Here is a 57,671-nt window from a genome sequence, read left to right on the forward strand (position 1 = left end):
GCTGCCGCTCGGCGGTCAGCGCGACCAGCATCGCACCGAGGACCGCGGCGAGCATGGTCCGGTTCCACGCCAGCATCGTTCGCTGGGGCTGGGCCCCGGGGTCGCCCGCGAGCCCGTGGACGGCCCTCACGGCCGGCCCGCCACGCGCGTCGGGATCCTCATCCGAGGGCCTGGACCACGGCGTACCCGGCGAGCACCACGGCGATCGCGGCCACTCCGACGACCAGGATCGGCAGCGCGCTCGGCGCGGGCAGGGGCTCGCCCAGCCGTAGGGCCCGCTCGGTGCGTCGCCAGCCCACCAGGGCACCGACCGCGAGGGCGCCGCCGGCAAGGCAGGCCAGGGCGGCGACCACGTCCAGCAGCGGGCCGCCGACGGCGAACGTCGCCAGGGTGGTCAGGGCGACGCCCCCGGCCACGAGGGCCAGACCGGTGCGCAACCACGCGAGCGCGGTGCGCTCGTTCGCGAGGGAGAACCGCGCGTCCGGCTCGGTCCCCACCCCGTACACGGACCCGGGCCGGCGCTCCGGGGCCGGTCCACTCATGAGGCGGCGACCCGTTCCAGGACCACGGCGCCGTCCGGTGGCCGGGACCCGGCGGGCGCGATGGTCACCGCGTCGGCGAGCACCTCCGCCGCCCGCGCGAAGCGGTCCGGGGTGTCCGTGTGGAGCGTCATGAGCCGCTGGCCGGCGCGCACCGCCGCGCCGGGCTTGGCGTGCAGTTCGATACCGGCACCGGCCTGGACGGTGTCCTCCCGACGGGCCCTCCCCGCGCCCAGACGCCAGGACGCGACGCCAACGGCGAGGGCGTCGAGGCCCACCAGCACCCCGTCGGCGGGTGCGAGGACCTGCTCGGTGTGCTGCGCCGTCGGCAGCGGTGCGTCGGGGTCGCCGCCCTGGGCGGCGATCATGCCCCGCCAGGCGTCCATGGCCCGACCGTCGGCGAGCGCGGCGGACGGGTCCGCGTCCGGGCGGCCGGCGGCGTCGAGCATCTCCCGGGCCAGGGCGAGGGTGAGCTCGATGACGTCGGCCGGGCCCCCGCCGGCGAGTACCTCGACGGACTCACGGACCTCGAGGGCGTTGCCCACGGTGAGCCCGAGCGGCGTGGACATGTCGGTCAGCAGCGCACTCGTGCGCACCCCGGCGTCGGTGCCGAGGTCGACCATGGTGCGGGCCAGCTCACGGGCCTCGTCCAGGTTCTTCATGAACGCCCCGGACCCGACCTTGACGTCGAGCACGAGCGCGCCGGTGCCCTCGGCGATCTTCTTGCTCATGATCGAGGACGCGATCAGCGGGATGGACTCGACCGTGCCGGTCACGTCACGCAGGGCGTACAGCTTGCGGTCGGCGGGCGCCAGACCGGACCCGGCCTGGCAGATCACGGCGCCGACGCCGTCGAGCTGGGCGAGCATCTCGGCGTTCGTGAGGGCGGCACGCCAGCCCGGAATCGCCTCGAGCTTGTCCAGGGTGCCGCCGGTGTGCCCGAGTCCGCGCCCCGACAGTTGCGGCACGGCCACGTCGAACACGGCGACCAGCGGTGCCAACGGGAGGGTGATCTTGTCGCCGACACCCCCGGTGGAGTGCTTGTCCGCGGTGGGGCGGGACAGCCCCGAGAAGTCCATGCGTTCGCCGGAGGCGATCATCGCGGACGTCCAGCGGGCGATCTCGGCCCGGGTCATGCCGTTGAGCAGGATCGCCATGTTGAGGGCGGCCATCTGCTCCTCGGCGACCACGCCCCGCGTGTAGGCGTCGATGACCCAGTCGATCTGGGCATCGGTGAGAACCTGCTGGTCCCGCTTGGTGCGGATGACGTCGACGGCGTCGAAGGCTTCGCTCATGGCCTCAGCCTAGTGAGCCGGTTCCGCCGGGGCCCGGAGGTTCGCTCCAACCGCCGCCCCACAGGGTTCAGGCCTCCAGGGCGTCCGGTCCGAAGGCGTCCGGGAGCACCTCGGTCATCGGTCGGATGCCGGAGACGGTCTCCACGAGCAGGTCCGGCCCACCGTGCTCCCAGAGCAGTTGCCGGCACCGGCCGCAGGGCATGATCGTGTCCCCGTTGCGGTTCACGCAGGTGAAGGCGGCCAGCCGGCCCCCGCCCCCGGTGATCAGCGCGGACACCAGGGAGCACTCCGCGCACAGGGTCACGCCGTAGGCGGCGTTCTCCACGTTCGCGCCCACCACCAGGTCGCCCGTGGTGGTGAACGCCGCCGCGCCGACGGGGTAGCCCGAGTACGGGGCGTACGCGCGGGTCATCACCGCACGTGCGGCGGTGCGCAGGGCGTCCCAGTCGATGTCGGTCACGGCGACCTCCTCGCGCTCACGGGTACGGCTTGCCCTCGGCGGCAGGCGGACGGATGCGCCCGACCAGGCCGGCCACGGCGAAGATCGTCGCGAGATACGGAAGCATCGCGAGCAGTTCGTACGGAACCGGGGAGCCGATGTTGCCGAGCACCCGGTTCAGCGAGTCCGCGAACCCGAACAGCAGGGCCGCCGCGAGGGCGCCCGTGGGACTCCACCGGCCCAGGATCATCGCCGCGAGCGCGATGTAGCCACGGCCCGCGGAGACCTCCTTGGTGAACGGCAGCGCGGCCGCCACGAACGCCGAGCCACCGAAGCCGGCGATAGCCGAGCCGAGCACCACGTTCCGGTACCGGGTCCGGTTGACCTTGATCCCGACCGTGTCCGCGGCCTTGGGGTGTTCGCCCACGGCCCGCACCCGAAGTCCCCACCGGCTGCGGAACAGCATCACCTGCAGCACCGCGACCACCACGTACATGACGTAGACGATCACGGTCTGGTTGAACAACGCCGGGCCGATGACGGGGATCTCGGACAGACCCGGGATCGCGAAGGACGGCATCCGCGGCGGGTTGTTCAGACCCTGCGGGTTCTGCGTCAGCACGGTCGAGAACAGGTAGTTCGTCAGGCCGAGGACCAGCACGTTCAGCACCACGCCGACGATGATCTGGTCCACCCGGTACTTGATCGAGAACACCGCGAGCAGCAGGCCGACCAGGGCCCCGGCGATCGGCGCCGCTATCAGGCCGATGTAGGGGTTCCCGGTGGCAGAGGAGACCACCACGCACAGGAACGCGCCCGCCAGCAGTTGTCCCTCGATCGCGATGTTGATGATGCCCGAGCGCTCGCACAGCACACCGGCCAGTGCCCCGAACACGAGAGGCACAGCGGCCGTGATCGTGGTCGAGAGCAGGAGCGGCAGGGGCAGCCCGCCGGTGTTGCCGGCGACCGCCCAGATCAGGAACGCGAAGAGCATCACGATCCCGAACGCGATCGGGATCACGCCGAGCCGGCGCCGGTTCAGCGTGGCCCAGAAGGACAGCCCGGTGAGACCGAACGCCACGACCAGGAGGACCAGCGCAGACCCCTGGGACGGTAGGTGCAGGGTGCCGATCTGGATCGCGTCCGCCGACCGGGACACGACGATCCTGGAGATCCTGCCCGGGTGGGTGAAGATGACGAAGGCGAGGAGCCCGACGATGCTGATGACGCCGAGGATGATCGGCGTGCGCCAGGAGACGGGGGCCATCGCCTTCTCGTCGAGCAGGCCGTCGGGTGTCAGGCGGGGGTTGGCCAACTGACTCATGCCGCCACCTCCTTGACTCGGCGGGGCCGGTCGGGCGAGGGCAGGAAGAAGATCGATCGGACCAACGGCGGGGCGGCGATGAACAGCACGATCACGGCCTGGATCACCAGGACGATGTCGATCGGGGTGTTCGAGACGGTCTGCATCAGCGGCGACCCGGCCCGGAGGGCCCCGAACAGGAGGGCGGCGAGCACCGTGCCCAGTGGTCTGGACCTGCCGAGCAGGGCCACCGTGATCGCGTCGAACCCGATCGATCCGGCGCTGCCGGCCTGCAGGGTCTTGTCGGTACCGAGGATCTGGGCGGCGCCGCCGAGTCCGGCGAGGATGCCGGCGGTGACCATCACGAACACGAAGATCATGTTCACGTTGATGCCGGCCGTGCGGGCGGCATCCATGTTCGCGCCGACGGCCCGGAACTTGAAGCCGATCGTGGACCGCTCCATCAGCCACCAGACCAGCGCCGCGGCGCCGAGGGCGAGGAGGAAGCCCCAGTGCAGCCGGAACCCCTCCCCGAACAGCAGGGGGAGCCTCGCGTTCTCGCCGACCGCGGGCGAGATGGGCCGCGACCCACCTTGCCGCAGCACCGTTGTCGTGAGCAGGTAGGTGACCAGCCAGATCGCGATCCAGTTCAACATGATCGTCACGATCACCTCGCTGGCCCCGGTGCGTGCCTTGAGGAAGCCGGCGATCCCGGCCCAGAGCCCGCCGACCACCATCGCGGCGATCACGGCCATCACCACGTGCACGACCACCGGCAGGGACCAGGTGATCCCGACGTAGGTGGCGGCGGCGGCGCCCATCAGCACCTGGCCCTGGGCCCCGATGTTGAACAGGCCCGAGCGGAACCCCATCCCGAGGCCGAGCGCGGCGAAGATCAGCGGCGTGGCCGCGACCATCGTCTCGGTGATCGGGCGGATGGCCCGGGCCAGGGTGGGTGCCTGGAAGTCGAACACCGCGCCACGGAACAGCGACGCGTACGCCCCGGCCACGCTGTTCCAGGCTGCCGAGACCGTGTCGAGCGGGCGGGCGAAGAAGTAGGTCGAGGCCTCGCGGACGTCCTCGTCCGCGATGGCGATCAGGACGCCACTGATCACGAGCGCGGCGACGATGGCCAGCAGGGTGACCAGCCAGTTCGAGGTGAGCATCCGGTGCATCGCGTCCCGGAGCCATTGGTCGTCGGGCCGGGTCGCGTCGCGGTTGCCGCGGGCGCCGGTGCCGGGGTCCTGCTCCGGGACCACTGGGCTCTCCGGGTTCTCCGGTTCCTGGGTCACGAGGGCTCCTCACTCTGCTGGTCGTCCGCGATGACGTCGGCCTCGTGCAGGAGCGTCGGGTGCTCGGCCGCCTCCTGTTCCGCGGACTCCGGTGCCACGCCCGCCATCATCAGGCCGAGCACGTCGCGGTCGACGTCGCCGCCCACGATCCCGATGATCTTCCCGCGGTACATCACGGCGATCCGGTCCGCGAGGGCCATCACCTCGTCGAGTTCGGTGGAGACGATGATCACTGGGGTGCCGTGGTCGCGCTCGGCGACGATCCGCTTGTGGACGAACTCGATCGAGCCGACGTCCAGGCCACGGGTGGGCTGGGAGGCGATGAACAGCTTCAGCGGGCGCGACATCTCCCGCGCGAGCACGACCTTCTGCTGGTTCCCGCCGGAGAGGGTGGAGATCGGCGCCTCGACCGAGGGGGTGCGCACGTCGAACTCCTCGACGAACGCCTCCGAGCGCTCCCGCACCACCCGCAGGTCCATCGCGATGCCCCGGGCGTACGGCGGGCGGTCGTGCTGGTCGAGGATGATGTTCTCGGCCACGCTGAACGAACCGATCAGCCCGTCCGTGCTGCGGTCCTCCGGCACGAACCCGACGCCCGAGTCGAGCACGTCGTTGACCGAGAGCCCGGTCAGTTCCGTGCCGTCGAGCACGATCGACCCGGCGATCGGGGTGCGCAGGCCGAGGATCGCTTCGGTGAGCTCGGTCTGCCCGTTGCCCTGCACCCCGGCGATGGCGAGCACCTCGCCGCCGCGGACGGTGAAGCCGACGTCGTCGACGACCCGGCGCCCGACGGCGTCGGTGACCACCAGGCCGGAGACCGTGAACTCGCCGTCCGCCAGCTGGGCCGGCGCCTTCTCGACCCCGAGACTGACCGCGCGTCCCACCATCAGGGAGGCAAGCTCGGCCTCGGTGTCCTGCGCGGTGGCGGTGCCGACCACCTTGCCGCGCCGGATGACGGTGATCTCGTCGGCGATGGCGCGGACCTCGCGCAGCTTGTGGGTGATGAACACGATCGAGGTCCCGGCGTCCCGCAGCTGGCGCATGATCTCGATGAGCTCATCGGTCTCCTGCGGGGTGAGCACCGCCGTCGGCTCGTCGAGGATGAGCACCTCGGCGTCCCGGGACAGGGCCTTGATGATCTCGACCCGCTGCTGCACGCCGACGGGCAGATCCTCGATGAGGGCGTCGGGATCGACGTCGAACCCGAACCGCGCCGAGATGTCGCGGACCAGCGCGCGGGCCCGGTCCAGCCCGATGAGGCCGAGCGGTCCGGTGGGCTCGTGGCCGAGCACCACGTTCTCCGCGACCGTGAACACGGGCACGAGCATGAAGTGCTGGTGGACCATGCCGATGCCGGCCGCCATGGCCTGGCCGGGTCCGGCGAACTCCACCGGTTCGGAGTTGACGAGGATCTGTCCCTCGTCGGGCGTGTAGAGCCCGTAGAGGACGTTCATCAGCGTTGACTTCCCGGCGCCGTTCTCACCCAGGAGCGCGTGGATCCGCCCCGGCTCGAACGTCAGGTCGATCCGGTCGTTGGCGACCAGGTCCCCGAATCGCTTCGTGATGCCACGGAGCTCGAGCTTCACCGCCTGCCTCCTTCACGTCGTGGCACGAACTGTATCGCCGTGCCGGCACGGCGAACGGCGGACGCAGCCGACGGCCCGGGCGACCGTGAGGTTGCCCGGGCCATCGACAGGCGTCTACGCGGGGATCAGTTCGCGCTCGGGGACTCGATGACGAGGTCGCCCGCGATGATCTGCTCGCGCAGGTCCTCGATCTCGGTCTGCAGCTCGGCCGGCACCTGGTCCTCGAAGGAGTGGTACGGAGCCAGGTCCACGCCACCGTTCTCCAGGGTGCCCACATACGGGGTGGCGTCGAAGTCGCCGGCGACGGCGGCGTCGATGGTGTCGAACACCGAGTTGCCGATCAGCTTGATCACGGAGGTCAGGATCAGGTCCTGGTACTCGGCGTTGGACTCCTGCTCGAAGCCGTCCGAGTCGACCCAGATCACCGAGACACCCTCGTGCTCGGAGGCCGCGGACAGGGAGCCCGCACCGACCGGCCCGGCCACCGGCAGGATGATGTCCGCGCCGGCGGCGATGAACTGCTGCGTGGTGTTGTACCCGTTCTCGGTGTTCGTGAAGTCACCGGTCATGGAGCCGTCCTGGGCTTCCTTGTCCCAGCCGAGCACCTGGACGTCGGTGCCGTGGGCCTCGTTGTAGGCGGCGACGCCGTCGACGAAGCCGTCCATGAAGATCGTCACCGACGGGAACGCCTGGCCGCCGTAGGTGGCGACGGTACCGGTCTGGGTCATGCCACCGGCCAGGTAGCCGGCCAGGAACGCGGCCTCCTGCGTGTTGAACAGCAGCGGCTTGGCGTTGTCGAGCTCGACCGGGGAGAAGTCCGGAGCGGAGAACGCGGAGTCGACCAGCGCGAAGTGGAGGTCGGGGTTCGCCTCCGCGGCGGCCTGGATGGTGTCCTCGAGGGCGAACCCGACACCGATGGTCAACGAGCAGCCGGCCTGCACCATGGCGTCGGCGTTCGCGGTGTACTGGCCCGGGTCGGTGGACTCGGCGGACCGGATCGTGATGCCGAGATCGGCCTCCGCGCGCTCAAGGCCCTCGAAACCGGACTGGTTGAACGACGCGTCGTCGAAACCGCCCTCGTCGGAGATCATGCAGCCGATGAAGTCGGAGTTGTCGGCGGCCTCCGTGGTGGTCTCGGTGTCACCGCCCGCCGTCTCCTCGTCCTCGGGGGCCGCGCCACAGGCGGCCAGGGTCAGGGCGGCGACGGCGAGGGTGGCCACCGCGTAGATCGGCTTCTTCACGTGAACTCCTGTGTCTCTTCGGCGCCCACGGGGTGTCGCGGGCGCGATCCCACGGCGGGTCGGTCAAGTGAACCGTGGGGGGCCTAGGGGGAGACAGTAGACCGGCGATCATCCCGTTCGTGTTACATGGTGAGACGTTCGAGCAAAGCGTTACCGAACTGGTATCGAAGCTGCGGTGGCCGATGGTGAGACTGGGCCGGTCACGCAGTCGGGGTGCGACGGTCGATGCCCTGGTGCTCGGCCTGGACGGCCACCTGCGCCAGGAACCGGGCGCCCACGCCGATCGCGGACTCGTCGATGACCAGGTCGGCCTGGTGAAGGTCGAACGTGCGCCCACCCGGGGTCCGGGTACCGAGTCGCGCCATCGAGCCGGGCACCCGGGTCAGGTACCAGCCGAAGTCCTCACCGCCGAGGGACTGCTCGGTGAGCAGCACCGAGTCGGGGCCGAGGATGGTCTCGGCCGCGTCATCCATGTGCCGCACGCAGCGCTCGTCGTTGTCGACCGGAGGCACGCCCCGCTGGATCTGGAGGTCGACGTCCACGCCGGTGGGGGCGACCACCTGGTCGATCAACTCGCGGAGCAGGTCCTCGGCCCGGTCCCAGGCGCGCGCATCCAGGCAGCGCAGGGTGCCGGTGAGGACGCCGACGGACGGGATCGCGTTGGCCGCGGTACCGGCGCGAACCGTTCCCCAGGTGAGGTTGACGCCGGAGCGCGGGTCGAGCCGCCGGCCGAGCAGGGCCGGGGTGAGGGTCGCGACCAGGCCGAGTGCGTACACCACGTCACCGGTCAGGTGCGGCCGGGACGTATGCCCACCGGTGGAGGACAGGGTGACGGTGATCGTGTCGGACGCACTCGTGATCGGCCCGATCCGGGTGCCGACCTGGCCGGCGTCGAACTTCGGGTCGCAGTGGATCGCGTAGATCTGGTCGACCCCCGCGAGCACACCGGACTCGATGAGGTCCAGTGCTCCCCCGGGCTGCAGCTCCTCGGCGGGCTGGAAGATCAGCCGCACCCCGATCTCGAGCAGGCCCTCCGCCGCGAGCGTCGCGAGGATCAGCCCGGCGCCGAGCACCACGGCGGTGTGCGCGTCGTGCCCGCAGGCATGGCTCACGCCCTTGACGGTGGACGTGTACTCCAGGCCGGACGTCTCCTGCAGCGGCAGGGCGTCCATGTCCGCCCGCAGGGCCACCCGGCGCAGCCGTCGCGATTGCACGGCGTCCACGGTCCCCGCAGGATCGATGTCGCAGTACAGGCCGGTCCCCGCCACCCGGTGCACCGTCAGGCCGGCCTCCTCGAGCCGGGCGGCGACCAACTCGCTGGTCCGGTGCTCGGTGCGCGCCAGTTCCGGGTTCGCGTGGATATCACGCCGGATCGTGCGCAGCTCGGCGTCGAGTTCGGCAGCGAGGGCGTTGATCCGGGACGTCAGGACAGCAGGCTTCGACACACCCCGAGGCTACTGCCTTCCGCATCGCGGGCCCGGCGGCGTCCGCCCACAGGACTCGGGTGGACGGCGAGCCGCGTCAGAGGGCGGCGATCCGGTCGAGGAAGTAGGTCATGAACCCGTCCACGTCAACGGCCGTCGCCACGGACGCGTTGGCTGGTGGTGCGTCACGTCCGGTCAGCAGGTCCGTGACCGCGATGCCGCGGCCCACCTCATCGCCCGCCACCACCTCCACGTGGGCGGGGACCCAGGTGAGCAGCTCCGGCCGGGACACGGCCGCCACCGCGAGCGGGTCGTGCATCGCGCAGGCACGGCCGGCCTCCGGGTCACCCGGGCGGTCACGACCGAGCCGGTCGAGCCACGCGATCGTGCACTCGCCGGCGAACTCACCGAACGGTCGGCCACCCGCCGCCATCGTGGCCGCGTGGTCACGGGTCAGCATCACCTGAGTCGTGACGTCGAGTCCGACCAGCCGAAGCGGCGCGCCGCTGCGCATCACCGCGCCGGCCGCGAACGCGTCGACCCACCAGTTGAACTCGCCGGGCATCCGGCGCGCGTTCGTCTGGCCGAGGTGGACCCCGCCCATCACGACGATCTCCTTGACGGCGGCGGCGACCGCCGGGTCGAGCGCGATCGCGGCGGCCACGTTGGTCAGCGGCCCGATGGCCACGAGGGTGATCTCGCCGGGTGCCTCGAGTACCCGGCGGGCGATCTCCGCGGCCGCGAAGCCGGGGGTCACCCGGTGGTGCCCATACCGGGTGCGGATCTCCTCCGGGGCAGTTCGCGCCCGGTCGGGCTCCACGATCGGTGCGGCGGCCCCGCGGACCACCGGGATGTCCGGACGGCCGAGCCGTTGGAGGAGCTCGATGCTGAGATACGTGCCCGACTCCACGTCGATGTTGCCGTTGACGGTCGTCACCAGCTCGACGTCGAACGTGTCGTCGGCGAGCAGGAGGGCGAGGGCGAAGCCGTCGTCGATCTCAGAACCGGGGGCGCCCATCGACAGGTCGGTGTCCAGGATGATCCGCACGACAACTCCTCTGTTCGACCCATGGTGGGCATCGCTCGACGGGCGCGATCACGTTGATCCTCCCGGTACCCGCTCCGGCGCCTCAAGTCAGGTCGCCCCGCCCGGACTCCTTGAGGAGACCGACGATGTCCTTGACCCGTTGTGCGTGCTCCCGGGTGGTCACCAGGAGCGCGTCGGGGGTGTCCACTACCACGGCCCCGTCGATGCCGAGCAGCACCACGGTTCGACCCGCCCCGGGCACCACGATCGACCCGGGCGCGTCCCGCACCACCACCTCCGCGGCGGACCCGAGCACGCCGTCGGCACCGGTCGGCAGCAGGTCCGCCAGCGATGCCCAGTCGCCGACGTCGTCCCAGCCGAAGTCCCCCGGCACCACCGCGACCCCGCCGGCCGCCGCGACCGGCTCCGCGATCGCATGGTCGATCGCGATCCGGGTGAGCGCGGGCCAGTGCCGCGCGAGCGTCTCGTCCCGACGGTCGGAGTCCCAGTCCGCGGCGATCCGGGTGAGCCCGTCGGCGAGGGTCGGCTGCAGCCGGCGCAGGTGCTCGAGGAGCACAGTTGCCCGGACCACGAACATGCCGGCGTTCCACCGGTAGGACCCGGTGGCCAGGTACCGGGCGGCGGTGGCCGCGTCGGGCTTCTCCGCGAAGGCGACCACGTGCCGGGCGCCGTCGGCCTCACCGGCCGCACCTGCGCCGTCGAGCGGTTCGCCGACCTCGATGTAGCCGAATGCCGTGGACGGGTGGTCGGCCGTGATGCCGATCGTGACCACGAAATCCTCGCGAGCGGCGGCGACGGCGGCACGCACCGCCCGGTCGAACGATTCCTTGCCGTCTATCACGTGGTCCGCGGCGAACGAGCCGAGCACCACATCCTCGTCCGGGTGGCGCCGGAGCAGCACGGCCGCGGCGAGCCCGATCGCGGCCATGGAGTCACGCGGACCGGGCTCGAGCAGCACGTCCGCGGCGGGTAGGCCCGGCAGTTGAGCGCGGATCGCGTCGGCGTGCCCGGCGCCGGTGACCACCAGCGTGCCGTCCACCAGCGGGGCGAGCCGGTCCGCGGTCGCCTGGATCAGGGTGCGTCCGGTGCCGGTGAGGTCGTGCAGGAACTTCGGGTGCCCGGCTCGGGACAGCGGCCACAGCCTGGTCCCGGCGCCACCGGCCGGGATGACCGCGTAGAACGTCTCCATCACCCGGCCAGAGTAGTGGCGGGCCCCACCGGGGCGGTCTCCGGATTCGCAGTGTCAGTCCCGCTCGGCGTACTGTCGGCGACGCTCCTGCTCCACGCGATGGCTCTGGGACTCCTCCCGGACCGCCCGCCACTTGCGTCGGAGCCAACCGATCAGGCCGCCCCAGCGGTCGGGCTCCGGCAGGGGATCCTCGGGACGGATCTTGCCGGTGACCGGGTCGTGGTCCCACTCGAGAGTGGCGGGTTCGGAGACCGTGACGTAGTTCGGGTGCTCGTCGAGGTGGGTGATCATCTCCGCGGTGATCTCCGGGGCCGGAGGCGGGTTCGCGGTCCAGGCTGCCACCATCAGCGTCACCCGCACCACGAGGTTCACCCAGAGCAGCAGCGTGACGATCGCGGCGAACCCGGCGAGCAGGGGGTTGCCACTCACGCTGCCGACGACGCTGGTGCCCAGGAAGCGCAGCGCACCGGCTCCGACCGCGGCCACGAGGGCGCCGACCCAGAGGTCCTTGTTCGGTGGGTGCACTCCGGCGAGCACCCGGTACAGCATCACGAACACGAGCAGGTCCATGCCCAGCACCACAAGGAACCCGGCGATCCGCAGCGCCCAGCTGCCGGCGGCGCTGCTCTCGGCGCCGACCAGGCCGAGCAGGAACTCCCCGGCCGCGCCCACCGCGATGCCGAGCGCCGAGGTGAGCAGCACGGCGATGGCGAGCCCGAAATAGCCGCCGAGGTCGCGCAGCTTGCTGACCACGACGTTTTCCTTGGGCGCGACGATGCCGAACATGGCCCGGATCGCGGTGCGCAGGGCGGCCATCACGGTCGTGGCCGCGTTGACGAGGACGACGACGGCGATGACACCCACGATGCCGGTCCCGGTGTTCAGCTCGAGGTCGTCGGGTTTGACCAGGCCACCGTCGCCGGTATCGACGAGCCCGGGGACCGCGTCGTTCAGCGAGTCCAGGACGGCGTCGCGCAGTTCGGTGTTCGAGCCGAGCACCGCCATGAAGATGGTGTACCCGATGGTCAGCCCGGCGAAGATCGAGAACAGTGCCGAGTAGGCGATCCCCCCGGAGAGCAGCGCTCCGTTGGCAGCGCCGTAGCGCGCGAGCGCCCGAGCCACCCTGGTCTGCTTCCACCACTCGAGGATCGCCTTCAGGCGGGACGTGATGGCTGCCATGCCGGCCAGTTTTCCGGTTCCTCGTTCCCCTCGCACGTCGACGGCGGCGACGGCACCCGAGCGCCGGAGGGTTTCAGGAGGTCAACACGAAGTTGCTGACGGTGCGCCAGACGCCGTCGTCGCCGTACTCGTAGAGGGAGAAGTGCGCCACCGGGAACAGCGCGTCGAACGACTCCATCGCGGCGCTCGCGGCGTCCAGGCCGGCTTCGTCGATCTCGTGCGCGATGGTCACGTGCGGGTGGTAGGGGAACCGCAGCTCCTGACGCAGCGGCCCGGCGTTGATCGCGCGCTGCAGCCGTTCGCACGCCTGCGTGCCGGTAGCGAGGCGCACGAACACCACGGGTGAGATCGGGCGGAAGGAGTCCGTGCCGCCGAGCTCGACGACGAACGGTGGGTGGTCGGCGGCCACGGACCGTAGGTGATCGGTCACCTCGCCGAGGTCGTCCGGCTCGACGACCCTGGGCGGCATCAGGGTGATGTGCGGCGGCACCGAGTGCGCCAACGGGTCGCCGGCCTCGATCCTGGCCCGGGTCAGGCTCGCGCTGTAGGGCTCCGGGATCGGGATGGAGACCCCGATGCGAACCTGCTCCCCCATGCGCTCCGGAGCGCTCATCGGCCGCTCGAGCACTGTCCGCTGGGATCCATCCTCCTAGTGTGCCGCACCCTCGACGGTGGCCGGTCCCGGCCGGACATGCGGCAGGATGGACGCGGCACCGGCCCCGCCGCCGGCCGGCACCTACGCTCCGAGCCCGATCTCACCCGACCCGAGGAATCCCGCGATGATCGACCCCTGGACCCTGACCGACGGCGCCGCGACGGCTCGCGCCGAGTTCACCGAGACCTTCGGCGGTGAGCCCGACGGCGTCTGGTCCGCCCCCGGACGGGTGAACCTGATCGGGGAGCACACCGACTACAACGGCGGCCTGTGCCTTCCGATCGCGCTGCCGCACCGCACATTCGTGGCGCTGCGCGCCCGGGGCGACGGCGGACTCGGCCTGGTCTCCGGCCGCGAGTCGGGCGTGTGGTCGGGTGAGCTGGCCGCGGTCGGCCCAGGCGCCGTGGAGGGCTGGCCCGCCTACCCGGCCGGGGTGGCCTGGGCCCTGGCCCAGGAAGGGGTCCCGGTACCCGGGTTCGACGCGGCCGTCGCCTCGTGCGTCCCGTACGGGGCCGGGTTGTCCTCGTCCGCGGCGCTGGAGTCCGCGTTCGCGGTCGCGATCGCCGACGGCGTGGGCGCGGCCTGGCCGGGTCCGGACCCGTCCGGTCCCGACCAGGACGCCGGCCGGGCGATGTTGGCCAGGGCGTGCGTGCGCGCCGAGAACGAGGTGGCCGGGGCGCCGACCGGAGGCATGGACCAGGCGGCGTCGCTGCGGTGCGCGGACGGGCACGCCCTGCTCCTGGACTGCCGCGACGGCTCCACGCGTCAGGTGCCGTTCGACCTCGCGGCGGCGGACCTGGAACTGCTGGTCATCGACACCCGGGCCGAGCACGCACTGGTGGACGGCCAGTACGCTCAGCGCCGGGCCACCTGTGAGGCGGCGGCCGAGGCCCTTGAGGTCCCGACGCTTCGCGAGATCGACCCGGCCGGACTGGTGGCCGCGCTGGCCGCATTGACCGATGACGTCAGCCGCCGCCGGGTCCGGCACGTGGTCTCCGAGATCGCCCGGGTCACCGACTTCGTGGCGTTGCTCGACGCCGGCCGGATCCGGGACGTCGGTCCCCTCATGGACGCCTCCCACGAGTCCCTGCGCGTCGACTACGAGGTGTCCTGCGCCGAGTTGGACGTGGCTGTCGAGGCGGCGCGCGCGGCGGGTGCCCTCGGGGCCCGAATGACCGGCGGCGGGTTCGGCGGCTCCGCGATCGCCCTGATCGAGGCGGGCTCGGCGCAGTCCGTGGCTGACGCCGTCACGGCCGCATTCGCGAGCGCCGGGTTCACGGCGCCGGAGTTCCTGATCGCGACGCCGTCCGGCCCCGCCGACCGCGTCGCCTGACCGGGGAGCGCCGGCGGTGTGAGGTTGGGCACCCCCGCTCCCGCGGGAACATCCACCTAGCGCAATGCGTTATGTCAGAACCATGCGAATGAAGAAGTATGAAGTCCTCGACCACGATGACGGCCGGTCCGTGCGCTATCGCCGTCACGACAATGGTGGTGGCCTGGTCGCGACCGGCGCCACCGTCGACGAGCGCGCCTACCTCGCGCAGAGCGTGTGGGTCGACCCGGGTGCCGTGATCGCATCCGGCGCGCACGTGAGTTCCGGCGGCTGGATCGAACCCGGGGCCAGGATCGACACCGGTGCGCGGATCGCCTCCAACGTCCGGATCGGCGCGGGCGCCCACGTCGGCGACCACGCCCGGATCGGCAGCCGGAGCCGGATCGGCGCACAGGCCACGGTGGCGCCGGGCGTCATCCTGCCGCCCGACACCGACCTGCCCGACGGACAGGTCGCGGACGGCCGCGCCAGCGCCCCGGCAGGCCCCGGATCGCCGCGGTACGGCACGGCCGCCTGAGGGGTCGGCCGCTAGGCTGGGGGCATGCATCTCGGCGTCGATCTCGGGACCACTCGGACGATCGTCGCCGCCACCGACCGGGGCAACTACCCGGTGGTGAGTTTCCTCGACGGCGACGGTGACGCCCACGATCACTTCCCGTCCGTGGTGGCAGACGACGCAGGTGACCTCGTCTACGGCTTCGACGCCGTCGCCGCCGGACATACCGGGGCGGCCATGCTCCGCTCCTTCAAGCGCATCCTCGCCGCTCCGGACGTGACCGGGGCGACCCCCGTTGCCATCGGGTCGCGTACCGAGCCGATCCTGGACGTGCTGACCGGATTCCTGACCGCCCTGCGCGGTGCACTGTACGAGCGCTCGAACCTGCCCAGGAGCGCCCGCAACGCCCGCGCCCGCGAGGGCTCCCGGACCGTGGTCGGGGTGCCCGCTCACGCGCACGGCGCCCAGCGCTACCTCACCCTGGAGGCCTTCCGCCGCGCCGGTTTCACGGTGACCGCGATGGTCAACGAACCGTCCGCGGCCGGCTTCGAGTACACCCACCGCCGCGGCACCACCGTGAGTTCGCGGCGCACCCGGGTGGTCGTCTACGACCTCGGCGGCGGCACGTTCGACGCCTCCCTCGTGGACGTGCGGGACACCGACCACGACGTCCTCGCCACCGCCGGTCTGAACCGACTCGGCGGCGACGACTTCGACGAGGTCCTGGTGGACTGCGCGCTCGCCGCGGCCGGTGCCTCCGACACGCAGGACCCCGCACTCCTGGAGAACCTGCGGGATCAGGCCCGCGAAGCCAAGGAACGACTCACCCCGCAGTCCCGGCGGATCGCGCTCGACGTCGGTGACACGGAGGTCACCGTCGGGGTCGACGCCTACTACGAGGCCGTCACGCCCCTCCTGCAGCGGACCATCGACGCGATGCGCCCGCTCCTCGCCACCCTCCCCGACGAATCCGGCGAGCCCGCCGAGTCGGACCAGGAGTCCGCCGAGGACCTGACCGAGATCGCCGGGATCTACCTGGTCGGCGGGGGCAGCGGCCTCCCGCTGGTGCCGCGACTGCTGCGCGAGCAGTACGGCCGTCGGGTGCATCGGTCCCCATTGCCGGCGGCCTCCACCGCGATCGGCCTGGCCATCGCCGCCGACCCGGACGCCGACTTCACCCTCACCGACCGCCTCTCGCGTGGTTTCGGGGTGTTCCGCGAGCGCGACGGCGGGGCCGGCCTGAGTTTCGACGCCATCCTGCGCCCCGACGCAACCCTGCCGGCCGACGCCGACGAGGACACCGTCATCGTCCGCAGGTACCGCGCGGCGCACAACGTGGGCCGGTTCCGGTATGTGGAGTGCACGGCCATCGATGACTCGGGGGAACCGCGCGGGAACATCGTCCCGTTCGCCCAGGTGACGTTCCCGTTCGATCCTGCCCTGCAGAGCCCGGACCGGGGCGCAGCCGCCACGGCCGCCGAGGTGCACCGCCGCGACGACGGCCCGCTCGTCGAGGAGCGGTACCTGATCGACCGGAACGGGATGATCGAGGTCCGGATCACCGACCTGGACTCCGGCTACAGCCAGACCCACGCGATCGGCGCGCGCGACTGAGGCCGGCCCGCGGCCGGGCCACGCCGACGCCCGCTCAGTCCGGCCGCCGCCGACCCACGTCCTCGTGCAGCGCGAAGAACAGCGAGAGGGGTTCGCCCTCGGGATCCGGGGCCCGGTCGGCGTACTCGGCGAACAACTCGGTGAAGCGGCGCAGCATCTCGTCGCGGTCCGCCTCGTTGAGCCGCACCCCGAGCCGCACGATCTCGGCCCGGGCGGGATCGGCAAGGGCGAACTCGTCGAGGAACGCCTGGATCAGGATCCGTCCCCGTCCCGGCCCCATCGGGGTGCGCCAGGACTTGCCGGTGGAGAGGTAGGGCACCTCCCGGGCGCCGCGGTTGCCCTGCCGCTCCGGCTGCGCAGCCAGGAAGCCGCGCTCGGCAAGGAGCCGCACATGGTGGTAGGTGGTCGCCGGGGCCATGCCGAGGCGCCCGGCGATCTCCTTGTTCGTCAGCGCCTCGTCCAGGCACAGTCGCAGGATCCGCATCCGCAGGGCCGAGCTCAGGGCACGGGCGTCGGCGTCCGCGGTGGTTCCGGGGATGGCCTCGTCGGTCATGGGCCGATGCTACCGGCGGCCCACGCGACTCCGGAGAGAGTGATCGAGATTCCTCGATCACTAGTGATTGACACTTCCCAATCACTTGATCAGACTGTACTCATGACCGAGACCACCACCCCCGATCCGTCGGTGCCGTCGACCACTCCGGCCGGGGACCTGCCACCGAGCAAGCCCCGCGCGCTCTGGCACCATCGCGACTTCCGGCACCTCTGGGCCGGCGACGCGTTCGGCCAGCTCGGTGCCCAGTTCACCGGCCTGGCCCTGCCCGTGCTCGCCGTCGGCGTCCTGCAGGCGACCGAGTGGCAGATGGGGGTCCTGTCCGCCGCGAACATGGCGGCGTTCCTGCTGATCGGCCTGCCGGCGGGCGCCTGGGTGGACCGGATGCGCAAACGGTCCGTGCTGATCACCGCCGACCTGGTCCGCGCCCTCATCCTCGCCGGGGTGGTCGTGGCCGCCCTGACCGGCACCGCGTCGATGCCGCTGCTCTACGTGGCCGGCCTGCTGCTCGGCAGCGCCACGGTCTTCTTCGACGTCGCCCACCAGTCCTACGTGCCCACCCTGGTCGGCATCGACCACGTCGTCGAGGGCAATGCCAAACTGCAGGCGACGGCGTCCGTGGCCCAGGTGGCGGGGCCGGCCGCCGCCGGGGTGCTGCTGCGGTTCGTCACCTCGGGAGCGCTCATCGCGTTCAACGCGGTGACCTATCTGCTCTCGGCCCTCTTCGTGGCCCGGATCGCGCACCGGGAGACGCTGCCGCCCCGGGAGGACCGCCGGCCGCTCGTCGTGGAGATCCGAGAGGGCCTGTCCTTCGTCGTGCGGCAGCCGCTGCTGCGCCGGATGGTCGCCTGCACCGCGCTCGGCAATCTCGCGTTCGGGATCCTCTCCGCACTCGAGGCCCTGTACATCCTGCGCGACCTGGACCTCGGTGAGGCGGCGCTCGGCACGATCTTCTCCGCCGCCTCCGTCGGCGCCCTGCTCGGCGCCCTGGTCGGCCGCAAGGCAGCCGAGTGGATCGGTGAGGCACGACTGGTCCCGGTCAGCGCACTCGCGATGGGGCTCCCGATCGCGCTGGTCCCGCTCGCCTCGGTGCTGCCACTGCCGCCGATGGTCACGCTGATCGCGGGCCTCGGGCTCACCTTCATGATGGTGGTCGTCTACAACATCGCGACGGTCAGTTTCCGTCAGCGACTGTGCCCACCACGGTTGCTCGGCCGGATGAACGCCTCCGTGCGCTTCATCGTCTGGGGCACGATGCCGTTCGGCGGCCTGCTCGGCGGCTGGCTGGGCAGCGCCTTCGGCGTGGTGCCGGCCCTGTGGATCGCGGCGATCGGCACTCTGCTGGCGGCGCTGCCCGTGGTGATCTCGCCGCTGTGGTCGATGACGACACTGCCCACGGCCGCCGACGCCGAGGCGGAGACCGAGCCGCCGGAATGACCCCACGAGCCGTCGCCGGCCCACTAGGCTGACCCGAGCACAGGGGGTGCGGACCGGCGTGGGAGCCGGTCCCGGGTCAGGTCCGAACGACTGCAGGGGGCTGTTGCCATGGGTGTCACGCGCCGAATCGTCTTTCCCACCATCCGGATCCTGATCTGGGCCGTGATCGCCGTGGCGCTCGTGCAGCTCGCGTTCGGCGGCACCGACGCCACCGGCGACCCGGACGCCGGGCCCGAGACCCCGTCGGCGGTGTTCGAGGACCCGCAGGTGGAGGTCACCACCGCCACCATCACGAACCAGGTGACCCTCGCGGCGACCGTCGTCGCCGATGGCGCCGTGAGCGCGCGTGCGAACCTGGACGGGACGGTCAACTACTACGAGGTCGATGACGGGGCGACGGTCACCGAGGGCGACCGCCTGCTCGTCATCCGCCAGGAGACCCCGCGCGACCCGGTGGAGAGCACGGACGAGGAGGGGAACGTCACGGTGACCCCCCGCAGTCCCGAGATCACCACCACGGTCGTGCGCGCCCCGGCCACGGGTGTGGTCCGCTTCTCCGTGCTCGAGGACCAGGCCGTCTCGATCGGGGATCCGGTCGCCACCGTCACCCCGGACACGTTCTCCGTGGTCGGCTCGCTGAGCCCGGAACAGCAGTACCGGCTGGTCTCCGCCCCTGCCGAAGGGCAGGTGCAGGTGCCCGGCGGGCCGGCGCCGTTCACGTGCACCGGCCTGACCACCGGCGTCGCCGACGGCAACGACGCAGACCAGCCCGACGGCGAGGCGCCGCCCGCCGGCGACGGCACCACGGTGCAGGCCCGGTGCGCCGTTCCCGCGGGGGTTACGGTGTTCCCGGGCCTGAGTGCGGACCTGGTGATCACCAGCGGCGAGGCCGCCGACGCGATGGTCCTGCCGGTCACCGCGGTCCAGGGGCTCTTCGAGACCGGCGTGGTCTGGGTGGTCGGTGCCGACGGTGAGCCCGAGGAGCGGCCCGTGACCCTCGGCCTCACGGACGGCGAGCTCGTGCAGATCGTCGAGGGCGTCGCCGCCGGGGACCTGGTCCTGGAGTTCGTGCCCGGCGCCGAGGTCGAGCCGATCGATCCCTACGCCATGGACCCGGGCGTCGGATGAGTCTGCTGGAACTGCACGGGATCACCCGGACCGTCCGGCTGCCCGACGACTCCCGGCTGGACATCCTGCGGGGGGTCGACCTGAGCGTCGGGGCCGGCGAGCACATCTCCATCGTGGGGCGCTCGGGCACCGGGAAGTCCACCCTGCTGAACATCCTCGGCCTCCTCGACGCCCCGACGGACGGCGAGTACCTGCTCGACGGGACGCCGATCGGCCGACTCGGCAACCGCCGTCGGGCTCGGCGCCGCGGCGACGACTTCGGATTCGTGTTCCAGCAGTTCAACCTGCTCCCGGGGCGCACCGCCCTGGAGAACGTGATCGCGCCCCTGCTGTACGCGCGCGGCCGCACGTTCTGGCGTCGACACTCGATCGCCACCTCGATGCTGGCGCGGGTGGGCCTCGGCGACCGGCTGGAGTCCAAGCCGGAGCAGCTCTCCGGCGGCGAGCAGCAGCGGGTCGCGATCGCCCGCGCCCTGGTCCGCACCCCGCGCGTGATCCTCGCCGACGAGCCCACCGGCGCCCTGGACGTGGACACCGGCGCCGAGATCATGACGATGCTCGACGAGATCGCCTCGGACACCGGCGCGGTGCTGATCGCGATCACCCACGACCTCGCGGTGGCGGCCCGGGCGAGCCGGCACTACCGGCTCGGCGAGGGCGTGCTCACGCCGATCACGATCGCCCCGCGGACCGCCGGTACCCTCGCCGAGCTGGGCGACCCGCTGACCGCGACCGACGTCGTGGACCCGGAGGCCGCACCGGTGCTCGCCGACGCAGAGGCCTCGGCGTGACCGGGTTCGTCGGCGCCCTCGTGGAGGCGTGGGGCGAACTGCGCATCCACCGCCTGCGGGTGCTGCTGTCCCTGATCGGCGTGGCCGTCGCGGTTGCGGCGATGACCGGGGTGACGGCGCTCGGGGACATCACGAGGCAGGCGCAGTCCGAGCTCATGGAGGCGCAGAGCGGACGGCCGGCGACGTTCCGGGTGGACGCCTGGTCCGAGACCGGGACTCTCGACGCCACCGCGACCACCACGGCGTTCCGTGACTTCGTGACGCGGTACGAGATCGAGCAGGCCTCCCTCGTCACCTACGCCAGCATGCCGGTCCGGATGCCGACCGGGACCTGGGAGGTCCAGGTCCAGGCCGTCGACCCGCCGTACGGGGCGATGCACCGGATCGCCCCGGTGCACGGGTCGTGGTTCACCGCCGCAGATGCTGACCGGTTCGCCCCGGCCCTGGTGGTGAACGAGGCGTTCCTGCGCGAACTCGGCGTTCCCGACCTCACCGGACGTCCCACCGCCCTGATCGGGCGGGACGAGCCGGTCCGGGCCACGATCATCGGGGTGACCGCCGACCTGTGGGAGGGCGCGGTCCCGGAGGCGTTCATCCTGAGCTCGGCGTTCGAGCGGTGGATCCCGCCGAGCCCGGAGTTCTTCGCCCCGCCGGCTCTCGAGGTGTGGGTGCCGCCGGAGGACGCCGACGTCGCCGAGCAGTTCCTGAACCGGGATCTGACGGCGGCCCTCGGGTCCAGCGCGCAGGTGCAGATCTACCGCCAGGACGCCTTCGGCATCGAGGCGTTCGACCAGGTGTTCCAGCTCGTCGTGACCGGGATCGGTCTCCTGGTCCTGATGCTCGGCGCTCTGAGCCTGGTGAACATCTCCCTGGTGACCGTGCGGCAGCGGATCCGCGAGATCGGCATCCGGCGCTCGTTCGGGGCGTCCTCGGGACGGATCTTCTTCTCGATCATGATGGAGTCCCTGGTCGCGACCGTGCTCGCGGGTGCGATCGGCGTCGCGATCGCCGTGGTCGCCGTGCGCAACGCCCCGATCGAGGCGCTGATCGGCTGGGGCAGCATCCAGGACGTTCCCCCGTTCCCGATCTCCGCGGCTGTCACCGGTCTGGTGGCCGCCACCGTGATCGGGGCACTGGCCGGGCTGCTGCCTGCGCTCGTGGCGGTCCGGGTGAAACCGATCGACGCGATCCGGTACTGACGTCAATTTAGGTTGACGGTTTCGGAAGTCGTCAACTACGGTTGCCGCCATGGAGGCAAGCGAGCGGCTCGCGGCCCGGGTTCAGGACCTGCTCGGCCCGCGTCATCCGGTGTTCGCCGCGGCCACCCTCACCCCCGGGACCGTCACGGTGGCCGGCAGGGGCGCCGACTCGCAGGCCGACTTCGAGATCGCCTCCGTCTCGAAGGCGATCACCGGACTGCTCTACGCCGAGGGTCTGGCCCGTGCTGAGTTCGGTGCCGATGCGGTCCTCGGTGACCACCTCCCGCTGGGCGACACCCCCGCGGCCGGCGTGAGCTTGGCCTCGCTGAGCACACACCGTTCCGGCCTGCCGCGGCTCCCGGCGTCCGCGCACCCGTGGCGCCGCACGATCGCGCTCTGGCGGCACGGGACCAACCCGTACGGCGAGACACTCGACGACCTGCTCGAGCAGGCCCGCGGCGTCCGGGTCGGCAGGCCACTCCCCCGCTACTCCAATTTCGGGTTCGAACTGTTGGGCCACGCGATCGCCGCCGCCGAGGGGACGACCTACGCCGCACTCGTCCGGGATCGACTCGTCGGCCCGCTCGACCTCGACCCCTTCTACGTCCCGACGTCCACCGCGGACCTGCGGCCCGGTGCGCTGTCCGGGAGGTCCGCACGCGGGCGAACGCGCGAGGCCTGGACCGGGGAGGCGCTCGGACCGGCCGGCGGCATCCGGGCGAGCATCGAGGCGATGGCGCGGCTGGCAGCCGCGCTGCTGGCCGGCTCGGCCCCAGGGATGGCCGCCCTGAACCCGGTCGCGCCGTTCGGGGCCGGCGCCCGGATCGGCGCGGCCTGGATCACCGTCGACGTGGACGGACGCGCGATCACCTGGCACAACGGCGGATCTGGCGGCTTCCGGTCGTGGCTCGGGCTGGACCGCGCGGCCGGCACCGCGGCGGTGATCCTGTCCGCCACCGCGGCCGCGGTCGACGCACCCGGGTTCCGGCTCCTGACCGAACTCACCGCCATCGCCGCAGAGTAGGCTCACTCCACCACCGCCCAGCCAGACAGGAAACCCCGTGATCAAGAAGCCGCTGCTGCTCGTCGTCGGCATCATCGCGATCCTGATCGGCCTGGTCTGGGCCGGCCAGGGCGCCGGGATCCTGCCCGGCAGCATGATGACCGGGGACCCCACGTGGCTCGTGATCGGGCTCATCCTCATCGTCGCCGGCGCCGTGCTGGGCTACCTCAGCACCCGCGGCCGGTCCTGGCACAGCCAGCACGGCCCGCCCGGACAGCACTGACAGCACGAACAGCACTGACCGCACCAACAGAACCGCCGCAGCGGACGCGGGTCAGAGGTCGTACAGCACCCGCACCGGGGCGTGGTCGGAGAACCGCGCCTCGTAGGTGGCCGCCCGGTCGATGACCGCATCCTTCGCCCGCTCGGCCAGGGCCGGCGTGGCGAACTGGTAGTCGATCCGCCAGCCCGCGTCGTTCGTGAACGCCTGCCCGCGCCAGGACCACCACGAGTACGGCCCCGGGCCCTCGCCGCCGAACCGGCGGCCCAGGTCCACCCAGCCCTGCTCGTCGATCCAGGTGTCCAGGTAGGCCCGCTCCTCGGGCAGGAACCCGGCGTTGCGGCGGTTCGTCTTCCACGCCTTGAGGTCCACCTCACGGTGGGCGATGTTCATGTCCCCGCCCACCACCACGCAGCCACCGCCGGCCGCGAGTTCACCCATCCTCGCGGTGACGGCGTCCAGGTGCGCGAACTTGAGATCCATCGACGGTGTCCGGGCGGTCCCGGAGTGTAGGTACGTCGAGACCACCGTCAGGCGCTCGCCGCCGACCTCCAGGTCGGCCTCCACCCACCGCCCGACGTCCGGCTCCGGCTCGTCCGCGGCGAGCCCGATCCGGACCGCCGTGAACGGTGTCCGGGCCGCGACGGCGACCCCAGCCCGGCCCTTGGCCGCGCCCTCGGTGTGCACGAAGTGCCAGTCGGGCCCGAGGTGGGCGGCGAGGAGTTCGTCGGTCGCGCGGACCTCCTGGAGCAGCAGCACGTCCGGGGCGTGCTCGGCGATCCACTCCCCCATCCCCCTCCGGAACGCGGCCCGGATCCCGTTGACGTTGACGGACCCGATGCTCAGCACGTGACGTCCCCGGTCAGCCGGGTGCCGTCGGCAATCGTGGCGGGCTGCTCGGCGCGCACGTGCACGTCCCCGGTGCAGACCACGCCGGCTCCGAACGTGACGTCCCCGGTCACCTCCAGGCCGGTGCATTCACGCAGCGACGGCGGCCCCGCCGGGAACCGGGCCTCGAAGTCCGGGACGAGCTTGTAGTGCCCGTCCAGCCGGATCGCCGGCTCGTCGTGGGTGATCACGGAGTTCACGACCGAGTCCTCATCGAGTGAGAACACGTCCGAGCGCAACAGGAGCAGCTCGTTCGTGGTCTTCACCGGCCGGAACCGACGCCGCGGCACCAGCAGCGCCTGGGAACCCTCGAACGCCTCCACGGCGGTGCCCATCGCGGACTCGATCTGGATCACCGGCGTCGAGGACGAGTCCGAGGGGTCCACCGTCTTGCGGTTCACCACGATCGGCAGCCCGAGCACCCCGTCGCGCTCGTCGAGGAGCCGCTCGAGGACCTCCAGGTCCACCCACAGGTTGTTCGTGTGGAAGTACTGGTGCCGCTCGTTGTCCTGGAAGTGGTGGTCCTCGCCGTCGGCCACCATGGCGCTGTCCCGCAGGATCATCCGGCCGTCGCTGCGCCGTCGGGCCAGGTGCCCGCCCTTGCGGTCGTTCGCGGTGCGCGGGCACACCTCGGCCGCGTACGGCACGGCGTTGGCGAACATCCAGGCCGCCACGTCCGGGTCACAGGTGGCGCCGAGGTTGTCCGCGTTGGACAGGAACACGTACCGGATCCCCTTCGCCCGCAGCGCCGCGAGCAGCCCGCTGCCCTGCAGCGCGACGTAGATGTCCCCGTGCCCCGGCGGGCACCACTCGAGCTCGGGGTCCGCGGCCCAGTCCACCGGGGCGAGGGTGTCCGCGTCCAACTTCGGCTCCGCGTTCTGCAGGAAGTCCAGCGGCAGACCGTCCACGGCCAGGTCCGGGTACCTCTCGAGGATCGCCAGGGACTCGGACCGCGTACGGAACGAGTTCATCAGGATCAGCGGCAGCTGCACGTCGTGCTCGGCCCGCAGGGCGAGCACCTGGCGGGCGATGATGTCCAGGAACGTGAGCCCGTCGCGCACCTCGAGGGCGGACTTCGGGCCGGTCATTCCCATCGACGTGCCGAGCCCACCGTTCAGCTTGATGACGGCGGTGCGGGCCAGTGCCTCCCGGCGCTGGGAGGCCGTCGCGGCGAAGTCGCCGAGCGCCGGGACCTCCCCGAGCGGCTCGATCGTCTCCTCCGGGATCAGGCCCTGCGCACCGGCCGCGAGGTCGCGCCAGTAGTGGGCGAAGACGTTGATCGCGCGGGGGTCGATGCCCCGCTCCTGCATCTTCGTGATGGCCTGTTGCAGCCCGTCCTCAGTCATGGCTCCAACCCTATGACGAGCCGGTGACGGTGGATGCCGCCGAGGAAGTCGTCGAGGGGTCGAATCAGCCGGAGCCAGCCGACTGATTCGACCCCGTGACGACTGATGGTCACCGAGGGGTGCGGGTCCGGGAGCCCGAGGCCTGCCCCGGACTCAGCCGACCCGACGCTCCGCAGCCTCGACGGCGTTGCGGAACAGCAACGCGATGGTGGTCGGACCCACGCCGCCGACGCGCGGGGTGATCGCCCCGGCGACCTGTTCGCAGGACTCGTCGACGTCCGGGAGCAGCCGCTTGCCCTCGTAGCGGACGCCCCCGCCGATCACGGTGACGCCCGGGGTGAGGTGCTCGGGCTGCAGGATCCCGGGCACCCCGGCGGCCGCGATGACCACCTCGGCGCGGCGGGTGTAGTCGGGCCAGTTCGGCACCCCGGTGTGCACCACGGTGACGGCCGCGTTCGCCGTCGGGCGCTTCTGGCTGAGCAGCAGCGCGAGCGGGCGCCCGAGCGTGGTGCCGCGGCCGAGGATGCACACCTCGCGGCCGGCGATACCGATCTCGTAGTGGGCCAGCAGGGCCTCGATCCCGGCCGGGGTGCAGGCCACCGGCCCGGGCATGCCGAGGGCGAGCCGGCCCATGTTGACCGGGTGCAGCCCGTCCACGTCCTTGTCCGGGTCGAGCGCGAGCAGGGCAGCGTCGAAGTCGATCTGCGGCGGGGTGGGGTGCTGCAGCAGCACGGCGTCGACGTCGTCCGCGTCGTTCATCTCGCCGATGGCGGCGAGCACGTCCGCCTGGGTGGCGTCGGCGCCCAGGTGGATGTGCGGGGAGACGAACCCGAGGGCGGCGGCCCGCTCCTGCTTCATCCGGATGTACCCGGCACTGGCGGAGTCGTCCCCGACCAGGATGGTGCCCAGGCCCGGGGTGTGCCCGGCCGCGGCGAGCGCCTCGATCCGTGGGGCGAGATCGGCGAACACCGCGTCCGCGACCGGCTTGCCCGGGAGCAGCCGTGCGCTCACTGGTGCAGCCCGGGGTAGAGCGGGAACGCGTCGGTGAGGGCCTTGACCCGGGCCCGGGCGGCGTCGATGTCCGCGCCGGAGCCGGCCGCGAGCACGCCGCCGATGATGTCCGCCACCTCGCGGAACTCGGTCTCCCCGAAGCCGCGGGAGGCCAGGGCCGGCGTGCCGATCCGCAGCCCGGACGTGACCCGCGGGGGGCGCGGGTCGAACGGCACGGCGTTGCGGTTCACGGTGATCCCGGCGTCGTGCAGGAGGTCCTCGGCCTGCTGGCCGTCCAGGTCGGAGTTGCGCAGGTCCACCAGGACCAGGTGCACGTCGGTGCCGCCGGTGAGCACGGAGACGCCAGCGCCGGCCACGTCGGAACCCGTGAGCCGCTCGGCGAGGATCCGGGCGCCGTCGACGGTGCGCTGCTGCCGGTCGGCGAACTCCGCGCCGGCCGCGACCTTGAACGCGACCGCCTTGGCCGCGATCACGTGCATCAGCGGCCCGCCCTGCTGGCCCGGGAACACCGCGGAGTCGAGCTTCTTGCCGAACCGCTCCTTGTCATTGGCCAGGATCACTCCCGAGCGCGGGCCGCCGAGGGTCTTGTGCACGGTGGAGGAGACCACGTCCGAGTGCGGCACCGGGTTCGGGTGCAGCCCGGCCGCGACCAGGCCGGCGAAGTGCGCCATGTCCGTCCACAGGTAGGCGCCGACCTCGTCCGCGATGGACCGGAACGCCTCGAAGTCGAGCTGACGCGGGTACGCGGACCAGCCGGCGATGATCACCTGCGGCCGGGACTCGAGCGCGGTGGCCCGCAGCGCGTCGTAGTCGATCCGGTGGGTCTGGGAGTCGACGCCGTAGGAGGCGACGTTGTAGAGCTTGCCGGAGAAGTTGATCTTCATGCCGTGGGTGAGGTGGCCACCGTGGGCCAGCTGCAGGCCGAGGATGGTGTCGCCCGGCTTGATCAGGGCGTGCAGCACGGCCGCGTTGGCCTGGGCCCCGGAGTGGGGCTGGACGTTGACGTACTCGGCGCCGAACAGCGACGACGCCCGCTCGATGGCGAGGTTCTCGGCGATGTCGACCTGCTCGCAGCCGCCGTAGTAGCGGCGGCCCGGGTAACCCTCGGCGTACTTGTTCGTCAGCACCGAGCCCTGCGCCTGGAGCACGGCACGCGGCACGAAGTTCTCGCTCGCGATCATCTCGAGGGTCTCACGCTGGCGGGTGAGTTCCCCCTCGAGCACGGCGGCGATCTCGGGATCGAGTTCCGCGAGCGTCTGCTCGTTGACGGGGACGGTGGACGTGGGCTGGCTCATGCTTCCTCCGCGGGCGATGCAGTGAATGGGTTCTCGTCGGATCACTCCAGGCCCAGGCGGGCGACCTCGAGTCGAGTTACTGCATCGCTCCCCGGTGGTGATCCACCTCGGCGCCAGTCGCGATGGGCCCAGCCTAGCAAGGCCGCAGGCCCCCGGGTCGAGTCCGTCCGGCGGATCCGGTCCGCCGGGTCGATCGGCCGACGGCGTCCGGTGGGCCGGGTGCCTAGCCTTCCGCGGGCGAGGTCGTGGCCTCGTCCGTCTCGGTGACCTCGGTCGTCTCCAGGTCGCCGAGGATCTTCCGCAGGTAGGCGTAGGTGAGGTCGCCGGCGTTCTGGTCGTACTGGTGCTCGAAGCCGTGCTTGGCGTACAGGGAGAGGTTCTGCTTGGAGTCCTGCCCGGTGAAGACCCAGACCTCGCTGGTCTGCTCCGGCAGGTAGTTCAGCACGGACATCAGGAGCTTCGTGCCCAGGCCCTGCCCCTGCAGGTCCGGCACCACCGCGAGGCGGCCGAGGAGCGCCCGGTCCTCCTCCAGGCCCACGCGTACGGACCCGACCATGCGCGGTCCGATCCACGCACCGAGGGTGACGACATCGGCCCGGGCCAGGTCCTCGCGCAACTCGTCGTAGGTCTGGGTCAGGGCCGGGATGTGGGGGTCGTCGTACAGCTGCGCCTCGGTCACGAACGCGGCCCGCCGCACGGTCAGCAGCTCGCCCGCGTCCTTGTCCTCGACGACGTCGATCCTCAGCTCGTCCATGCCCCCATCCTTCCACTGACCGGCGTGCTCGCGAACCCGAACCGCCTGCGCGGCCCGAACCGACGGCGACACCGGCTAACCTCACTGCGGTGACCACCGAAGCCCCGGACCACTGGGTCCTGACCCTCTCCTGCCCCGACCGCCCCGGGATCGTGCACGCCGTCGCCGGGGTGCTCGCCGCGAACGGCGGCAACATCACCGAGTCCCAGCAGTTCGGTGACGCGGGCACCGGGCTGTTCTTCATGCGGGTGCAGGTGGAGTCCGCGGCCACGGAGGCGGACCTGGAGTCCGCGCTGACCGAGGTCGCCACGGAGTTCTCGATGACGTGGTCCCTGGACCGGGTGGGTCGCCCGGTGCGCACTGTGGTGATGGTCTCCACCGCGGCCCATTGCCTCAACGACCTGCTGTTCCGCGAGCGCGAAGGCCGACTCCCGATCCAGGTGGTGGCCGTGGTCTCCAACCACACCGAGCTGGCGCCGATGGCCCAGTTCTACGGGGTGCCGTTCCACCACATCCCGGTGACGAGGGACACCAAGCCGGCCGCCGAGCGGGCCCTGCTGGACCTGGTCGACGAGCTCGACGCCGAGCTTGTGGTGATGGCCCGCTACATGCAGATCCTCTCCGACGACCTGTGCCGGGCACTCGACGGCCGGATCATCAACATCCACCACTCGTTCCTGCCGAGTTTCAAGGGCGCCCGGCCGTACGCGCAGGCGCACGACCGTGGCGTCAAACTCATCGGCGCGACGGCCCACTACGCGACCGCCTCGCTCGACGAGGGCCCGATCATCGAGCAGGACGTGGAGCGGGTCACCCACGCCGACGACGCCGGCGAACTCGTCGCGATCGGTCAGGACGTGGAACGGCGGGTGCTCGCCCGCGCGGTGCGCTGGCACGCCGAGCACCGCGTGCTCATCGACGGGCACCGCACGGTCGTCTTCCGCTGATCGTCGCGCCTGCGGCCACGACGAACGCCCCGCCGTATGGGCGGGGCGTTCGGGGACCGAGCGGTGCTCGACGGCGGCACTCACGTCTGGCAGGGGGCGTCGCCGCTGCTCGTGGGTGCGGCCGACCTACGGGCGGTACTCGCCGGGCCGAGGGCCGGAGTCGGTGCCCGACGTCGGGTAGCCGCCCGGCGGGGTGACACCCGGCGGCGTGGTCGGACCCGGCATGCCGGAGGCCCCGGACCCGGTGTAGGCACTCGGGTCGAACGAGCCGCCCGGCGCCATCGCCACGGCCTTCTTGGCCTTGTTCCACTGGATGAGACCGCGGATACCGAGGATCAGGCCGATCAGCATGAAGTACCACGGGAAGAAGTACGTCCCACCGGTCGGACTGCTCGCCGCGACCGCGAAGCTGATGACGAAGACCAGCACGGCGGCGGCGAGGATCCCGAAGCCGACCAGCATCCCGTTCCGGGCCTTCTTGACCTCCTGCTGGGCCAGGGCGGCCGAGGCGGTCCCGGACGCGGCGTCACCGTAGGGCGAGGCGCCATACGGTGACCCACCGGCCGGCGCGGCGGAACCGGGGCCGTAGCCCGGGTTCTGCCCGGCCATCGGGGCGGCGGCCGACCCGGCGGCGTCCTCGACCCAGTAGTTCCAGCCGGCCGGTGCCGGCGGCCACGACGGGTCCGGCTGCCAGCCCTCGGGCGGGGTGAAGTTCGGCGGGACCTGCCACCCGGGCGGGGCGTTGAATCGTTGGCTCATGCGGTGCAGCCTAGGGCAATCGAGGGGCGGCGCCGGTCACCGTCCATGGGCACTCTTGCCCACCCCGCCGGTCCGGCGCCGACCCCGTCACCGCGCGAATCGGAGCGTGCAGATCTGGAACGGCCGCAGCCCGAGCGTGACCGTCCCGGCGTCGGTGGCCACGACCGCGCCGGTGCCCTCGCCCAGCGGTCGCTCGAGCAGGTCCGTCGCCGTGACCGACGTCACCGGGAAGTCCGCGGTGACTGCCGCCGTGGCCCGGCCGCCGAGCGACTCGTACAGTCGCACGATCACGTCCCCGCTGCCGTCCTCGGCGAGCTTCACGGCCTCGATGACCACGGCGTCGTTGTCGCTGCGCAACAGCGGCGCGACCGCCGCCGTGCCGGCGCCGGCCACGGTGCGCACCGGCAGGTTCATCCGGTACCCCTCCTGCACGGACTCGGCGATGCCGGCGCCCGGGCGGATGCTCGAGCGCAGCACGTGCGCGCCCTGGTCGGCGTCCGGGTCCGGGAACAAGGGTGCTCGCAGCAGGGACTGGCGCACCACGGTGATCGGGCGGCCGGCCGGGTCGAGGTCGGCGCGGATGTCGTGGCCGTAGGTCTGGTCGTTGGCGACCGCGACCCCGTAGCCGGCCTCGCCCACGTGCACCCAGCGGTGCGCGACGGTCTCGAACCGGGCCGCGTCCCAGGAGGTGTTCGTGGCAGTGGGCCGGTGAAGGTGCCCGAACTGGATCTCGGACGTGGCCCGCTCGGCCTGGACGTCCACGGGGAAGGCCAGCTTGAGCAGCTTCTGCCGCTCGTGCCAGTCCACCTCGGTGGTGATCTCCAGGGCGTCGTCGGCCAGTTCGAGCCGCTGGGTGATGGTCGAGGAGCCGAGCCGACGGCGGATCACCAGCCGGGTGGTCTCCTCGCCGCCACCGGCGGGCTCGACGGCGATCTCCTCGGCGGCGTCGAGATCGCTCACCACGCGGCGGTAGTGGGCGTCGATGTCCCAGGCGTCCCACTCGTTCGGGATGTCCCGGTGCACCTGGAGCAGGTTGGCGGCCATCCCGGCCGGGACCACCTCACGGTCGGCCGGGAGGTCGCGCAGGGAGGTGACCAGACCGCGTGCGTCGACCACGACCTGGAGGTGGGAGTTGCTCAGGACCCAGCCCTCGCCGTCGGGCTCGATCGTGGCGCCCGGTTCCGCCGCCGGGGCGGCGCCGCCGAGGGCGGGGACGCCGGCGCGCGCGAACGGTCCGGCGTTCAGGGCGATCTCGTCCTGGCCGGTGCCGACCAGGTGACCGATCGCGGTCGCGATGAGTGACTCGAGCTCCGCCGCGATCTCGGTGTAGTTGCGCTCGGCCTCCCGGTGCACCCAGGCGATCGACGAGCCGGGCAGGATGTCGTGGAACTGCTGCAGCAGCACCAACCTCCAGATCCGGCGCAGGTCGTCGGCCGGGTAGGCGGCGCCGGTGCGCACGGTGGCCGTGGCGGCCCACAGCTCGGCCTCCCGGAGCAGGTGCTCGCTGCGCCGGTTGCCGGCCTTCGTACGGTGCTGGGAGGTGTAGGTGCCGCGGTGGTACTCCAGGTACATCTCGCCGGTCCAGGTGGGCGGGTCGGCGTACTCGGCGCGGGCCTGGGTGAAGAAGTTCTCGGGCGTGGACAGCGTCACCTTCGGCGACCCCTCGAGGTCGGCGGTGCGCCGGGCCGCGGCGAGCATCTCCCGGGTCGGGCCGCCGCCGCCGTCGCCGTAGCCGTAGGGCAGCAGCGAGGTGTTCGCGCGGCCCTTCTCGGCGTACTGGCGCTGCGCCTTGGCCAGTTCCGCGCCGCTGATCATGGAGTTGTAGGTGTCCACGGGCGGGAAGTGGGTGAAGATCCGGGTGCCGTCGGTACCGGCCCATTCGAACGTGTGGTGCGGGAACCTATTCGTGTCGTTCCAGGAGATCTTCTGGGTGAGCAGGAACTCCTTGCCGCTGGCCCGGGCGATCTGCGGCAGCGCGGCGGTGTAGCCGAAGGAGTCCGGCAGCCACACCTCTTTCGGCTCGACCCCGAACTCGTCGATGAAGAACTGGGTGCCGGCCACGAACTGCCGGGCCAGGGCCTCACCGCCGGGCATGTTCGTGTCCGACTCCACCCACATCCCACCGACCGGGATGAACCGGCCCTCGCGGACCCGCTCGGCGATGCGCGCGTACAGCTCCGGGTAGTACTCCTTCATCCACGCGTACTGCTGGGCGGAGGAGCAGGCGAACGTGACGTCCGGGTCGGTGTCCATCAGGTTCAGCACGTTCGCGAACGTGCGGGCGCACTTGCGGACGGTCTCCCGGACCGGCCACAGCCACGCCGAGTCGATGTGGGCATGCCCGACGGCGTGCAGCCGGTGCGCGCTCGCGCTCGCCGGGGCGGACCGCACGTCGGCGAGGGCCTCACGGCCGCTCGCGGCGGTTCCGGGCAGGTCGTCGGGGTCGACGGCGTCGAGCATGTCCTCCAGGGCGCGCAGGATCTCGGCGCGTCGGGGGGAGTCGGCCGGGAGTTCGAGCATCAGGCCCTGCAGCGCCGTGACGTCCTGGTGCAGCTCCCAGACGTCGACGTCCAGCAGCGCCAGGTCCGCGGCCCGCAGTTCATAGATCGGGTCGGTGCCGGCGGTCGCCTTGTCACCCATCGGTGTCGGCTTGATCCACTGGCCGTTCGGCACGTCCGGGTTCGCGGCGGCCTCCACGTACAGGTCCACCCACTCCCCCGGTGCCACGTCGAGCGGCAGGTAGTGGTTGCGGGGCTCGAGACCCTTCAGGAGCACCCCGTCGGGTGACCAGATGGCTCCCTCGGTCTGGAAGCCGGGGCCGGCGTCGGAGAACCCCAGGTCGACCAGGAGTTCCAGCCGGACCGGGCCCACGCCGTCGGCCGCTCCGGACAGGTCCTGCGCCCACCCCTCGGGCACCTGCCCGCGCACGTGGAACCAGACCGTGCTCCACGGGCGGCCCCACGGGCTGCCCACCTCGAACGGGGCGAAGTCCTGGGTGAGCGCCTCGGCGAACGGCACCGGTTCGTCCGGGACCTCCCACGCGGTGACGGTCAACTGGCTGCGGGCGCGGTAGCCGGCGGCGTCGAGCCGCTCGGAGATGAAGCGGCGCAGGCGGTGCTCGGTACGGGCGGTGGTGTCATGCACGGCGGCGGGACTCCGGTGTCGGTGGGGCAGGCCAGCGTCCAGCCTAGTCGGAGCGGCGGCCCATGGCTGCCACGGGGGCCGCACGGCGGACTCAGGTCCAGCACACCTCCGGCAGGCCCGGGAACAGCGCGCGCAGCAGCGCGATCAGGATCCGCAGGATCCATCCGGCCAGCCCTGGCGGCAGGTCCACGCACTGCGGCGGCTCGGTCACCTCGACCACCAGGCCAGCCTCGGCGGACACCCCGGAGGACAGCCCGGTCGCGGTCACGGTGTACGTTCCGGCCGCCGTCTGCGCCGGGATGGTGACGGCGCCGACCGCCGCACCCGCGCTGTCCACGTTGAGCACGGTCAGCGACCCCTCGCCGAGGGTGAGCTCGACGTCCTCATCCGGTGCGAACCCGGTGACGGCGACCTCCACCTGCTCCCCGGGGCCGGCGCTCGCCGGGCTCAGGGTGAGCGCCGGGTCCAGCGGGACCACCGGCTCGGCGGGGTCGACGAGCACGGCGACCGTGCGCGCCGGGATGGTCACGGTGCCGCTGGTGGCGTCCCAGACGGTCCCCCGGACCACCTCGTCCGCGCCCTCGGCCTGGACGTCGGAGAGTTCGAGGTCGCGGCCGGCGAAGCCGTCGACGGTCTCGGTGATCGGGTCGGGCGTCGTGTTCAGGACCACGAGCACCCCGTCGAGCCCCGCGTCGACATCCTCCGCGTACGCGCCGGCGGCGTCGTCGATGCTCATCACGACCAGGCCCGCGGTGGCGTCCGGGCCGGAGCCCGGGAACGTGACCCGCTCGGTGATCAGGTCGGTCTCGCCGAGCCGGAACAACGGCGTGGAGAACCGCAGCCGGAGCAGGTCCTGGGCCATCGCGGCGGACTGGGCGATCTGGTCCGGCGCGGGCACCAGCGCGGGATCCGCGAGCAGCGGGCCCTGCACCGCCCAGTTCGCCCCGTTGTCCCGTTGCGGCGGGAGCCCGGTGCCGAACACCGAGTCCTGCATCGTCCAGTCGATCTCGTTGAAGTGGTCGCCGGAGTTGTAGCTGTTGCGGTCCAGGGACTTGCTGCGCAGCAGGTCGGTGCCGGCGTGCCAGAAGGACGGCGTCTGGGACAGCGCCGTGGTGGCCAGCGCGAGGGTGTTCATCCGGACCCGCTCGTCGACGGTGGAGTCCGCGGGCAGGCGCAGCGCGAGCAGGTCGTAGAGCGTCTCGTTGTCGTGGGCGTCGACGTAGGTGACCACCTCCTCGGGTGAGGTCGCGTATCCGGCCGGCTGTCCGTTGTAGTCGAGTTGGTCCCCGCGCAACCAGGCCCCGGAGGAGGTCAGGAACTCGTAGGAGGCGAGGTTCCCGGCCAGGCCCAGTCGGACCAGGTCCGCGCGGTGCTGCAGGTCCGCGAGCTGGCCCGGGGTCTGGGCGCCGGTCACGGCGTTGTTGTCGGTGTACAGCCCGGTGCCGAAGCCCTGCTGCTGCAGGGTGCCGTGCCCGCCCTGCACCGCGTCCCGGAGCCGGTCCGAGAAGGTGCCGATGCCGGTGCCGTCGAGCTGACCCTGGGTGGCCTGTTCGAAGAGCCGGTTGTTCGCCACCTCCCCGAAGTTCCAGCCCTCCCCGTAGAGGTAGATCGAGGCGCCGTCGACGCCGTCCTCGGCGATGGTGAGGGTGTCCAGCGCAGCGCGGACCGCCTCCAAGTTCGCCCGGGAGTGGTGGCCCATCAGGTCGAACCGGAAGCCGTCCACGCGGTACTCCCGGGCCCAGGTCAGCACGGAGTCGACCATCAGGTCCTGCGCCATCGCATGCTCGGTGGCCACGTTCTGGCAGCAGGTCGAGGTCTCCACCTGCCCGGCCGCGTCGAGGCGCTGGTAGTAGCCCGGCACGACCCGGTCCAGGACCGACAATGCGTCCTGGCCGGACGCGGCGGTGTGGTTGAACACCTGGTCCAGCACCACCCGCAGGTCCGCGTCGTGCAGGGCTCCGACCATCGAGCGGAACTCCGCCACCCGGGCCCCGCCGTCCTGGTGGCCCGGGCTCGCGTAGGAACCCTCCGGGGTGGTGAAGTGCAGCGGGTCGTATCCCCAGTTGAAGCCGTCGGTGTCCGCGGCCGCCATCACCGCGGCCTGCTGGCCGGGCGAGTCCGGGGCGGCGTCCGGGACCACCGGGACGGACTGCTCCGCACGCGCCTCGGGGATCGTCGCGATGTCGAAGGTGGGCAGCAGGTGCACGGTGGTCAGGCCGGCGTCGGCGAGATCGCGCAGGTGGGTCATCCCAGCGCTGTCGGTCTGCGTGAAGGCCGCATAGCTGCCGCGCAGCGGCTCGGGCACGCTCTCGTCGGCGATGGAGAAGTCACGCACGTGCAGTTCGTAGATCGTCTGGTCGACGCCGCGGATCGCGTCCGGGTTCGGGGTGTCCGCCCACAGGGCCGGTTGGTAGGACGGGTCGTCCAGGTCCACGAGCACCGAGTGCGTCGAGTCCACGGTCAACGCGACCGAGTACGGGTCGGTGACCACGTTGTGCTCGACGGCGTCGGTGCCGGGCACGTAGACCTCGATGTCCCAGAGGTAGGCACGGTCGCGCCAGTCGGCGGCGCCGGCCACGGTCCAGGTGCCGTCGGCCTGCCGGGTCGCGGCGAGCCGTTCCGGTTCCCCGGTGCCGGTGCCGTCGTCGAAGAGCAGCAGGTCCACGTCGCGGGCGGTCGGCGCCCAGACGGCGACGCTCACGGCCCCGTCGGCGTGCCAGGTGGCACCCAGCGGCGCCTGGGCTGCGTCCTGGGCGTAGAGGTCGTCAAGGACACCCGGCAGCTGCACACCGGTGAACACGGTCAGGGCGCCACCGGCGTTGTGCGCGGTGAGGGCGAGCTGGCCGGTGAGGGCCGCCTCGACGGCGGCGCGGTCCAGGTCCGTGACCGCCAGCGCGACCGAGTCGGCCAGGTGCGGGTACCGCTCGCGCAGTTGCGGGTCGAGCCCGGTGTCGATGACCTCGAGACCGGTGGCGGTGCCGCCGGTGACGTCGTTGCCGGCGAGCGTCAGCCCGCCGTCGGGCGCGGTGACCAGCGCCCAGGCCAGGTCCGTGGGGGCGGCGCCGGCGGGCAGCAGGTCGCGCGGCACCGCGATGGTGGTCTGGTCCAGCCAGTGCACCCGCCACTGCCCGACGCCGGCCGTCGGGTAGTCGGTGACGGCGATCGTGAGCTGGTGGGTGGCCAGGTCGTAGGCGAACTGCACGAACTGGCCGGCGCCCACGGTGAAGGCGATGTTCGCGCCGCCCGCCGCGCCGCCCGCGCCGTAGTTCTCGTCCCAGCTCAGCCCGTGCGCGACCTTCACCTCGTAGCCGCCCGCGGGGAGGGCGTTCGTGGACCAGGTGAACACGCCGTCGCCGTCGGGGTCCTGCATCCAGGTGCGCAGGCAGCCGGGATCCCAGTCGCCGGCGCAGCCGACCTCGGAGTTCAGGCTGCCGGGGAGGGTGACCACCGGGGTCTGTGCCGTGTTCGAGAAGTAGTGCGTGACCGGGTCGTAGTAGAACGTGACGGGTCCGCCGGCGTGGGTGTAGGAGGAGTTGGCGCCGTCGCGCACCCCGCCGACGCCGTAGTTCTCGGCCCAGGACCCGCCGATCGCGACCTTGTACTCGTAGGCGCCGGCCGGCAGGTCGAACGTGCCGGTGTAGAGGCCGTGCTCGCCGAGGGTCAGCGCCGCCGCCTCGCAGTCCGGGGACCAGTCCGAGGCGCAGCCCATCGCGGTGTTGTGGGTGCCGGGGATCGTGACGGTGGCCGCACCCGGGTCGGTCTCGACCACACCGTTGACCGCGAAGCCGACGTTGGCGTAGGTGGAGGCCGCGGTCCGGTTCCCGGCCGCGTCCACGGTGACGGCCCGGTACTCCAGGAGGGTGCCGGCGGCCAGGTCGCCGGTGTCGTGGAAGACCCGGGGCGTGGTGTCCTCGGCGGTGCCGAGGAGCTGCCAGTCCTGGGTGCCGACCACCCGGACGGAGAACGTGGTCTCGCTCCAGGTGTGGTCGGAGGCGTCCGCGCCGATCGGGGCGAGGCCCTCGACGGCGCTGCCGGGCAGGGGTGTCAGCACCGGCGCGAGGATCTCGCTCGGCACCGCGACCTGCGCGTCAGCACGGAGCACGACGGCGGAGAGCGGGTCGACGGTGAGGCTCACCTCGCCGGCGGCGTCCGCCGTGACCGTCTGCGGCGTCCCGTACAGCGTGGCGTAGGTGGCGCCGGGGGTCAGGGTGGTCAGCGTGATCGTGCGGGCGGCGGTCTCGTTGTTGAGCGCGACGAGGTGCTCGACGCGTTCGGTGCGGTCCACGCGGGCGAAGGCGTACACGCCGCCGTCGGCGGCGAGCTCGATCTGGGCGCCGCCGGACAGCGCCGGGTTGGCGCTGCGCAGCGCGGCGAGCTCGGCGATGTGGGTGTACAGCGGCGCGTCGGTGTCGTAGCGGTCCACGGATCCGGCCTGTTCGCCGGTGAGCAGCGGCTGATCGATGTAGAGGGGCGTCTGCGAGGCGAACAGGGACTGCCGGGCGCCCTTGTCGTTGCCGGTGCCGATGAAGCCCTGCTCGTCGCCGTAGTAGACCACCGGCTGGCCGCGGGTGAGATACATCAGGGAGTGGGCCAGCTCGGACCGCTGGAGCGGGTCGGACACGTCGCCGAGGAGGTACCCGAGCCGGCCCATGTCGTGGTTGCCGAGGAACGTCGGGAGGGCGTCCGCCGAGGAGGTCGGGGTGGTGTAGTGGTCGTCGGAGGCGAACAGGCCCGCGAGCGCGTTCGCGCCCGCGCCGCGGGCGTAGTTCGCGGCCGCTGCCTGGTAGGCGAAGTCCAGGACCGCGTCCATGTCGGTGTCGCGCACGTACGGGGAGATGAGCCGGGCGTCCGCGTCGTAGACCTCGCCGAAGCTGAAGAAGTCGTCGTTGCCGATCGCGCCGGCGTGCTCGGTGATCGCGGCGGTGAACGTCTCCCAGAACTCGGGGTTGACGTGCTTGACCGTGTCGATCCGGAACCCGTCGATGCCGAGGTCCATCCAGGTGGTGTAGATGTCGATCATGCCCTCGACGACCTCGGGGTCCTCGGTCATCAGGTCGTCGAGGCCGTCGAAGTCGCCGTAGGTCACCGACTCCCCCGACCAGGTCGAGTTGCCGCGGTTGTGGTAGAGCGTGACGTCGTTCAGCCAGTCGGGCACCATCGCCGGGCGCGCCTCGGCACGCACCGGGGTGTACGGGAAGGACGTGGCGGCGTCGAGCGCCGGGAAGTCCGGGGAGCCGGCCACGTCGGAGGGATCGAACGGGACGCCGTCGGCGGTCAGATACGGGGAGGTGGCCTGGTCGATGTAGCCGTACTCGCCCTCGGCGTAGTCGATCAGGTCCGCGGTGTGGTTGGTGATGATGTCGAAGTAGACGTCGATGCCGCGCGCGTGGGCGTCCTCGATGAATGCCTCCAGCTCCGCGTTCGTGCCGAGGTGCGGGTCGATCTGGGTGAAGTCGGTGATCCAGTAGCCGTGGTAGCCGGCCGAGGCGTCCGCACCGGTGCCCTGGACCGCCTGGTTCGTGAACGAGGGGGTCAGCCAGATCGCGGTGGTGCCGAGGCCCTCGATGTAGTCGAGCCGGTTGGTCAGGCCGGCGATGTCGCCCCCGTGGTAGAAGCCCTGGTTCGTCGGGTCGTGCCCGGAGACCAGCGGGTCGTCGCCGAGGCCCGCCGTGTCGTTGGCGGGGTCGCCGTTGGCGAACCGGTCGGTGAGCACGAAGTAGAACTGCTCGCCGGCGCCCTCGCTGCGCACCGGGTCCGCGACCAGTTCGGCGTCCGCCTCGCTGTAGTCGCCGCGCAGGTCGAGCACCTGCAGGCCGACCCGGTGCGTCCCGTCGTCGTAGCTGAACCGCAGGGTGGCCTCTCCGGGCAGCACCAGCGGGATGTTCGCGTCGCCGCCGTCCAGCCCGTACGCCTCGTCCCAGGTGCCGTCGAGGGCCACCTTGTACTCCCAGGTGCCGGCGGGCAAACTAAACTCGGCCGCGTAGACGCCGTCCACGTCGGTGCCGATGAGCGTGGTCGCGGCACAGTTCGTCTGCCAGTCCTCGGCGCACCCGAGTTCGGACTGCAGCGAGCCGACGAGCACGACCTGCCGGTCGTTCGCCGCGAACGCCGGTTCGGGTGTCAGGGCGGTGACCGCGCCGGTCAGGGCGAGGGCGAGGGTGGCCAGGATCGCGGGCAGGCGGCGGGGGGCGCGGGTGGTCGCCACGGGGTCTCCTTCGACTGCGTCGCTCACCGACGAGCGACGTCACTGGGACGACCGTAACGGCTGCCAGCAACTTTCAGCAAGGCCTTGCAACGACGGATCCGACGACCTCCGGCACGCCTCCTTGCCGCGCGGGCGCGGAACCGGTACAGATTGACTGCCCAGCAGCGTCGTCGCGCCAGAGAGCAGGCCGCCATGTCCGAACCCTCATCCACCAACGTCGTGTCGGCGCTCGCGAAGGACGTCTGGTACTACGCCGTGATCCGCGGCGCCGTCGCGATCGTCTTCGGGATCCTGGCCCTGGTCTGGCCGGACAAGGTGCTGCCCACATTCGTGCTCCTCCTGGGCATCTTCTGGGCCGTCGACGGCGTGCTCGCGATCGTGCACGGGATCCGCACCCGGGGAACCCCGGGCGCCGGCAGCGAGATCTTCTTCGGGGTCCTCGGCGCGATCGCCGGGGTGTTCCTGATCGTGCGGCCGGCGGTGGGGACCGAGATCCTGCTCATCGTGGCCGGCGTCTGGGCCATCATCGGTGGGCTCATCCTCGCGATCTCCGCGGTGCGCGGCCGCCGGAGCCTCGGCGCCGCCTGGACCCTGGGTCTCGCGTTCGGCGTGATCACGCTCGCGTTCGGCATCTTCCTGGTGGCGGCCCCGGACGTCGCCGCCACCACCTTCGGTGTGCTGCTCGGCATCTACGCACTGCTCGCCGGAATCGCACTGGTGCTGATCGGCCTGTCGGTGCGTGCAATCGGCCGCTCCGCGCAGACACCCGCCCAGTAGGCCCACGGTCGCCGCCCGCGGCCCGGTCTCCACGGGTGCCGTGGCCGACCGCCCGCCGGGCCCGCACCGCGAACGGCGCCCGTCCCCCAGGAGGTGGACGGGCGCCGTCGGCGTTGCTCGCTCGCGGATCGGGCCCGGATCAGATCAGGCCGAGCCCCTTGACCGCGTCCCGCTCCTCGGCGAGCTCGGCGACCGAGGCGTCGATGCGGGCGCGGGAGAACTCGTTGACGTCGAGCCCCTGGACGATCTGCCAGGCGCCACCGGTGGAGGTGACCGGGAACGAGGAGATCAGGCCCTCGGGAACGCCGTAGGACCCGTCGGAGGGGATCGCCGCGGACGTCCACGAGCCCTCGGGGGTGCCGTTGACCCAGTCGTGCACGTGGTCGATGGCGGCGTTCGCGGCGGAGGCCGCCGACGACGCGCCGCGCGCCTCGATGATCGCGGCGCCACGCTTGGCGACCGTCGGGATGAACGTGTCGACGAGCCAGGCCTGGTCGTCCACGACCTCGGCCGCCGGGCGGCCACCGATCGTGGCGTGGAAGATGTCCGGGTACTGGGTGGCGGAGTGGTTGCCCCAGATGGTCAGGTTCCTGATCTCGCTGACCGCGGCGCCGCTCTTGCCGGCGAGCTGGCTGAGGGCTCGGTTGTGGTCCAGGCGGGTCATCGCCGTGAAGCGTTCGGCCGGGATGTCCGGGGCGTTCGCCTGCGCGATCAGGGCGTTCGTGTTCGCCGGGTTGCCGACCACCAGCACCCGGATGTCGTCCGCGGCGCCCGCGTTCAGGGCCTTGCCCTGCGGTCCGAAGATGCCGCCGTTGGCCTCGAGCAGGTCACCTCGTTCCATCCCGGCGCCGCGCGGGCGCGCACCCACGAGCAGTGCCACGTTGGCGCCCGCGAAGCCCGCGGTCGGGTCGTCGAAGATGTCGATGCCCTCGAGGAGGCCGAAAGCGCAGTCCTCCAGCTCCATCGCGGTGCCCTCGGCCGCCTTCACACCCTGCGGGATCTCCAGCAGGCGCAGCTTCACCGGGGTGTCCGGTCCGAGCAGCTGCCCGGAGGCGATGCGGAACAACAGGGCGTAGCCGATCTGGCCGGCGGCACCCGTGACCGTCACATTGACGGGCTGAGTCATGGTCGAACTCCTGTCTTCGCTCTGGTGACCAGGAGCGCGGGGCGCGGGCGCCGTGGGTCAGCGCGACGAGGAACTCCTGGGCGGTCTGCCACCGGTCGCGCCGACCCGCGTCGGAGCGGGCGACCGGCATGCGCCACCAGATTACTCGACATCGAGATACCCGGCAGGACGCGTCCGGCTTCCCCGGCCGGCCCGCGGCTCGCACGGCCTCGTCTGCGCTCACGTTCAGCGGGCACCCAGGCGGGGGTGAGAGGGTAGGCACCGATCACGCCCTCTCTCGACGGGATTCCCATGACCAGCACCATCGTTGACGACATCGACGACTACACCGAGGACGTCCTCGAGCCGGAGCGAGAGCACCCCCTCGGCCAGCGGCTCGGTGCCGAGTTCGTCGGCACGTTCATCCTCGTGTTCCTCGGGCTCGGCCTGGCCGTGTACGGGGGCATCCTCTTCAACGCCGACCAGGTGGCCGAGGCGCTCGCCTGGGGCGTCGCACTGATGGCCGCGATGGCGATGTTCGTGTACGTCTCCGGCGGGCACTTCAACCCGGCCCTGACCCTCGGCGCCGCGATCACCGGACGGCTGTCCTGGTCCGCGGTGCTCCCGTACTGGCTGGCCCAGGTCGCCGGTGGCGTGGGAGCGTCGGCGCTGCTGTTCATCACCACCCCGGTCGAGCTCCCGACCCAGCTGCAGCTGACCACGGTGCGGTCCCTGTTCGCGCAGTCCGCGAGCGGCTTCGACGCGAACTCGACGTTCGCGCGGGCCTCGTCCGGGGCGATCTCGACCACGATGCTGCAGGTCCTGATCATCGAGGTGGTCGCGACCGCGCTGTTCGTCGCCGTGGCGCTCGCCGTCACCCGGACGGCGTCGAGCCGCCGCGGATACTCGGCCGCGATCGTGACCGGCCTGTTCTACGGCATCCTCTCGGTGGCCACCACGTTCGTGGCGGGCGGGGCGATGAACCCGGCCCGGGCCACGGCGATCGCGGTCTTCTCCGACTCCTGGGCCCTCGGCCAGGTCTGGCTGTTCTGGGTGGCGCCGCTGCTCGGGGCCGCGATCACGGCGCTGCTGTTCACGGTGTTCGCGCCGGAGCCGCTGCCGGTCGTCGCGTACGAGGACGAGGACTACGACGACGACGACGACGACGAGCCGGACGACGACGAGGACGACGACGACACCGACGACGAGGCCGGCCACGGCGCGGCCTCGGTCACGCTCGACGAGTCCGACGACCCTGACCGGATCAGCTGGGCCGAGGTCGACGAGGACGAGGCGGCCGACGAGGTCTCCGCGACCGAGGACGACGTCACCGGCAAGGGCGATGTCTCCGACGAGGACGGCGGGAGCGCCCGCCCCGAGGACGGCACAACCCGCGCCTGAGCTCCTCGGATCGGGTCAGATGGCCGCGGCCGGCGCGGTGATCGCGAACGTCGCCATCACCAGCCCGGTCACCGCCAGGAACGCCACGTCGAAGCCCCGCGACCGGGCCGAGATCCCGTAGGGGCCCGGCCGCGGGGCGACGGCGCGGACGAACGCCAGCACGCCGAGCTCGGCGGCGAACATGAGCGAGGCCGGCCGGGCGCCGACCAGGAACGACGCGGCCACGATCAGCACCATCGCGAGCAGGGCCACCCACATCACCGCGTGGCTGCGCGGTTGCGCGGGCAGTGGCACGTCGGCCGGTGCGCTGGTGGGAACGGTCACGCATGCGAGCCTACTCGCCGGACAGCGAGGCCCTCGCAGGCCCCCTCCCAGACCCCGGCACCGCACGGCGGCGGTGGCCTGTGGACAACGGCCGACCCCTGAATGCCAGGCCGTCATGATCGGATCATGACGGCTGGTGACAGGCAGGAGCGCCAAGGAGCACCATGGGGGTCATGACAGCGATGCCGCGCACCGGCGAGGAATGGACGGTCGATGACCTCGACCGGCTTCCGGACGACGGGCTGCAGTACGAGCTGCTCGACGGTTTGCTGCTCGTGACCCCGGCCCCGGTGCTCCTGCATCAGCGCACGATCGGCAACCTGCACCTGCTGCTGCGTGCCGCCTGCACTCCCGGCTACGAAGTCTTCCTCTCCCCGGTCGACTGGCGGCCGGACCTGCGCACCTCGCTGCAGCCGGACCTGCTCGTGGTCCGCAACGAGGACGTCGCGGTCAGGAACATCACGGCGCCGCTGGTCCTGGCCGTCGAGGTGCTCTCACCGTCCACTCGGCGCAAAGATCTGGTGCTGAAGCGTCGAAGTACGAGGACAGCGGCGTGCAGTCCTATTGGGTCGTCGACCCGAAGGCACCGGAGCTGGTCGCCCTCGACCTGGTCGACGGCCGCTACGTCACCACGGACCCTCGCCGGTGACGAGCGCGCGATCCTCCACCACCCGTTCGACGTCGAGGTGGCGCCGGCGGACCTGATCCGGGCTCCCTGAGCGCGCTCCGCACCGCCCGGGCCGAAGCCTGAACGCGTCCACTGCGGGGCTACGGTGGGAACGTGAGACTCCCCGCGCCCCGACGTCCGGACCGGATCGTGGTGGTGGGAGCCGGGCTCGCCGGGCTGCGCACCGTCGCCGAACTGCGCGCCACCGGGTTCACCGGTCACCTCACCCTGCTCGGCAACGAGGGCCTGCCTCCGTACGACCGGCCACCGCTGTCGAAGGAGCTCCTCACCCGGACCACGCCGCTGTGGCTCGCCGACGACCTCGGCTACGACCTGGACGGCCTCGCCGACGAGGTGCGGCTCGCCACGGCAGCGCGCGCGCTCCGCGTGGGTCCGGACGGCCCACGGCTGGACCTGGACGATGGCGCGGAACTCGCCGCGGACGCGGTGGTGGCGGCCACCGGGTCCCGGCCGCTGCGCCCGCACGGCTGGGATCACGCGCTGCTGCTGCACTCGGCGAGCGACGCGGACACGCTCCGGGCCGCGATCACGCCCGGCGCCCGGATCGTGGTGGTCGGCGCCGGCTGGATCGGCGCCGAGGTGGCCGGGGTGGCCGCGGCCGCGGGCGCGTCGGTGACCGTCCTGGAGGCGGGACCCGCTCCCCTGGGCCGGCAACTGGGACCCGACCTGGGCGGGCGCACCACGCCGTGGTACGCGCAGGCGGGGGTGGACCTGCACACCGGCGCCACGGTCACCCGGGTCGAGCCCGACGGCGTGCACCTCACCGATGGCCGCACGTTCGCCGCGGACGTGGTGCTGTGCGCGATCGGGGCCCGCCCGGCCACCGAGTGGCTCGGTGACGCGGTCCGCCGGGAGCCGTCCGGGCACGTGCGGGTCGACGCCGGTGGGGCCAGCGCCACCCCCGGGGTCTGGGCGGTCGGGGACGTCGCCGCTCGGTCGCATCCGACCCTCGGCGCCGTGCCCGGCGGCCACTGGTCCGCGGCGCTCACCGATCCCGAGCCGCTGGCCCGGGCCCTGCTCGGCATCGAACCCGACGGCGCGGCGGAGCCCGCACCGTACGTGTACTCCACCCAGCTCGGGCACCACCTGACCGTGTTCGGCCGTCTGCACGGGACCGACGGTGCGCCGATCCGCCTCCTCGACCGCGGTGAGGTCGGGGCCGGCCCATGGACGGCTCTCGCGCTCGAGGGCGACGCCCTCGTCGGTGCCGTCATCGTCGACGCCCCCCGCGAGGTTGCCGCCGTTCGCAGACTGCTCGGCGCGGCCGAACTCCCCCGGCTCGACCCCGTGCTCGCGGCGGACCCGACGACGAAACTACGCTCCGCCGTCGTGCCCTGACCGCCCCCGGGGCGCCGCGACCGTGCGCCGGTCGTCAGTGCGCGAAGTGGCGGGTGCCGGTCAGGTAGAGGGTGACCCCGGCCTCCGCGGCGGCTGCGATGACCTCCTCGTCGCGCACGGAGCCGCCGGGCTGGACGACGGCGCGCACGCCGGCGTCGAGGAGCACCTGCAGCCCGTCGGCGAACGGGAAGAACGCGTCCGAGGCGGCCACGGACCCGCGGGCCCGATCGGCGCCGTCGGAGTTCGCGCGCTCGACGGCGAGGCGGCAGGAGTCGACCCGGTTCACCTGGCCCATGCCGATGCCCACGGACGCGCCGGCGTTCGCGAGCAGGATCGCGTTCGACTTCACCGCCCGCACCGAGCGCCACGCGAACTCCAGGTCCGCCAGGGTGGCCTCGTCGGCCGCTTCACCGGTCGCCAGCGTCCAGTTCGCGGGGGAGTCGCCGTCGGCGTCGATCCGGTCCGCGTTCTGCAGCAGCATGCCGCCGGAGATCTCCCGCAGACCGCCGCCCGAGGGCGCCGCGGCCACCGCGAGCAGGCGGACGTTCTTCTTCCGGCTGAGGATCTCCAGGGCCGCGTCCTCGAACCCGGGGGCGAGCACGACCTCGGTGAACACGTCCTTGACCTGGTTGGCCATCGCCTCGGTGACGACCTGGTTCGAGGCGATCACGCCGCCGTACGCCGAGACCGGGTCGCACGCGTGCGCCTTGGCGTGGGCGTCGGCGATGTCGGTGCCGACGGCGATCCCGCACGGGTTCGCGTGCTTGATGACCGCGACCGTCGGGGCGTCGCCGTGGTCGTGGGCGGCACGCCACGCGGCGTCGGCGTCCACGTAGTTGTTGTAGCTCATCTCCTTGCCGTGCAGCTGCGTCGCGCCGGCGAGGCTCGTTCCACTCTGCGCACCGAACCCGTCGGTGTACAGCGCGGCGCGCTGGTGCGGGTTCTCCCCGTAGCGCAGCACCGCGGTGCGGTCCCAGGTGGCGCCGACCCAGCCGGGGAAGCCGGATCCCTCGTCGTCGGGGGCCACGACGTTGCCGATCCAGGAGGCCACGTGCACGTCGTAGGTGGCGGTGTGCCGGAACGCATCCGCGGCGAGGCGCTGCCGTTGGGCCAGGCTGAAGCCCTCTCCCTGCGCGGCGGCGATCACCTCGTCGTACCGGGCCGGGTCCACCACGACGGCGACGCTCGGGTGATTCTTCGCGGCGGCACGCACCATGGACGGGCCGCCGATGTCGATCTGCTCGATGCACTCGTCCGGGCTCGCCCCGGAGGTGACCGTGTCCGTGAACGGGTACAGGTTCACGATGACCAGGTCGAACGGCTCGATCTCGAGGTCCGCCAGCTGCTGGACGTGGTCGGCCTTGCGCCGGTCGGCGAGGATGCCGGCGTGCACCCGCGGGTGCAGTGTCTTGACGCGGCCCTCGAGACACTCGGGGAAGCCGGTCAAGTCCTCGACCCGCGTCACCGGGACCCCGGCGCCCTCGATCACGCCCGCGGTGGACCCGGTCGACACGAGCGCGACGCCGGCGGCGTGCAGAGCGGTCGCCAGGTCGGGCAGCCCGGTCTTGTCGTAGACCGAGACGAGGGCGCGGCGCAGGGGGATGAGATCGGTCATGGCGTTCACTCCTGGTTCGAATTGGCGCGACCCACCGGGGTCGCTCGACGATGATGTGCACCACCGCGGCACCCAGGCGATCGGTGCGCTACAGATTCGATCCTTCGGCCGCTCCCAGGTGGTGCTCCACCTCTGACGCCAGTCACGACCGCGGCCAGTCTAGCGCCCGACGGCGCAGGGTCGCCCGGGCGGGTCGGGTCACCTCCACTGTCGCCGCACGCCGATCCAGGGTAAAGTGCCGGTCAAGGATTGTTCGACAGTGTGGCCGGACGATGAGGTGACGACCATGGCAGAGACACCAGCAGCGTGGTACGTGCGGGCCTGGCGGGCGGTGCGGGGCTACGTCGCCGAGATGTTCGCCGCCAGCGACGCGAGCGACACGATCGACGCGAACCAGGCTCGGATGCACCCGCGCGTGCAGTTGCGCGGCCGCACCATGAACGGCGGCTGGGGTCCGTAGCGACACCGCTCGCACCAAGGGACGGCCACCGCCGCTCACCCCGGAACCCCGGTCAGGCCTCGATGATGACGCGACGTCCCTCGACCCGCCACGGGTGGCGGGCCAGCCGGCCCGTGTAGTCCACGAGCTGGGCCCGCTCGGCGACCTTGATCCGCTCGGTGAGGCTCTCCTCGGTGTCGTCGTCGAGCACCGGCACCGCGCACTGGGCGATGATCACGCCGGTGTCCACGCCCTCGTCGACCACGAACAGGGTGGCCCCGGCCAGTTTCACCCCGTAGGCGAGCGCCTCCCGTGGCCCGTGGATACCCGGGAACGCCGGCAGGAGCGCGTTGTGGGTGTTCAGGTACCGCCCGCCGAACCGGGACAGGAACCTGGAGCCGACCAGCTTGAGGAAGCCCGCCGAGATCACGAGATCCGGTGAGTGGGCGGCGACGGCGTCCGTCAGGGCGCCGTCCCAGGCGTCCCGGTCCGGGTGGTCCCCCAGTCGCTCGACGAACGTCGGGACACCAGCCGCGGCCGCGATGTCGAGTCCGGCGCACCCGGGCCGGTCGGCACCGACGGCCACGACGACGGCGCCGTAGCCGGGGTCCTGCGCCGCCTCGAGCAGCGCGGCGAGGTTCGATCCACCGCCCGAGATGAGGACGACGACGCGGGCCGGGCCCGCGGTCGGTTCGTCGGATCCGGTGTGGGCGGGCGTAGGTGTCGACACAGCGTCCGACTGTAGTCGCTACGCGAACGGGTGTCCGAGTAGGGGTCCCGGATCTGGGACACTGGACCTGGTCGTGGCCGCTGGAGGACGGAGGAGGTCGGATGAGCAATCCCTACGCCCCGCCGGACCCGTCGCGGCCCAAGCCGGACCCGGATCGGCACAACCTGCGCCGGCCCGACCGGCCGCCGGGTGGCCTGCTCCGGCCGGGCCGCCCGCCCGAGGAACCACGACCGGCACCGAGCCCGGAGCAACTCGTCGAGATCAGCCGGTCGGTCATGTTCTTCGGGCTGCTGCTGCTCGCCGCGGTGCTCACGTCCGGGCTGCCGATCCCCTGGCAGGTCGCGGCGCCGCTGTTCGCCGGCGGTGCCATCGTGATCGGCCTGCGCACCCTGGGCAAGATCCGCCGGTTCGGCGTTCGCGGCATGATCACGGTGTTCCTGACCGGTGGGATGGTGCTGTCCGCGCTGCTGCTGTTCTCCTCGGTCACCCTGCTCTCGCTGTGGCCCGCGCAGGTCGAGCGCCAGCAGTGTCTCGACTCGGCCCTGACGATCGCCGCGCAGGACCGCTGCGAACAGCGGTTCAACGAGGCCGTGGCCGATCGGTACGGCACCAGTACCGGCGGCTGAGCGGGGGCGCGAAGCCGGTCGTCAGGTCCGATGTTCAGGTCCGTGGATCAGGGCCGCTCGTCCGGCCGGACCTCGCCCCACCAGGACCGCACCGTCGTGCGGATCCACCCGACGGCACGGGCCGTGGCCGGGTGGCTGAGGGTGACCACCGCACCCGCTCCGAGCAGCGTCTGCCAGCCGACGGCCACGGCGACCGGAAGCGCCTCGGCTCCGACGACCGCCATCCGGCCGGGCCCGATCCCGCCCGACCCGGCCACGACCGCGGCCCCCACGACCGCTGCCGTGAGGGTCGCGGCGACCACGACGGCCGCCAGCGAACCGAGCAGGCCCGCGGTGGGTGCCGCGCGGTGCAGCCACCAGCCGGCGGCTGCACCGACGAGGACGCCGAGCACCACCACGATGCCGAGCTCCCCGAGGAGGCTGCCCGGCTCCGGGAGCGCGCCGAGCACCGGGACCACCGGGAGCGGGCCCGCGTCGATGCCGGAGGGCGTGAACGCCGTGCCCTCCCCCACCGCGAACCCGGGCCCGGCCAGATAGGCGAGCGCCCACATCATCAGGGTCGGCAGGAGCAGGAGCTGGGCGAACACAGCGACCACGGTGCTCACGCCGTCGGTGTGCAGCCCGGCGTGGAGCTCGAGGATCGCCTCGAACGAGATGACCACCGCAGCCACCACCGCGACCAGTGCCACCAGCACGAGTGCGACCAGGATCCGGACCCCGGCGCGCAACCCGAGCACGAAGGCGTCGGGGATGTGGTCCAGCGCCCGGGCCGGGCCGGCCGGTAGCCGCGGGTATCGGCCGCGTTGGCCGAGCAGTGACCCGACCACCGCCACGGCGAGCGCGCCCCCGAGAGCCCGGGCTCCGCCGTCGACCCCCGCGAATGCGACCAGCAGACCGGTGCCGGCGACGTAGGTGCCGGCGGCAACCATCAGGGCGGTCCACCCGGTGAGCTGCGCCCGGCGGACGGCGGCGGACATCAGGAACACCGCCAGTGCGGTGACCCCGAGCGGAACGAGGCTGAGCTGGAATCCCGCGACCTGCACCAGCGCCCCGTGGCCGAGGAGCCAGGCCGCGGTGCCGATCCGGGCCGCCTCCAGCCAGCCGGCCTCCCCGAGCGCGGGCGACGCCGCGGTCGCCACATACGCGGCGACGGCGGGGATCACCAGCACCAACCACCCGAAACCGGCCGCCTCGGCCCCCGCGAGCAGCCCGCGCACCGAATGCTCCGGCATCCGGAACGCCGGGCGGGACCGACCGCCGTACGCCTCGTGCTCGATGACGCGCGGTGGGATCGTCGGCGGGCGGGTGGTGGTACTCATCGCCTCCCATGGTCGCCCGAGACGGCCCGCGAGCCGGGGCGGCGCGCGGGAGGGGTCACGAACTCGTCAGGATCACGAGCTCCTGGGTGGCCCTGGTCATGGCCACATACCGATCGACGGCACCTTCGATGCCGGTGCCGAACGATTCCGGGTCGACGAGGACCACCAGGTCGAATTCGAGGCCCTTCGCCAGCTCCGGGGTGAGCGCCCGGACCCGGTCCCGGCCCGTGTCGAGTGGCATCGGGCTGCCGATCACGGCGGCGATCCCCTCGTCGTGCTCGGTGAGCCAGGCGTCCAGGATCGCGTCGAGCTCCCCGGTGCGGGCGTGGCGCACGGGTGTTCCGGTGCTGCGCACCGAGGTGGGCACGTTCGCGTCGGGTAGGGCCGCGCGGATCACCGGTTCGGCCTCCACCATGACCTCCTCGGGCGTGCGGTAGTTGATGGTCAGGGTGGCCAGGTCGAGCCGGGTGAGCCCGACCCGCTCCAGTCGCTCGAGCCACGACTCGGTGAAGCCGTGCCGGGCCTGAGCCCGGTCCCCGACCACCGTGAAGCTGCGGGACGGACACCGCAGCAGCAGCATCTGCCACTGGGCGTCGGTCAGTTCCTGCGCCTCGTCGACGACGATGTGCGCGAACGGGCCCGCGAGCGGGTCGCCGACGGCGTCCCGGCCGAGCCCGCTGGAGTCGACGAGTTTGTCGCGCATGTCGTCCAAACGCAGCATCTGCATGACGCCCATCTCACTGTCGTCGGTCGCGATCAGGTCGTCGACGACGTCGTCCATGTGCGCTCGCTGCTCGGCCAGGGCCGCCTCGCGCCGGCGGCGGCGGCGCAGCACCTCCGGGTCGCCGAGCCGCTGCCGGGCGGCGTCGAGGAGCGGCAGATCGGCCTCGGTCCACGCCTGCGGGTCCTCGCGCTGCAGGGTCCGGATCTCCTCGCGGCTCAGCCACGGGGCGCACAGGCGCAGGTAGGCGGGCACGGACCAGAGGTCCCCGACGACGTCCCCCGCCTCGAGCGTCGGCCACGCCTCGGTGAGGGCGCCGCGCAGGTCGCCGTTGCGGCGCAGCGCGGCGCGCACCGCCTCGACGTCGTCCTCGCCCTCGTAGCCGTCGAGGAGGATCGTGATCAGCTCCTCGAGGAGGTCCTCGCGGACCTCGTTGTGGGGTGTGCTCGCGTCGCGCGCCGCGAATGCCTCGGTCCAGTCCTCCGGGCGTACCCGGAAGTCGCCCCACTCCGTGTCCAGGTCGAGGTGCTCGCTCGGGGGCTGCTCATAGAACGCGATGGCTCGCTCGATCCCACCGACGATCTGGGCGGAGGACTTCAGACGGGCCACCTCCGGGTCCGCTTCCGGCCGGGTCGAGGCACCCTCGGGGACGAGGTCGCGGATCGTCGCGGTTCGCACCCCTTCCTCGCCGAGGCTGGGCAGCACGTCGGAGACGTAGGCCAGGTAGGGCTGGTGGGGGCCCACGAAGAGCACACCGCCGCGCCGGTGCCCGAGCCGGGGGTCGGCGTAGAGCAGGTACGCGGTGCGGTGGAGGGCGACCACCGTCTTGCCGGTGCCGGGCCCGCCGTCGACGACGAGCCCGCCGTCGGAGCCGGCCCGGATGATCGCGTCCTGGTCGGCCGCGATCGTGCCCAGCACGTCCCGCATCCGCGGCGACCGGGTGCTGCCGAGGCTGGCGATGAAGGCGGACTGGTCATCGAGGGCGGGGTAGCTCTCACGTCCGGCCGCCGAGAACCAGTCGTCACTCGCGAACACCTCGTCCCAGTAGTCGGTGATACGGCCGCCGGTCCAGCGGTAGCGACGGCGGCTCGCCAGGCCCATCGGGTTGGCGTGCGTGGCCCCGAAGAACGGCTCGGCGGCGGGCGAGCGCCAGTCGACGAGCAGCCGGCGGCCCGTGCTGTCGGTCAGGCCGAGCCGGCCCACGTACACCGTGCCCCCATCGCCGTCGGTGCCGGCGGTGTCACCGGTGGCGACCATGCGCCCGAGGCACAGGTCGAGCCCGAACCGGCGCAGCAGCCGCAGTCGGGCGGTGAGTCGGTGGATCTCCTGATCCCGCTCGAGGGCGGCCTGGCCGCTGCCGCCGGGTGCGCGGCGGGTGGTGTCGAGCCGGTCGGTGAGTTCCGCGATCTGTTCGGCGAGACTCGCCTCGATCGCGGCGAAGTGGTGCTCGTCGGCCCCGATGAGGGTCGGGTCCGCCTTCGCGGTGAGGTGGTCGGAGAGGTCGAAAGCGCTGGTACGCAGGGGATTCATGCCCGTCACTCCAATCTGAGGTTGGTCACCTTAGATCGGAAATTCGCCCCTCATGAGGCGGCGCGAACTCTGTTATAAATGAAAGGGCAGGGGAAATGGGACGGTCCGGGTGGATCCGGTGGGTGCGGGCCGTCGCCGACCCGGCACCCACGCGGACCCACCCAGACCGCAGGCTCAGCCGCCGAGCAGGCTCCGCACCAACCCGGCGGTCTCGCTCGGGGTCTTGCCGACCTTGACACCGGCAGCCTCGAGGGCCACCTTCTTGGCCTCGGCGGTGCCGGAGGAGCCGGAGACGATCGCGCCGGCGTGCCCCATCGTCTTGCCCTCGGGGGCCGTGAAGCCGGCCACGTAGCCGACCACCGGCTTGGTCACGTTCTCGGCGATGAACGCCGCGGCACGCTCCTCGGCGTCGCCACCGATCTCACCGATCATGACGATGACCTTCGTCTCCGGGTCCGCCTCGAACGCCTCGAGGGCGTCGATGTGGGTGGTGCCGATGACCGGGTCGCCGCCGATGCCGATGGCCGTGGAGAACCCGAAGTCCCGCAGTTCGTACATCATCTGATAGGTGAGCGTCCCGGACTTGGAGACGAGCCCGATCGGGCCGGCGCCGGCGATGTTCGCCGGGATGATGCCGACGTTCGAGCGTCCGGGGCTGATCAGGCCGGGGCAGTTCGGGCCGACCAGTCGCACGCCCTTGCTGGCCGCGTAGTTGTAGAAGACCGCCGTGTCGTCGACCGGCACGCCCTCGGTGATGATGACCACGAGCGGCACGCCGGCGTCGATGGCCTCGATCACCGCATCCTTGGTGAACGCGGGCGGGACGAAGATCACCGACACGTCGGCGCCGGTGGTGGCGACGGCGTCGGCCACCGTGCCGAACACGGGCACGGAGGTGGTGGTGCCGTCGATGTCGAAGTCGACCGTGGTGCCGGCCTTGCGCGGGTTCACGCCGCCGACGACGGTGGTGCCGGAGGCCAGCATCCGGGTGGTGTGCTTCTGACCCTCGGAGCCGGTCATGCCCTGGACGATGACCTTCGAGGTCTCGTTGAGGAAGATCGCCATGTTCTCAGTTGTCTCTTCTGCGTCTCGTAGGTTCTCGGGTGCTCAGCTGTTCGCCAGTTCGGCGGCCTTGTCGGCGGCGCCGTCCATGGTGTCCACGACGGTGACCAGCGGGTGGGCGGCCTCGGCGAGGATCGCTCGGCCCTCCTCGACCGCGTTGCCGTCGAGGCGGACCACGAGCGGCTTGTTCTCCTTGTCGCCGAGGATCTCCAGCGCCTGCACGATGCCCCGAGCGACCTCGTCACAGGCGGTGATGCCGCCGAAGACGTTCACGAACACGCTCTTGACCTGCGGGTCGTTCAGGATCACGTCGAGCCCGGCGGACATCACCGCCGCCGAGGCGCCGCCGCCGATGTCGAGGAAGTTGGCGGGCTTGACGCCACCGTGCGCCTCGCCGGCGTAGGCGACCACGTCCAGGGTGCTCATCACCAGACCCGCACCGTTGCCGATGATGCCCACCTCGCCGTCGAGCTTGACGTAGTTGAGGCCCGCGGCCTTGGCCTTCGCCTCGAGCGGGTCCGCGGCGGCCTTGTCCTCGAGCTCGGCGTGGTCGGGGTGCCGGAAGTCGGCGTTCGCGTCCAGGGTGACCTTGCCGTCGAGGGCGACGACGTCGCCGGCGCCCGTCTTGACCAGCGGGTTCACCTCGACGAGCGTGGCGTCCTCCTCGCGGTAGACGGTCCAGAGCTTCTGGATGGCCGCGGCCACCTTCGGCGCGACGTCCGGTGCGAAGCCGGCGGCGGCGACGATCTCGTCGGCCTTGGCCTGGTCGATCCCGACCTGCGGGTCGACGGGCACCCGGGCCAGCGCCTCCGGACGCTCGACCGCGAGTTCCTCGATCTCCATGCCGCCCTCGACGCTGGCCATCGCCAGGTACCGGCGCTCGGAACGGTCCAGCAGCACGGAGAAGTAGTACTCCTCCGCGATGTCCGCGCCCGCGGCGATCATCACCCGGTGCACGGTGTGCCCCTTGATGTCCATCCCGAGGATCTCCGAGGCGCGGTCGGCCGCCTCCTGCGCGGACTTCGCCACCTTGACGCCGCCCGCCTTGCCGCGGCCGCCGATCTTCACCTGCGCCTTGACGACCACGACGCCGCCGGAGTCGCCGAGCAACTGCTCCGCCGCGGCCCTGGCCTCCTCGGGGGTGGTGGCGACGATGCCGCCCAGCACGGGTACGCCGTGCTTCTCGAACAGATCTCGTGCCTGGTACTCGAACAGGTCCACCTGCGTTGCGCCCTTCTATTGCCCGCTGTGATCGGATGCCTCGACATCGAGACTTTTCCCTTGAACTGTACCGTGCACCGCGTCGGGCGCCCGACGTGGGGCGGTCCCGTGCGGGGTCAGTCCGTCAGGGTCGCGAGGGCGGCCCGGACCACGTCGGAGAAGAGGTACATGCCGTCCATGTTCGGGTGGATCAGGTCCGGCTGGAGCTGTTCGGGGTGGGCGGTGGCCGCGGCGTTCCAGTCCGCGACGGCGACGTTCGGGTACTCGGCGGCGAGGTCGGCGAGGTTCTGGTTGGACTCCGGCACCCAGGTGCTGGACCCGTAGATGTTGACCAGCACGACGGACCGGTCGGGCCCGAGCAGGTCGAGGGCCTGGCGGACGAGGTCCGGGTCCCGCACGCCGGCGTTCGTGCCGGCGGCGATGACGACGTACTCGCGGACCGTGCCGGCCTCGACGGCGGCCTGGATCGCGGCGAGGACGTCCGGCCACTGCCGGTTGGACTTCGCGTCGATGCCGATGCCGGGCAGGTCGGCCGTCAGCCCGGGTGCGGCCACGTACAGCATCGAGTCGCCGAACGCCGTGATCTGTTCCCCGGTCACCCCGGCGGGCTGGGTCGGGTCCTCGGTCGGTGCGGTCTCGGTCGGTGCGGACTCGGTCGGTGCGGTCTCGGTCGGTGCGCCGCCCGACGGCGCGGGCTCGTCGGCCGGTGCCTCGGCGCCCCCGGTGTCGGTGCCGTCCGCGGCCGACCCGCCGGCCGCCGTCGGCCCCGCGTCGGCGGCCGGATCCACGACCGCGCCGTCGTCTGCGGCACCGGCGTCCTCGACGACCGTGGCCGCGTCGGCCATGGCGATCTCCACCTGGGAGCGGTCCGGTGCGGTCGCGAGCGCCGCGGTGAACATCGAGACGCAGGCCAGGCTCGCGACCACGCCGACGCGCGGGAGGGTGAGCCGGCCCGGGGCCCCGATCGCGTCGAGAGCCCGGCGGGTGGCCTCGGCGAACCCCAGTTCGCGGATCGGGTTCTCGATCCACCGGTAGCAGGCGCCGGCGATCAGGAGGGTCACCAGCACGGCCAGTGCGCGCTGCACCCAGTGCCCGGCGGTGTCCACGCCGACCCGGGGCGTGATGGCGGCGATCAGCAGGATCACGGGCCAGTGCCACAGGTAGATGCCGTAGGAGCGTTCCCCGATCCAGGCGAGCGGACGCAGCGAGAACACCACGGTCAGGACGGTGCGGGGCCCGGGCAGCGCACCGACGATCGCGGCGGTCAGCAGGGCCGCCGCCACGATGCCGCCGCGGTAGGCGATCGGGTTGTCGGGGTCCAGCCAGAGCATCAGCGCGATCAGGCCGGCCAGCGCGGCCAGGGCGATGACCACCCGGCCCCGCCGCCAGAACCTGGTCGCGAGCAGGTTCGCCGACTCCCCGGCCGCGCTGACCGCGAGGGCGGCGCCGATCATCAGGCCGAACGCGTGGGTGTCGGTGCCGTAGTACACGCGGGTAGCGTCCTGGCCCGGGGTGTACAGCACCGCCATCGCGACGGCGGAGGCGGTCGCGAGCGCGAGCAGGAGCCCCACGCGCTGGCGTCCGGTGCGGGTGATACCCATCATGACCAGGAACAGAAGCGGCCAGAACAGGTAGAACTGCTCCTCCACGGCCAGCGACCAGAAGTTCACGAACAACTGCGGTGCGGTGGCGTTGAAGTAACTGGAGCCGGCTCCGATCTCCAGCCAGTTGTTGGAGAACGTCAGGGCACCGAGCACCTGCCTGCCGATGTTGACGAGCAGGTCCTCGCCGGCGATCAGGGCCAGTGACACCGTGGCGAACACCACGACCACGAGGGCGGGTAGCAGCCGGCGCGCGCGCCGGGTCCAGAACCGCCGCAGGTCGACCCGCCGGTCGGCCCGCAGCTCCCGCACCAGCAGGGTGGTGATCAGGAATCCGGAGATCACGAAGAAGACGTCGACGCCGAGGTAGCCGCCGGGCAGGCTCAGCGGGCGCAGGTGGAAGATCAGGACGGCGATGATCGCCAGGGCCCGGACGCCGTCGAGGCCGTCGATCCGGCCGGTCCGCAGCGCCTGCGCGGGGTCGCCGGGGTCGGGCGAGTCGGCCTGTGCTCGGCCCTGCGCGCTGGGCGCGTCAACGCTCACGTTCCCCTCCGGTCCACCTCGGGCGTCCTACGGCCCGAGCCTAGGGCGAACGTCCGCGTTTCCACGGGAACGCACCCGGCGGTGCGCCGATCCGCCGAGTACGCGTTCGACAGGCTCAGCCCGCGGACCCGGTGACGATCGTCAGCAGCGCCCCGTCGGCTCCGGTCACGACGGCGGCCGTCGGGGTGCTGGAGACCCAGCCACCGGGGTACTCGCGCCGGTCGACCTCGGCGCCGGTGCCGACGTCGACGCGGACCACCTGACCGGTGCCGTCGGGCCCGGTGACGGCCGCGACGAGCACACCACCCTCGGCGAGATAACCCTGACTGAGCTCCCCGGCCCCCTCGTCGGCACCGACCGTCCACAGCGGCTCACCGCTCTCCACCCCGACGGCGGTGAGCAGGTCCGACCCGGTGGAGATCACCCAGGCCTGCTCCTCGGCCTGTTCCTCGGCCTGTTCCTGGGTCGGCCCCGGGCCCACCGGCACCGGGGCCACCCGGGCCGGCACCTCCATCGACAGGCCGGCGCTGCCGGGCAGTTCCCACCGGGTGGTGCCGTCGAACCCGAGCGAGGCCAGCGGCGGATCCGCCACGGTGAGGTCCTGGGCGAGACACCCGCCCACCGCCACATCGCGGGCGGCGAGCGAGTCCCCGAAGCACGGTCCGACCAGGTCGCCCGAGGTGAACTCCGGGATCTCCGCGGTCCAGTCCAGCACGTAGGAGGCGAGCAGGCCCTCCTCGCCCCAGCGCTGGACCACGGCGAGGTCGGGACCGACCTGCTCGACACGGCTGTGCTCGTAGGCGTTGACCGGGCGCAACTCCTCCGCGTGCTCGGCGTCCCACCCGAACTCGCGGGCGTCCACGGCGCCGCCCGCGGGGTCGAAGCGTTGCACGGTCAGGTCGGAGTCGGTGATCTCGACGCTCCAGACCTCGCCGGTCGCCGGGGCGAGCGCGGTGGTGACGGTCCCGGCGCTGGGAAGGTGCTCCTCGCGGGTCGCGCCGGTGGCGGCGTCGAGGGTGACCACCCCGGCCCGGTCGGGTTCGGTGCCTTCGCAGGGCGGACCGTCCGCGGTGAGCGCGATGGTCTCCGCGGAGGGCAGGTCGACGAACCGCCACGGCCGGCAACCGCCGAGTTCGTCCGGGCCCAGGCTCCAGCGCTCCTCGCCGCTGGCCCAGTCGAGCAGCGTCACCCGGGTACTCCCGGCCTCCGGGGAGAGGAGCGCGACGCCGGCGGTGGTGGCCAGCACGGTCGGGTCGTA

The 57,671-nt window shown here is 72.1% G+C and carries 48 protein-coding genes and 2 riboswitches (2 of these 50 only partly in view); of the genes, 16 read left to right on the forward strand and 32 right to left on the reverse strand.

The window, feature by feature from the left end:
* The 13 genes from EXU48_RS05015 to EXU48_RS05075 form a co-directional block, all read right to left on the reverse strand.
* Positions 1-130 carry the 5' end (the start) of a DUF202 domain-containing protein gene (locus tag EXU48_RS05015; protein WP_133106472.1) on the reverse strand. It extends 188 nt beyond the left edge of the window, so only the first 130 of its 318 coding nucleotides appear in the window; its start codon is at positions 128-130; its stop codon lies beyond the left edge, outside the window.
* Positions 131-158: 28 nt separating this feature from the next.
* The gene (locus EXU48_RS05020) at positions 159-542 is read right to left on the reverse strand and encodes a YidH family protein (protein WP_133106473.1); all 384 of its coding nucleotides are present in this window, start codon (positions 540-542) and stop codon (positions 159-161) included.
* Positions 539-1,834: a thymidine phosphorylase gene (locus tag EXU48_RS05025; protein ID WP_133106474.1), complete on the reverse strand. Its 1,296-nt coding sequence runs from the start codon at positions 1,832-1,834 to the stop codon at positions 539-541. The genes EXU48_RS05020 and EXU48_RS05025 overlap by 4 nt, the downstream gene beginning before the upstream one ends.
* Before the next feature lie 67 nt (positions 1,835-1,901).
* Positions 1,902-2,294 (reverse strand): cytidine deaminase, encoded by a 393-nt coding sequence (locus tag EXU48_RS05030; RefSeq protein WP_133106475.1) that lies wholly within the window; start codon positions 2,292-2,294, stop codon positions 1,902-1,904.
* A gap of 16 nt (positions 2,295-2,310) precedes the next feature.
* Positions 2,311-3,597 (reverse strand): ABC transporter permease, encoded by a 1,287-nt coding sequence (locus EXU48_RS05035; RefSeq protein ID WP_133106476.1) that lies wholly within the window; start codon positions 3,595-3,597, stop codon positions 2,311-2,313.
* On the reverse strand, positions 3,594-4,868 hold the full coding sequence (locus tag EXU48_RS05040) for an ABC transporter permease (protein ID WP_235856838.1): 1,275 nt from the start codon (positions 4,866-4,868) through the stop codon (positions 3,594-3,596). The genes EXU48_RS05035 and EXU48_RS05040 overlap by 4 nt, the downstream gene beginning before the upstream one ends.
* Complete coding sequence (locus EXU48_RS05045; RefSeq protein ID WP_133106477.1) at positions 4,865-6,454, reverse strand: ABC transporter ATP-binding protein; 1,590 nt, start codon at positions 6,452-6,454, stop codon at positions 4,865-4,867. Before EXU48_RS05045 ends, EXU48_RS05040 begins: the two co-directional genes overlap by 4 nt.
* A 125-nt stretch (positions 6,455-6,579) precedes the next feature.
* Positions 6,580-7,695: a BMP family lipoprotein gene (locus EXU48_RS05050; protein ID WP_133106478.1), complete on the reverse strand. Its 1,116-nt coding sequence runs from the start codon at positions 7,693-7,695 to the stop codon at positions 6,580-6,582.
* A gap of 200 nt (positions 7,696-7,895) precedes the next feature.
* On the reverse strand, positions 7,896-9,140 hold the full coding sequence (locus EXU48_RS05055) for an amidohydrolase (RefSeq protein ID WP_133106479.1): 1,245 nt from the start codon (positions 9,138-9,140) through the stop codon (positions 7,896-7,898).
* Between the two features lie 76 nt (positions 9,141-9,216).
* Entirely contained in the window at positions 9,217-10,167 is a 951-nt protein-coding gene (locus EXU48_RS05060) for a nucleoside hydrolase (RefSeq protein ID WP_133106480.1), read from the reverse strand.
* Between the two features lie 82 nt (positions 10,168-10,249).
* A complete protein-coding gene (locus EXU48_RS05065) occupies positions 10,250-11,356 on the reverse strand; it encodes a mannose-1-phosphate guanylyltransferase (RefSeq protein ID WP_133106657.1) in 1,107 nt (368 codons plus the stop codon).
* A gap of 54 nt (positions 11,357-11,410) precedes the next feature.
* Positions 11,411-12,535: a YihY/virulence factor BrkB family protein gene (locus tag EXU48_RS05070; RefSeq protein ID WP_133106481.1), complete on the reverse strand. Its 1,125-nt coding sequence runs from the start codon at positions 12,533-12,535 to the stop codon at positions 11,411-11,413.
* 73 nt (positions 12,536-12,608) lie between these two features.
* Positions 12,609-13,148 (reverse strand): 2'-5' RNA ligase family protein, encoded by a 540-nt coding sequence (locus EXU48_RS05075; RefSeq protein WP_133106482.1) that lies wholly within the window; start codon positions 13,146-13,148, stop codon positions 12,609-12,611.
* Positions 13,149-13,314: 166 nt separating this feature from the next.
* Between EXU48_RS05075 and galK the strand changes: the two genes are divergently transcribed.
* The 3 genes from galK (at position 13,315) to EXU48_RS05090 (ending at position 16,633) form a co-directional block, all read left to right on the forward strand.
* Positions 13,315-14,523, forward strand: coding sequence for a galactokinase (gene galK, locus EXU48_RS05080; protein ID WP_133106483.1), 1,209 nt, complete (start codon positions 13,315-13,317; stop codon positions 14,521-14,523).
* 88 nt (positions 14,524-14,611) lie between these two features.
* On the forward strand, positions 14,612-15,040 hold the full coding sequence (locus EXU48_RS05085) for a transferase (protein ID WP_133106484.1): 429 nt from the start codon (positions 14,612-14,614) through the stop codon (positions 15,038-15,040).
* Between the two features lie 24 nt (positions 15,041-15,064).
* Complete coding sequence (locus EXU48_RS05090) at positions 15,065-16,633, forward strand: Hsp70 family protein (RefSeq protein WP_133106485.1); 1,569 nt, start codon at positions 15,065-15,067, stop codon at positions 16,631-16,633.
* 34 nt (positions 16,634-16,667) lie between these two features.
* On the opposite strand, the gene EXU48_RS05095 is transcribed toward EXU48_RS05090, so the two are convergent.
* Entirely contained in the window at positions 16,668-17,186 is a 519-nt protein-coding gene (locus EXU48_RS05095; protein WP_133106486.1) for an ArsR/SmtB family transcription factor, read from the reverse strand.
* A 102-nt stretch (positions 17,187-17,288) separates the two neighbouring features.
* Between EXU48_RS05095 and EXU48_RS05100 the strand changes: the two genes are divergently transcribed.
* The 6 genes from EXU48_RS05100 (at position 17,289) to EXU48_RS05125 (ending at position 23,027) form a co-directional block, all read left to right on the forward strand.
* Positions 17,289-18,623: an MFS transporter gene (locus EXU48_RS05100; RefSeq protein WP_133106487.1), complete on the forward strand. Its 1,335-nt coding sequence runs from the start codon at positions 17,289-17,291 to the stop codon at positions 18,621-18,623.
* Between the two features lie 108 nt (positions 18,624-18,731).
* Complete coding sequence (locus EXU48_RS05105; RefSeq protein WP_133106488.1) at positions 18,732-19,751, forward strand: efflux RND transporter periplasmic adaptor subunit; 1,020 nt, start codon at positions 18,732-18,734, stop codon at positions 19,749-19,751.
* Positions 19,748-20,542, forward strand: a complete 795-nt coding sequence (locus EXU48_RS05110) for an ABC transporter ATP-binding protein (protein ID WP_133106489.1) — start codon at positions 19,748-19,750, stop codon at positions 20,540-20,542. Before EXU48_RS05105 ends, EXU48_RS05110 begins: the two co-directional genes overlap by 4 nt.
* Positions 20,539-21,741, forward strand: a complete 1,203-nt coding sequence (locus EXU48_RS05115; protein ID WP_133106490.1) for an ABC transporter permease — start codon at positions 20,539-20,541, stop codon at positions 21,739-21,741. The genes EXU48_RS05110 and EXU48_RS05115 overlap by 4 nt, the downstream gene beginning before the upstream one ends.
* A 49-nt stretch (positions 21,742-21,790) precedes the next feature.
* Entirely contained in the window at positions 21,791-22,765 is a 975-nt protein-coding gene (locus tag EXU48_RS05120) for a serine hydrolase domain-containing protein (RefSeq protein WP_133106491.1), read from the forward strand.
* Between the two features lie 37 nt (positions 22,766-22,802).
* Positions 22,803-23,027, forward strand: coding sequence for a hypothetical protein (locus EXU48_RS05125; protein ID WP_133106492.1), 225 nt, complete (start codon positions 22,803-22,805; stop codon positions 23,025-23,027).
* A gap of 51 nt (positions 23,028-23,078) precedes the next feature.
* Here the strand turns inward: EXU48_RS05125 and EXU48_RS05130 are convergent, their stop codons facing one another.
* The 5 genes from EXU48_RS05130 to EXU48_RS05150 all read right to left on the reverse strand — a co-directional run bounded on the left by EXU48_RS05130 (position 23,079) and on the right by EXU48_RS05150 (position 28,318).
* A complete protein-coding gene (locus EXU48_RS05130; protein WP_133106493.1) occupies positions 23,079-23,873 on the reverse strand; it encodes an exodeoxyribonuclease III in 795 nt (264 codons plus the stop codon).
* A complete protein-coding gene (locus EXU48_RS05135) occupies positions 23,867-25,258 on the reverse strand; it encodes a UTP--glucose-1-phosphate uridylyltransferase (protein ID WP_133106494.1) in 1,392 nt (463 codons plus the stop codon). Before EXU48_RS05135 ends, EXU48_RS05130 begins: the two co-directional genes overlap by 7 nt.
* A 153-nt stretch (positions 25,259-25,411) precedes the next feature.
* Positions 25,412-26,269 carry a bifunctional 5,10-methylenetetrahydrofolate dehydrogenase/5,10-methenyltetrahydrofolate cyclohydrolase gene (locus EXU48_RS05140; RefSeq protein ID WP_133106495.1) on the reverse strand — a complete coding sequence of 286 codons (858 nt, stop codon included), beginning with the start codon at positions 26,267-26,269 and terminating at the stop codon, positions 25,412-25,414.
* Entirely contained in the window at positions 26,266-27,564 is a 1,299-nt protein-coding gene (gene glyA, locus EXU48_RS05145) for a serine hydroxymethyltransferase (protein WP_133106496.1), read from the reverse strand. The genes EXU48_RS05140 and glyA overlap by 4 nt, the downstream gene beginning before the upstream one ends.
* Before the next feature lie 43 nt (positions 27,565-27,607).
* A riboswitch (ZMP/ZTP riboswitch) is annotated at positions 27,608-27,695 on the reverse strand.
* Between the two features lie 92 nt (positions 27,696-27,787).
* A complete protein-coding gene (locus EXU48_RS05150) occupies positions 27,788-28,318 on the reverse strand; it encodes a GNAT family N-acetyltransferase (protein WP_133106497.1) in 531 nt (176 codons plus the stop codon).
* Between the two features lie 89 nt (positions 28,319-28,407).
* Here EXU48_RS05150 and purU point away from each other — a divergent pair, with 89 nt between their 5' ends.
* Positions 28,408-29,265: a formyltetrahydrofolate deformylase gene (gene purU / locus EXU48_RS05155; RefSeq protein WP_133106498.1), complete on the forward strand. Its 858-nt coding sequence runs from the start codon at positions 28,408-28,410 to the stop codon at positions 29,263-29,265.
* A 126-nt stretch (positions 29,266-29,391) separates the two neighbouring features.
* On the opposite strand, the gene EXU48_RS05160 is transcribed toward purU, so the two are convergent.
* From EXU48_RS05160 to pulA, 3 genes are all read right to left on the reverse strand, one after another.
* Positions 29,392-30,024, reverse strand: coding sequence for a hypothetical protein (locus EXU48_RS05160; protein WP_133106499.1), 633 nt, complete (start codon positions 30,022-30,024; stop codon positions 29,392-29,394).
* An 87-nt stretch (positions 30,025-30,111) separates the two neighbouring features.
* Entirely contained in the window at positions 30,112-33,168 is a 3,057-nt protein-coding gene (locus EXU48_RS05165; RefSeq protein ID WP_133106500.1) for an alpha-mannosidase, read from the reverse strand.
* 91 nt (positions 33,169-33,259) lie between these two features.
* Entirely contained in the window at positions 33,260-39,373 is a 6,114-nt protein-coding gene (gene pulA, locus EXU48_RS05170) for a pullulanase-type alpha-1,6-glucosidase (protein WP_133106501.1), read from the reverse strand.
* A 192-nt stretch (positions 39,374-39,565) separates the two neighbouring features.
* Between pulA and EXU48_RS05175 the strand changes: the two genes are divergently transcribed.
* Positions 39,566-40,150, forward strand: coding sequence for an HdeD family acid-resistance protein (locus EXU48_RS05175; protein WP_133106502.1), 585 nt, complete (start codon positions 39,566-39,568; stop codon positions 40,148-40,150).
* 139 nt (positions 40,151-40,289) lie between these two features.
* On the opposite strand, the gene EXU48_RS05180 is transcribed toward EXU48_RS05175, so the two are convergent.
* Positions 40,290-41,276: a malate dehydrogenase gene (locus EXU48_RS05180; protein WP_133106503.1), complete on the reverse strand. Its 987-nt coding sequence runs from the start codon at positions 41,274-41,276 to the stop codon at positions 40,290-40,292.
* Positions 41,277-41,567: 291 nt separating this feature from the next.
* Between EXU48_RS05180 and EXU48_RS05185 the strand changes: the two genes are divergently transcribed.
* Positions 41,568-42,656 (forward strand): MIP/aquaporin family protein, encoded by a 1,089-nt coding sequence (locus EXU48_RS05185; protein WP_133106504.1) that lies wholly within the window; start codon positions 41,568-41,570, stop codon positions 42,654-42,656.
* A 15-nt stretch (positions 42,657-42,671) separates the two neighbouring features.
* Here the strand turns inward: EXU48_RS05185 and EXU48_RS05190 are convergent, their stop codons facing one another.
* Complete coding sequence (locus EXU48_RS05190; RefSeq protein WP_165962686.1) at positions 42,672-42,980, reverse strand: DUF3017 domain-containing protein; 309 nt, start codon at positions 42,978-42,980, stop codon at positions 42,672-42,674.
* A 173-nt stretch (positions 42,981-43,153) separates the two neighbouring features.
* Here EXU48_RS05190 and EXU48_RS05195 point away from each other — a divergent pair, with 173 nt between their 5' ends.
* Positions 43,154-43,699: a Uma2 family endonuclease gene (locus EXU48_RS05195; protein ID WP_207947628.1), complete on the forward strand. Its 546-nt coding sequence runs from the start codon at positions 43,154-43,156 to the stop codon at positions 43,697-43,699.
* A 62-nt stretch (positions 43,700-43,761) separates the two neighbouring features.
* Positions 43,762-45,006 carry an NAD(P)/FAD-dependent oxidoreductase gene (locus EXU48_RS05200; protein WP_235856839.1) on the forward strand — a complete coding sequence of 415 codons (1,245 nt, stop codon included), beginning with the start codon at positions 43,762-43,764 and terminating at the stop codon, positions 45,004-45,006.
* Between the two features lie 34 nt (positions 45,007-45,040).
* Here the strand turns inward: EXU48_RS05200 and purH are convergent, their stop codons facing one another.
* A complete protein-coding gene (gene purH / locus EXU48_RS05205) occupies positions 45,041-46,621 on the reverse strand; it encodes a bifunctional phosphoribosylaminoimidazolecarboxamide formyltransferase/IMP cyclohydrolase (protein WP_133106507.1) in 1,581 nt (526 codons plus the stop codon).
* A gap of 63 nt (positions 46,622-46,684) precedes the next feature.
* Positions 46,685-46,777, reverse strand: a riboswitch (ZMP/ZTP riboswitch).
* A 130-nt stretch (positions 46,778-46,907) separates the two neighbouring features.
* Between purH and EXU48_RS24425 the strand changes: the two genes are divergently transcribed.
* Positions 46,908-47,081 (forward strand): hypothetical protein, encoded by a 174-nt coding sequence (locus tag EXU48_RS24425; RefSeq protein ID WP_165962687.1) that lies wholly within the window; start codon positions 46,908-46,910, stop codon positions 47,079-47,081.
* Between the two features lie 52 nt (positions 47,082-47,133).
* On the opposite strand, the gene purN is transcribed toward EXU48_RS24425, so the two are convergent.
* Positions 47,134-47,790 carry a phosphoribosylglycinamide formyltransferase gene (purN, locus tag EXU48_RS05210; RefSeq protein WP_133106508.1) on the reverse strand — a complete coding sequence of 219 codons (657 nt, stop codon included), beginning with the start codon at positions 47,788-47,790 and terminating at the stop codon, positions 47,134-47,136.
* Between the two features lie 101 nt (positions 47,791-47,891).
* Between purN and EXU48_RS05215 the strand changes: the two genes are divergently transcribed.
* Positions 47,892-48,416, forward strand: a complete 525-nt coding sequence (locus EXU48_RS05215) for a hypothetical protein (protein WP_133106509.1) — start codon at positions 47,892-47,894, stop codon at positions 48,414-48,416.
* A 47-nt stretch (positions 48,417-48,463) separates the two neighbouring features.
* Here EXU48_RS05215 and EXU48_RS05220 read toward each other — a convergent pair whose 3' ends face one another.
* The 6 genes from EXU48_RS05220 to EXU48_RS05245 form a co-directional block, all read right to left on the reverse strand.
* Positions 48,464-49,735, reverse strand: coding sequence for a cell division protein PerM (locus EXU48_RS05220; RefSeq protein WP_133106510.1), 1,272 nt, complete (start codon positions 49,733-49,735; stop codon positions 48,464-48,466).
* Positions 49,736-49,790: 55 nt separating this feature from the next.
* Entirely contained in the window at positions 49,791-51,986 is a 2,196-nt protein-coding gene (gene helR / locus EXU48_RS05225; RefSeq protein WP_133106511.1) for an RNA polymerase recycling motor ATPase HelR, read from the reverse strand.
* A gap of 174 nt (positions 51,987-52,160) precedes the next feature.
* On the reverse strand, positions 52,161-53,051 hold the full coding sequence (gene sucD / locus EXU48_RS05230) for a succinate--CoA ligase subunit alpha (RefSeq protein ID WP_133106512.1): 891 nt from the start codon (positions 53,049-53,051) through the stop codon (positions 52,161-52,163).
* Positions 53,052-53,093: 42 nt separating this feature from the next.
* A complete protein-coding gene (gene sucC / locus EXU48_RS05235; protein ID WP_133106513.1) occupies positions 53,094-54,269 on the reverse strand; it encodes an ADP-forming succinate--CoA ligase subunit beta in 1,176 nt (391 codons plus the stop codon).
* A gap of 116 nt (positions 54,270-54,385) precedes the next feature.
* Positions 54,386-56,413 carry an acyltransferase family protein gene (locus EXU48_RS05240; protein ID WP_133106515.1) on the reverse strand — a complete coding sequence of 676 codons (2,028 nt, stop codon included), beginning with the start codon at positions 56,411-56,413 and terminating at the stop codon, positions 54,386-54,388.
* A 115-nt stretch (positions 56,414-56,528) separates the two neighbouring features.
* Positions 56,529-57,671, reverse strand: the 3' portion of a protein-coding gene (locus EXU48_RS05245; protein WP_133106516.1) for a hypothetical protein. Its footprint extends 405 nt past the window's final position; 1,143 of the gene's 1,548 nt are visible here — the last part of the coding sequence; its start codon lies beyond the right edge, outside the window; the stop codon is at positions 56,529-56,531.

This window comes from Occultella glacieicola (assembly GCF_004353825.1).
Taxonomy (GTDB): domain Bacteria; phylum Actinomycetota; class Actinomycetes; order Actinomycetales; family Beutenbergiaceae; genus Occultella; species Occultella glacieicola.

What these genes read in the sequence shown, in the direction of transcription:
- EXU48_RS05020 (WP_133106473.1), bottom strand. Translation starts at nt 542, where the DNA reads ATGAGTGGACCGGCCCCGGAGCGCCGGCCCGGGTCCGTGTACGGGGTG.
- EXU48_RS05025 (WP_133106474.1), bottom strand. Translation starts at nt 1,834, where the DNA reads ATGAGCGAAGCCTTCGACGCCGTCGACGTCATCCGCACCAAGCGGGAC.
- EXU48_RS05035 (WP_133106476.1), bottom strand. Translation starts at nt 3,597, where the DNA reads ATGAGTCAGTTGGCCAACCCCCGCCTGACACCCGACGGCCTGCTCGAC.
- EXU48_RS05065 (WP_133106657.1), bottom strand. Translation starts at nt 11,356, where the DNA reads ATGGAGACGTTCTACGCGGTCATCCCGGCCGGTGGCGCCGGGACCAGG.
- EXU48_RS05070 (WP_133106481.1), bottom strand. Translation starts at nt 12,535, where the DNA reads ATGGCAGCCATCACGTCCCGCCTGAAGGCGATCCTCGAGTGGTGGAAG.
- EXU48_RS05075 (WP_133106482.1), bottom strand. Translation starts at nt 13,148, where the DNA reads ATGAGCGCTCCGGAGCGCATGGGGGAGCAGGTTCGCATCGGGGTCTCC.
- galK (WP_133106483.1), top strand. Translation starts at nt 13,315, where the DNA reads ATGATCGACCCCTGGACCCTGACCGACGGCGCCGCGACGGCTCGCGCC.
- EXU48_RS05085 (WP_133106484.1), top strand. Translation starts at nt 14,612, where the DNA reads ATGAAGAAGTATGAAGTCCTCGACCACGATGACGGCCGGTCCGTGCGC.
- EXU48_RS05090 (WP_133106485.1), top strand. Translation starts at nt 15,065, where the DNA reads ATGCATCTCGGCGTCGATCTCGGGACCACTCGGACGATCGTCGCCGCC.
- EXU48_RS05095 (WP_133106486.1), bottom strand. Translation starts at nt 17,186, where the DNA reads ATGACCGACGAGGCCATCCCCGGAACCACCGCGGACGCCGACGCCCGT.
- EXU48_RS05100 (WP_133106487.1), top strand. Translation starts at nt 17,289, where the DNA reads ATGACCGAGACCACCACCCCCGATCCGTCGGTGCCGTCGACCACTCCG.
- EXU48_RS05105 (WP_133106488.1), top strand. Translation starts at nt 18,732, where the DNA reads ATGGGTGTCACGCGCCGAATCGTCTTTCCCACCATCCGGATCCTGATC.
- EXU48_RS05110 (WP_133106489.1), top strand. Translation starts at nt 19,748, where the DNA reads ATGAGTCTGCTGGAACTGCACGGGATCACCCGGACCGTCCGGCTGCCC.
- EXU48_RS05120 (WP_133106491.1), top strand. Translation starts at nt 21,791, where the DNA reads ATGGAGGCAAGCGAGCGGCTCGCGGCCCGGGTTCAGGACCTGCTCGGC.
- EXU48_RS05135 (WP_133106494.1), bottom strand. Translation starts at nt 25,258, where the DNA reads ATGACTGAGGACGGGCTGCAACAGGCCATCACGAAGATGCAGGAGCGG.
- glyA (WP_133106496.1), bottom strand. Translation starts at nt 27,564, where the DNA reads ATGAGCCAGCCCACGTCCACCGTCCCCGTCAACGAGCAGACGCTCGCG.
- EXU48_RS05150 (WP_133106497.1), bottom strand. Translation starts at nt 28,318, where the DNA reads ATGGACGAGCTGAGGATCGACGTCGTCGAGGACAAGGACGCGGGCGAG.
- EXU48_RS05160 (WP_133106499.1), bottom strand. Translation starts at nt 30,024, where the DNA reads ATGAGCCAACGATTCAACGCCCCGCCCGGGTGGCAGGTCCCGCCGAAC.
- EXU48_RS05175 (WP_133106502.1), top strand. Translation starts at nt 39,566, where the DNA reads ATGTCCGAACCCTCATCCACCAACGTCGTGTCGGCGCTCGCGAAGGAC.
- EXU48_RS05180 (WP_133106503.1), bottom strand. Translation starts at nt 41,276, where the DNA reads ATGACTCAGCCCGTCAATGTGACGGTCACGGGTGCCGCCGGCCAGATC.
- EXU48_RS05185 (WP_133106504.1), top strand. Translation starts at nt 41,568, where the DNA reads ATGACCAGCACCATCGTTGACGACATCGACGACTACACCGAGGACGTC.
- EXU48_RS05195 (WP_207947628.1), top strand. Translation starts at nt 43,154, where the DNA reads ATGACAGCGATGCCGCGCACCGGCGAGGAATGGACGGTCGATGACCTC.
- purH (WP_133106507.1), bottom strand. Translation starts at nt 46,621, where the DNA reads ATGACCGATCTCATCCCCCTGCGCCGCGCCCTCGTCTCGGTCTACGAC.
- EXU48_RS24425 (WP_165962687.1), top strand. Translation starts at nt 46,908, where the DNA reads ATGGCAGAGACACCAGCAGCGTGGTACGTGCGGGCCTGGCGGGCGGTG.
- EXU48_RS05215 (WP_133106509.1), top strand. Translation starts at nt 47,892, where the DNA reads ATGAGCAATCCCTACGCCCCGCCGGACCCGTCGCGGCCCAAGCCGGAC.
- EXU48_RS05220 (WP_133106510.1), bottom strand. Translation starts at nt 49,735, where the DNA reads ATGAGTACCACCACCCGCCCGCCGACGATCCCACCGCGCGTCATCGAG.
- helR (WP_133106511.1), bottom strand. Translation starts at nt 51,986, where the DNA reads ATGAATCCCCTGCGTACCAGCGCTTTCGACCTCTCCGACCACCTCACC.
- sucD (WP_133106512.1), bottom strand. Translation starts at nt 53,051, where the DNA reads ATGGCGATCTTCCTCAACGAGACCTCGAAGGTCATCGTCCAGGGCATG.